General features: G+C 59.2%; 57 protein-coding genes and 1 riboswitch (1 of these 58 running past the window's edge). Of the genes, 35 read left to right on the forward strand and 22 right to left on the reverse strand.

What is annotated here, in order from left to right; all coding sequences use genetic code 11:
• A protein-coding gene (gene mce / locus ABJO75_RS22445) for a methylmalonyl-CoA epimerase (protein ID WP_348126113.1) crosses the window boundary here: on the forward strand, positions 1-19 show its end. Its footprint begins 386 nt before the window's first position; 19 of the gene's 405 nt are visible here — the last part of the coding sequence; its start codon lies beyond the left edge, outside the window; its stop codon occupies positions 17-19.
• 31 nt (positions 20-50) lie between these two features.
• The gene (locus tag ABJO75_RS22450; RefSeq protein ID WP_348126115.1) at positions 51-326 is read left to right on the forward strand and encodes a DUF1467 family protein; all 276 of its coding nucleotides are present in this window, start codon (positions 51-53) and stop codon (positions 324-326) included.
• Positions 327-340: 14 nt separating this feature from the next.
• Here ABJO75_RS22450 and ABJO75_RS22455 read toward each other — a convergent pair whose 3' ends face one another.
• Both ABJO75_RS22455 and ABJO75_RS22460 read right to left on the reverse strand, forming a co-directional pair.
• Positions 341-529 (reverse strand): hypothetical protein, encoded by a 189-nt coding sequence (locus tag ABJO75_RS22455; RefSeq protein WP_348126116.1) that lies wholly within the window; start codon positions 527-529, stop codon positions 341-343.
• A gap of 121 nt (positions 530-650) precedes the next feature.
• A complete protein-coding gene (locus ABJO75_RS22460) occupies positions 651-1,160 on the reverse strand; it encodes a hypothetical protein (protein ID WP_348126118.1) in 510 nt (169 codons plus the stop codon).
• Between the two features lie 164 nt (positions 1,161-1,324).
• Positions 1,325-1,415, forward strand: a riboswitch (glycine riboswitch).
• A 149-nt stretch (positions 1,416-1,564) separates the two neighbouring features.
• Between ABJO75_RS22460 and gcvT the strand changes: the two genes are divergently transcribed.
• The 4 genes from gcvT to yghX all read left to right on the forward strand — a co-directional run bounded on the left by gcvT (position 1,565) and on the right by yghX (position 7,023).
• Entirely contained in the window at positions 1,565-2,689 is a 1,125-nt protein-coding gene (gcvT, locus tag ABJO75_RS22465) for a glycine cleavage system aminomethyltransferase GcvT (protein WP_348126120.1), read from the forward strand.
• A gap of 20 nt (positions 2,690-2,709) precedes the next feature.
• The gene (gene gcvH / locus ABJO75_RS22470) at positions 2,710-3,069 is read left to right on the forward strand and encodes a glycine cleavage system protein GcvH (RefSeq protein WP_348126122.1); all 360 of its coding nucleotides are present in this window, start codon (positions 2,710-2,712) and stop codon (positions 3,067-3,069) included.
• Positions 3,070-3,171: 102 nt separating this feature from the next.
• The gene (gene gcvP, locus ABJO75_RS22475; protein WP_348126124.1) at positions 3,172-6,021 is read left to right on the forward strand and encodes an aminomethyl-transferring glycine dehydrogenase; all 2,850 of its coding nucleotides are present in this window, start codon (positions 3,172-3,174) and stop codon (positions 6,019-6,021) included.
• Positions 6,022-6,126: 105 nt separating this feature from the next.
• Complete coding sequence (gene yghX / locus ABJO75_RS22480) at positions 6,127-7,023, forward strand: YghX family hydrolase (protein ID WP_348126126.1); 897 nt, start codon at positions 6,127-6,129, stop codon at positions 7,021-7,023.
• 16 nt (positions 7,024-7,039) lie between these two features.
• On the opposite strand, the gene truA is transcribed toward yghX, so the two are convergent.
• Positions 7,040-7,807: a tRNA pseudouridine(38-40) synthase TruA gene (gene truA, locus ABJO75_RS22485; RefSeq protein WP_348126128.1), complete on the reverse strand. Its 768-nt coding sequence runs from the start codon at positions 7,805-7,807 to the stop codon at positions 7,040-7,042.
• 97 nt (positions 7,808-7,904) lie between these two features.
• On the opposite strand from truA, the gene ABJO75_RS22490 reads away from it, so the two are divergent.
• The 9 genes from ABJO75_RS22490 to ABJO75_RS22530 all read left to right on the forward strand — a co-directional run bounded on the left by ABJO75_RS22490 (position 7,905) and on the right by ABJO75_RS22530 (position 18,327).
• A complete protein-coding gene (locus ABJO75_RS22490; protein ID WP_348126364.1) occupies positions 7,905-9,320 on the forward strand; it encodes a YcjX family protein in 1,416 nt (471 codons plus the stop codon).
• The gene (locus ABJO75_RS22495; protein WP_348126130.1) at positions 9,317-9,763 is read left to right on the forward strand and encodes a GNAT family N-acetyltransferase; all 447 of its coding nucleotides are present in this window, start codon (positions 9,317-9,319) and stop codon (positions 9,761-9,763) included. Before ABJO75_RS22490 ends, ABJO75_RS22495 begins: the two co-directional genes overlap by 4 nt.
• Entirely contained in the window at positions 9,760-10,755 is a 996-nt protein-coding gene (locus ABJO75_RS22500) for a TIGR01620 family protein (protein WP_348126132.1), read from the forward strand. The genes ABJO75_RS22495 and ABJO75_RS22500 overlap by 4 nt, the downstream gene beginning before the upstream one ends.
• Positions 10,756-10,836: 81 nt before the next feature.
• Positions 10,837-11,667 carry a class I SAM-dependent methyltransferase gene (locus ABJO75_RS22505; protein ID WP_348126134.1) on the forward strand — a complete coding sequence of 277 codons (831 nt, stop codon included), beginning with the start codon at positions 10,837-10,839 and terminating at the stop codon, positions 11,665-11,667.
• A gap of 79 nt (positions 11,668-11,746) precedes the next feature.
• Positions 11,747-12,457, forward strand: coding sequence for a VIT1/CCC1 transporter family protein (locus ABJO75_RS22510; protein WP_348126136.1), 711 nt, complete (start codon positions 11,747-11,749; stop codon positions 12,455-12,457).
• Between the two features lie 318 nt (positions 12,458-12,775).
• Positions 12,776-15,778: an isoleucine--tRNA ligase gene (gene ileS, locus ABJO75_RS22515; protein WP_348126137.1), complete on the forward strand. Its 3,003-nt coding sequence runs from the start codon at positions 12,776-12,778 to the stop codon at positions 15,776-15,778.
• Between the two features lie 103 nt (positions 15,779-15,881).
• Complete coding sequence (locus ABJO75_RS22520; RefSeq protein ID WP_348126139.1) at positions 15,882-16,334, forward strand: methylated-DNA--[protein]-cysteine S-methyltransferase; 453 nt, start codon at positions 15,882-15,884, stop codon at positions 16,332-16,334.
• An 82-nt stretch (positions 16,335-16,416) separates the two neighbouring features.
• Positions 16,417-16,884 carry a hypothetical protein gene (locus ABJO75_RS22525; RefSeq protein WP_348126140.1) on the forward strand — a complete coding sequence of 156 codons (468 nt, stop codon included), beginning with the start codon at positions 16,417-16,419 and terminating at the stop codon, positions 16,882-16,884.
• 30 nt (positions 16,885-16,914) lie between these two features.
• Positions 16,915-18,327, forward strand: coding sequence for an alpha/beta fold hydrolase (locus tag ABJO75_RS22530; RefSeq protein ID WP_348126142.1), 1,413 nt, complete (start codon positions 16,915-16,917; stop codon positions 18,325-18,327).
• Between the two features lie 9 nt (positions 18,328-18,336).
• On the opposite strand, the gene ABJO75_RS22535 is transcribed toward ABJO75_RS22530, so the two are convergent.
• The 3 genes from ABJO75_RS22535 to ABJO75_RS22545 all read right to left on the reverse strand — a co-directional run bounded on the left by ABJO75_RS22535 (position 18,337) and on the right by ABJO75_RS22545 (position 20,742).
• Positions 18,337-19,041, reverse strand: coding sequence for a phosphatidylcholine synthase (locus ABJO75_RS22535; RefSeq protein ID WP_348126143.1), 705 nt, complete (start codon positions 19,039-19,041; stop codon positions 18,337-18,339).
• Between the two features lie 76 nt (positions 19,042-19,117).
• On the reverse strand, positions 19,118-20,038 hold the full coding sequence (locus ABJO75_RS22540; RefSeq protein WP_348126145.1) for a tyrosine recombinase XerC: 921 nt from the start codon (positions 20,036-20,038) through the stop codon (positions 19,118-19,120).
• Positions 20,035-20,742 (reverse strand): DUF484 family protein, encoded by a 708-nt coding sequence (locus ABJO75_RS22545; protein ID WP_348126147.1) that lies wholly within the window; start codon positions 20,740-20,742, stop codon positions 20,035-20,037. The genes ABJO75_RS22540 and ABJO75_RS22545 overlap by 4 nt, the downstream gene beginning before the upstream one ends.
• 279 nt (positions 20,743-21,021) lie before the next feature.
• Between ABJO75_RS22545 and ABJO75_RS22550 the strand changes: the two genes are divergently transcribed.
• From ABJO75_RS22550 to ABJO75_RS22570, 5 genes are all read left to right on the forward strand, one after another.
• Positions 21,022-23,229 carry a primosomal protein N' gene (locus ABJO75_RS22550; RefSeq protein ID WP_348126149.1) on the forward strand — a complete coding sequence of 736 codons (2,208 nt, stop codon included), beginning with the start codon at positions 21,022-21,024 and terminating at the stop codon, positions 23,227-23,229.
• Positions 23,230-23,394: 165 nt separating this feature from the next.
• A complete protein-coding gene (locus ABJO75_RS22555) occupies positions 23,395-24,627 on the forward strand; it encodes an MFS transporter (RefSeq protein WP_348126151.1) in 1,233 nt (410 codons plus the stop codon).
• 45 nt (positions 24,628-24,672) lie between these two features.
• The gene (locus ABJO75_RS22560) at positions 24,673-26,031 is read left to right on the forward strand and encodes an MATE family efflux transporter (protein WP_348126153.1); all 1,359 of its coding nucleotides are present in this window, start codon (positions 24,673-24,675) and stop codon (positions 26,029-26,031) included.
• On the forward strand, positions 26,031-26,903 hold the full coding sequence (locus ABJO75_RS22565) for a 50S ribosomal protein L11 methyltransferase (protein WP_348126155.1): 873 nt from the start codon (positions 26,031-26,033) through the stop codon (positions 26,901-26,903). The genes ABJO75_RS22560 and ABJO75_RS22565 overlap by 1 nt, the downstream gene beginning before the upstream one ends.
• A 90-nt stretch (positions 26,904-26,993) precedes the next feature.
• A complete protein-coding gene (locus ABJO75_RS22570; protein ID WP_348126157.1) occupies positions 26,994-27,338 on the forward strand; it encodes a hypothetical protein in 345 nt (114 codons plus the stop codon).
• Between the two features lie 98 nt (positions 27,339-27,436).
• On the opposite strand, the gene ABJO75_RS22575 is transcribed toward ABJO75_RS22570, so the two are convergent.
• Positions 27,437-27,655 (reverse strand): DUF1127 domain-containing protein, encoded by a 219-nt coding sequence (locus tag ABJO75_RS22575; protein ID WP_348126159.1) that lies wholly within the window; start codon positions 27,653-27,655, stop codon positions 27,437-27,439.
• Positions 27,656-28,003: 348 nt separating this feature from the next.
• On the opposite strand from ABJO75_RS22575, the gene ruvC reads away from it, so the two are divergent.
• The 15 genes from ruvC to ABJO75_RS22650 all read left to right on the forward strand — a co-directional run bounded on the left by ruvC (position 28,004) and on the right by ABJO75_RS22650 (position 41,369).
• Complete coding sequence (gene ruvC, locus ABJO75_RS22580) at positions 28,004-28,501, forward strand: crossover junction endodeoxyribonuclease RuvC (RefSeq protein ID WP_348126161.1); 498 nt, start codon at positions 28,004-28,006, stop codon at positions 28,499-28,501.
• On the forward strand, positions 28,498-29,166 hold the full coding sequence (gene ruvA, locus ABJO75_RS22585; RefSeq protein WP_348126163.1) for a Holliday junction branch migration protein RuvA: 669 nt from the start codon (positions 28,498-28,500) through the stop codon (positions 29,164-29,166). Before ruvC ends, ruvA begins: the two co-directional genes overlap by 4 nt.
• Before the next feature lie 41 nt (positions 29,167-29,207).
• Positions 29,208-30,227: a Holliday junction branch migration DNA helicase RuvB gene (gene ruvB / locus ABJO75_RS22590; protein WP_348126165.1), complete on the forward strand. Its 1,020-nt coding sequence runs from the start codon at positions 29,208-29,210 to the stop codon at positions 30,225-30,227.
• 50 nt (positions 30,228-30,277) lie between these two features.
• Positions 30,278-30,901, forward strand: coding sequence for a hypothetical protein (locus ABJO75_RS22595; RefSeq protein ID WP_348126170.1), 624 nt, complete (start codon positions 30,278-30,280; stop codon positions 30,899-30,901).
• On the forward strand, positions 30,898-31,284 hold the full coding sequence (gene ybgC, locus ABJO75_RS22600) for a tol-pal system-associated acyl-CoA thioesterase (RefSeq protein ID WP_348126172.1): 387 nt from the start codon (positions 30,898-30,900) through the stop codon (positions 31,282-31,284). The genes ABJO75_RS22595 and ybgC overlap by 4 nt, the downstream gene beginning before the upstream one ends.
• Positions 31,285-31,388: 104 nt before the next feature.
• The gene (tolQ, locus tag ABJO75_RS22605; RefSeq protein ID WP_348126174.1) at positions 31,389-32,084 is read left to right on the forward strand and encodes a protein TolQ; all 696 of its coding nucleotides are present in this window, start codon (positions 31,389-31,391) and stop codon (positions 32,082-32,084) included.
• Between the two features lie 3 nt (positions 32,085-32,087).
• A complete protein-coding gene (tolR, locus tag ABJO75_RS22610; protein ID WP_348126175.1) occupies positions 32,088-32,558 on the forward strand; it encodes a protein TolR in 471 nt (156 codons plus the stop codon).
• A gap of 12 nt (positions 32,559-32,570) precedes the next feature.
• Positions 32,571-33,614: an energy transducer TonB gene (locus ABJO75_RS22615; RefSeq protein ID WP_348126177.1), complete on the forward strand. Its 1,044-nt coding sequence runs from the start codon at positions 32,571-32,573 to the stop codon at positions 33,612-33,614.
• On the forward strand, positions 33,611-34,930 hold the full coding sequence (gene tolB, locus ABJO75_RS22620; RefSeq protein WP_348126179.1) for a Tol-Pal system beta propeller repeat protein TolB: 1,320 nt from the start codon (positions 33,611-33,613) through the stop codon (positions 34,928-34,930). The genes ABJO75_RS22615 and tolB overlap by 4 nt, the downstream gene beginning before the upstream one ends.
• 79 nt (positions 34,931-35,009) lie before the next feature.
• Positions 35,010-35,516 (forward strand): peptidoglycan-associated lipoprotein Pal, encoded by a 507-nt coding sequence (pal, locus tag ABJO75_RS22625; protein WP_348126181.1) that lies wholly within the window; start codon positions 35,010-35,012, stop codon positions 35,514-35,516.
• Between the two features lie 19 nt (positions 35,517-35,535).
• Positions 35,536-36,369: a tetratricopeptide repeat protein gene (locus ABJO75_RS22630; RefSeq protein WP_348126366.1), complete on the forward strand. Its 834-nt coding sequence runs from the start codon at positions 35,536-35,538 to the stop codon at positions 36,367-36,369.
• Positions 36,366-37,619 (forward strand): tRNA lysidine(34) synthetase TilS, encoded by a 1,254-nt coding sequence (tilS, locus tag ABJO75_RS22635; RefSeq protein WP_348126183.1) that lies wholly within the window; start codon positions 36,366-36,368, stop codon positions 37,617-37,619. Before ABJO75_RS22630 ends, tilS begins: the two co-directional genes overlap by 4 nt.
• A gap of 75 nt (positions 37,620-37,694) precedes the next feature.
• Positions 37,695-39,611, forward strand: a complete 1,917-nt coding sequence (gene ftsH, locus ABJO75_RS22640; RefSeq protein ID WP_348126185.1) for an ATP-dependent zinc metalloprotease FtsH — start codon at positions 37,695-37,697, stop codon at positions 39,609-39,611.
• A gap of 142 nt (positions 39,612-39,753) precedes the next feature.
• The gene (locus tag ABJO75_RS22645; protein WP_348126367.1) at positions 39,754-40,329 is read left to right on the forward strand and encodes an MOSC domain-containing protein; all 576 of its coding nucleotides are present in this window, start codon (positions 39,754-39,756) and stop codon (positions 40,327-40,329) included.
• 290 nt (positions 40,330-40,619) lie between these two features.
• Entirely contained in the window at positions 40,620-41,369 is a 750-nt protein-coding gene (locus tag ABJO75_RS22650) for a LytTR family DNA-binding domain-containing protein (RefSeq protein WP_348126187.1), read from the forward strand.
• 1 nt (position 41,370) lies between these two features.
• On the opposite strand, the gene pdeM is transcribed toward ABJO75_RS22650, so the two are convergent.
• The 15 genes from pdeM to ABJO75_RS22725 form a co-directional block, all read right to left on the reverse strand.
• Entirely contained in the window at positions 41,371-42,039 is a 669-nt protein-coding gene (gene pdeM / locus ABJO75_RS22655) for a ligase-associated DNA damage response endonuclease PdeM (RefSeq protein WP_348126189.1), read from the reverse strand.
• Between the two features lie 45 nt (positions 42,040-42,084).
• Entirely contained in the window at positions 42,085-44,493 is a 2,409-nt protein-coding gene (locus tag ABJO75_RS22660; protein WP_348126191.1) for a ligase-associated DNA damage response DEXH box helicase, read from the reverse strand.
• 169 nt (positions 44,494-44,662) lie between these two features.
• Positions 44,663-45,970 (reverse strand): ATPase, encoded by a 1,308-nt coding sequence (locus tag ABJO75_RS22665; RefSeq protein ID WP_348126193.1) that lies wholly within the window; start codon positions 45,968-45,970, stop codon positions 44,663-44,665.
• A gap of 121 nt (positions 45,971-46,091) precedes the next feature.
• Positions 46,092-46,586, reverse strand: coding sequence for a prepilin peptidase (locus tag ABJO75_RS22670; protein WP_348126195.1), 495 nt, complete (start codon positions 46,584-46,586; stop codon positions 46,092-46,094).
• A 5-nt stretch (positions 46,587-46,591) separates the two neighbouring features.
• Positions 46,592-47,440, reverse strand: a complete 849-nt coding sequence (locus ABJO75_RS22675; RefSeq protein WP_348126197.1) for a tetratricopeptide repeat protein — start codon at positions 47,438-47,440, stop codon at positions 46,592-46,594.
• A 32-nt stretch (positions 47,441-47,472) separates the two neighbouring features.
• Positions 47,473-48,063 carry a tetratricopeptide repeat protein gene (locus ABJO75_RS22680; protein ID WP_348126199.1) on the reverse strand — a complete coding sequence of 197 codons (591 nt, stop codon included), beginning with the start codon at positions 48,061-48,063 and terminating at the stop codon, positions 47,473-47,475.
• Between the two features lie 3 nt (positions 48,064-48,066).
• Entirely contained in the window at positions 48,067-49,050 is a 984-nt protein-coding gene (locus tag ABJO75_RS22685; protein WP_348126201.1) for a type II secretion system F family protein, read from the reverse strand.
• A gap of 10 nt (positions 49,051-49,060) precedes the next feature.
• The gene (locus tag ABJO75_RS22690) at positions 49,061-50,029 is read right to left on the reverse strand and encodes a type II secretion system F family protein (RefSeq protein WP_348126203.1); all 969 of its coding nucleotides are present in this window, start codon (positions 50,027-50,029) and stop codon (positions 49,061-49,063) included.
• Positions 50,029-51,492, reverse strand: a complete 1,464-nt coding sequence (locus tag ABJO75_RS22695) for a CpaF family protein (RefSeq protein WP_348126205.1) — start codon at positions 51,490-51,492, stop codon at positions 50,029-50,031. The genes ABJO75_RS22690 and ABJO75_RS22695 overlap by 1 nt, the downstream gene beginning before the upstream one ends.
• A gap of 21 nt (positions 51,493-51,513) precedes the next feature.
• Positions 51,514-52,752, reverse strand: coding sequence for an AAA family ATPase (locus ABJO75_RS22700; protein WP_348126207.1), 1,239 nt, complete (start codon positions 52,750-52,752; stop codon positions 51,514-51,516).
• Positions 52,753-52,954: 202 nt separating this feature from the next.
• Positions 52,955-53,587, reverse strand: coding sequence for an OmpA family protein (locus ABJO75_RS22705; RefSeq protein WP_348126209.1), 633 nt, complete (start codon positions 53,585-53,587; stop codon positions 52,955-52,957).
• A 16-nt stretch (positions 53,588-53,603) separates the two neighbouring features.
• Positions 53,604-55,028 carry a type II and III secretion system protein family protein gene (locus ABJO75_RS22710; RefSeq protein WP_348126211.1) on the reverse strand — a complete coding sequence of 475 codons (1,425 nt, stop codon included), beginning with the start codon at positions 55,026-55,028 and terminating at the stop codon, positions 53,604-53,606.
• Between the two features lie 194 nt (positions 55,029-55,222).
• Positions 55,223-56,080, reverse strand: a complete 858-nt coding sequence (cpaB, locus tag ABJO75_RS22715; protein WP_348126213.1) for a Flp pilus assembly protein CpaB — start codon at positions 56,078-56,080, stop codon at positions 55,223-55,225.
• Positions 56,081-56,231: 151 nt separating this feature from the next.
• A complete protein-coding gene (locus ABJO75_RS22720) occupies positions 56,232-56,417 on the reverse strand; it encodes a hypothetical protein (RefSeq protein ID WP_348126214.1) in 186 nt (61 codons plus the stop codon).
• 99 nt (positions 56,418-56,516) lie between these two features.
• Positions 56,517-56,747: a hypothetical protein gene (locus tag ABJO75_RS22725; protein ID WP_348126216.1), complete on the reverse strand. Its 231-nt coding sequence runs from the start codon at positions 56,745-56,747 to the stop codon at positions 56,517-56,519.
• Positions 56,748-57,013: the final 266 nt, after the last annotated feature.

Below are 57,013 nucleotides of genomic sequence, written 5' to 3' on the forward strand. Positions count from 1 at the left end.
CGAGCTGGAACAGGTCTGAATCACGGTTTACTGAAAGCACGGAGCGCCGCATGTCCATCGTATCTGCAATCGTATTGTTCGCGATCATCTGGTTCATGACATTCTTTGTCGCCTTGCCGATCCGTGTGCGGACGCAAGGCGATGAAGGCAAGATTGAACCCGGAACCCATTCCGGGGCACCTGAGGTTCACAATCTGAAGAAAAAGGCGTTGATTTCAACAGCTGTTGCGCTGGTGATCTGGGCTGTCGTGGTAACGATTATCCTGTCCGGTATGATCAGCGTGCGCGATCTGGACTGGTTCAACAGGATGGGGCCGGAGGGGTAAGGTTGTTCGCGGTTTCAGCGTTCGATTGGCAGAACGTTGTGCAAACGGTGATAGGGCGCCGATTTGACGCTCTCGCTGACATCCGGCACAGTCTCGGCCTGACGTGCACGAAAACTCATGTACGAGGCCGCGCCCAAGCCAATCAGGCCCGCGCATACGCTGGTTCCGAGTATCAGACTATCCAAACCAAGGGTCTCGAACATCACAGTTCTCCTTCTCTGATATCAATATAGTCGATTCTGGCGAAAATTCCACCTTCGATCCACCAGAAAGCGCCTACAGTTCATTTCGAATCAACACCAGTTTCCGGATGCAGGCGGTATTCTAACGCGATTTCAGTGCCTCTAGCGTACTCCGCAACAGATGTTCGGTTTCCTCACGTTCCCGAAACAGCTTGGCTTGCCCGCGCCGCAGCCGCAATCTGCCGAGTGCAACCGCGATACCCCCGATGGTGGGCACGGACAGCGCAGCAATGGCCGCATCACCGGCTAACGCGCCCGCGATTGTTGCACCAGCCGCCGCCAATAGCGCCCCGGCACTCAGCCGTTGTGTCCAGATCCCCACGACCTCGTCCAGATCTCGCAATCCGCTTTCCCGCTCGCGCAGCCGGGCGATGCGGCGGCCAAGCAGATCAGAGATCACCAGCGCCAGTTCATCATGATTGACCTGATGCAGCGCCGAAACCAGCGCGATCCGTTCGGCCGGGGCGAGGCTGACAGAATCAACCAGATCGTCGACCTCGCCATGATCTACAGGCTCTTCCATCGAAAGGGCGCGCGCAAATGCGATCAGTGCAGTGGCCGGGCGGCGTTTCTTTGGGGGCGGCTGAGACATGTGGCCATCCTTGCCATCAAACGCGGCCACGGCAACCGGATTATGCGCAGCGCGCCCAACTTGTTACGCATTGGCTGGACGCACATTCACGCGTCTTTTGCGCAATGTGGGCGAACGCAGGACCGCAGGGGCTTGTCGGCAATTCACACTGACGCTACCGTATACCAATGCATGCGGGAGAACCGGTCGAATCGTCCGGTGCCGAAGGAGCAACCGCCCCGGAAACTCTCAGGCTCAAGGGACCGTTTGCATTAGAAGCTCTGGAGAGAGGCGCATTGCGTCCGCCGAAGGGATAGCGATCTCAGGCGAAAGGACAGAGGGGGCATCGTACCGCGCGATTCCGCGTGGTTTTGGGGTGCCGGGATGATTTTACAAAATCGCATCGGCCTGTGACAGGAGCAGGTATGACCGATCTTAAACAAACACCGCTTCATCCGCTGCATGATGAGCTGGGTGCAAGGATGGTTGGCTTTGCGGGCTATAGTATGCCTGTTCAGTATCCCGAAGGGATCATGGCCGAGCATAGCCAGACGCGCAACAGCGCCGGATTATTTGATGTGAGCCATATGGGACAGGTGATCCTGTCCGGCGCGCCGTATGCCGACATCGCTGCCGCGTTTGAGACGCTTGTGCCGATGGATGTGGCCGGGTTGGGCGAAGGGCGACAGCGCTATGGCCTGTTCCTGAATGACAGAGGCGGCATTCTTGACGATCTGATGTTCGCAAACCGGGGTGATCATCTTTACGTGGTGGTCAACGCGGCATGCAAAGAGGCGGACATCGCCCGCATGAAATCCGCGTTGGAGCCGGGGATCACCGTGACAGAGGTGACCGATCGCGCGCTTTTGGCGTTGCAGGGTCCCGAGGCACAAACCGTGCTGGAAAGCCTGAATGCGCGTGTCATCGACATGGCCTTCATGGATGTTGCCACAGTGATGTTGGACGGGGTGGAATGCTGGGTGTCGCGGTCCGGATATACCGGCGAGGACGGATACGAGATCTCGGTTCCCAATCGCCATGCGGAAGCGCTGGCGAGGCTCCTATTGTCGCATGACGCAGTTGCACCAATCGGGTTGGGCGCACGGGATTCGCTGCGGCTGGAGGCCGGGCTGTGCCTTTATGGTCATGATATTGATGAAACCACATTGCCCGCCGAGGCGGGGCTGACCTGGGCCATACAAAAGGCACGTCGCACTGACGGCGCGCGCGCGGGCGGGTTCCCCGGTGCCGATGCCGTTCTCGCACAGATGGCCGCGGGGCCTGCGCGCAAACGCGTCGGGTTGCGGCCTGAAGGGCGTGCGCCAATGCGTGAAGGTGTGGCGCTCTTTGCGGCCTCCGAAGGCGGCGATCAGGTCGGCGTGATCACCTCGGGCGGCTTTGGCCCGACGGTTGGTGGGCCGGTTGCGATGGGCTATGTCCCAACCGAACTCGCGGCGCCCGAAACCACAGTATACGGCGAGCTGCGCGGCAAGCGCCTGCCGCTCAAAGTCACAAAGCTGCCGTTCGTGGCAGCCAATTTCAAGCGCTAGTCCAAGAGGGAAAACCGGACATGAAATTTACCGAAGAACATGAATGGCTGCTGGAAGAAGGTGAACTGATCGTGGTCGGGATCACCGAGCACGCGGCAGAACAACTGGGCGACGTGGTGTTCGTGGAGCTGCCCGAAGCAGGCACCGAAGTGACCAAGGACGAAGAGATCGTCGTCATCGAAAGCGTCAAAGCGGCCAGCGATATTCTCGCGCCGCTCGATGGCGAAATCGTCGAGGTCAACGATGCGCTGGCCGACAATCCCGGCCTAGTAAACGAAGATGCGCAAGGCGCCGCCTGGTTCTTCAAGATCAAGGCCTCCGACACCAGCCCGATGACCGATTATATGGATGAAGCCGCCTACAAGGACTTCATCGCATAAGATCTCGCGCCGGGGGCATTGGCCTCTGGCGCACACCATCTGGCAAGAGACTGACGAGCGGGGTGCCAATCGGCGCGGACCCGCCATTTCCGGAGACACGCGATGCCTTTTGAACCCACCGAATATCTACCCTATGACTTTGCCAATCGTCGCCATATCGGCCCGTCCCCAGAAGAGATGGACCAGATGTTGGCCACGGTGGGGGCTGAAAGTGTCGAGGCGCTGATTGATGACACGGTGCCCGCAGGGATCCGGCAGAAAGAAAAGCTGGATTTCGGGCGGGCCAAATCCGAACGGGAACTGTTGCACCATATGCGGTTGGTCGCGGCCAAGAACAAGGTTCTGACGAGCCTGATCGGGCAAGGCTATTACGGAACGGTGACACCGCCCGCCATCCAACGCAACATTCTTGAGAACCCGGCGTGGTACACCGCCTATACGCCCTATCAGCCCGAGATCAGCCAAGGGCGGCTCGAGGCGCTGCTGAACTACCAGACCATGATCAGTGACCTGACCGGGCTTGAGATCGCCAATGCTTCGCTATTGGACGAGGCAACCGCCTGTGCCGAGGCGATGACGATGGCGCAGCGGGTGTCCAAGTCCAAGGTCAAGGCATTCTTCGTGGATCGCGATTGTCACCCGCAGAATATTGCGGTGATCCAGACCCGCGCGGCCCCATTGGGAATCGAAGTGATCGTTGGCAATCCGGACAAGCTCGAGGCGGACAAGGTCTTTGGCGCGCTGTTCCAATATCCCGGAACCTATGGTCACGTGCGCGACTTTACCGACCAGATCGCTGCGCTGCATGAACACAAGGCGATTGCCGTCATGTCCGCCGACCCACTTGCACTGACTCTGCTGAAAGAGCCAGGCGCAATGGGCGCGGATATTGCCGTCGGCAGCACCCAGCGGTTCGGCGTCCCGCTTGGCTATGGCGGCCCACACGCCGCCTATATGGCGACCAAGGCCGAATACGCCCGCGCCATGCCTGGCCGGCTGGTTGGGGTCAGCGTCGACAGCCACGGAAACCGTGCCTATCGCCTGTCGCTGCAAACCCGCGAACAGCATATTCGCCGCGAAAAGGCGACCAGCAATGTCTGCACAGCACAAGCGCTGCTCGCTGTCATGGCGTCGATGTATGCAGTGTTTCACGGCCCCAAGGGCCTTATGGCCATTGCGCAGCGAATTCACCGCAAGACAGTGCGTCTCGCCAAAGGCTTGGAAGAGGCCGGGTTCAAGGTTGATCCGCAGTCATTCTTTGACACCATCACCGTTGATGTGGGGCCCTTGCAGGCCGCGGTTCTGAAATCGGCGGTGGACGAGAACATCAACCTGCGCCGTGTCGGGGAACATCGCGTCGGGATCAGCCTTGATGAATGCACCCGCCCCGAGAACGTGGAAGCGGTCTGGCGCGCCTTTGGTATCGTCCGTGCCGATGATCAGTTTGAACCAGAGTATCGCGTGCCGTCAAAACTGCACCGTACGTCGGACTATCTGACCCACCCGATCTTTCACATGAACCGCGCCGAAACCGAGATGATGCGCTATATGCGCAGGCTTGCAGATCGCGACCTTGCGCTTGACCGGGCGATGATCCCGCTGGGCAGTTGTACGATGAAGCTGAACGCCGCAGCCGAGATGATGCCGGTTAGCTGGCGCGAGTTCTCGCGTTTGCACCCGTTCTGCCCGGCAGATCAGGCGCAGGGGTATCATGAACTCATTGACGATTTGTCCAGCAAGCTGTGCGAGATCACCGGGTATGACGCGCTGTCGATGCAGCCGAATTCCGGTGCACAGGGTGAATATGCAGGTTTGCTGACCATCGCGGCCTATCATCGTGCCAACGGAGAAGGGCACCGCGACATCTGTCTGATCCCGATGAGCGCGCATGGCACCAACCCTGCCAGCGCCAATATGGTCGGATGGAAGGTCGTGCCGGTAAAATCGGCGGCCAACGGGGATATCGATCTCGATGATTTCCGTGCCAAGGCGGAAAAACACGCTGCCGATCTGGCCGGGTGCATGGTAACTTATCCCTCGACGCACGGTGTGTTTGAGGAAACGGTCACCGAGGTCTGCAAGATCGTGCACGAGCATGGCGGACAGGTCTATATCGACGGGGCCAACATGAATGCGATGGTCGGTCTGTCGCGCCCCGGCGATTTGGGCGGTGATGTCAGCCACCTCAACCTGCACAAGACGTTCTGCATCCCGCACGGCGGCGGCGGACCCGGCATGGGACCGATCGGGGTCAAGGCGCATCTTGAACCGCACTTGCCGGGCCATCCGTCAACGGGTGGACAGGAAGGGCCAGTTTCGGCGGCACCCTATGGGTCGCCTTCGATTCTGCCAATCAGCTGGGCCTATTGTTTGCTGATGGGCGGCGACGGGCTGACACAGGCGACGCGGGTGGCGATCTTGAACGCCAACTACATCGCCAAACGACTGGAGGGCGCATATGACGTGCTCTATCGCGGCAAGACAGGCCGGGTGGCGCATGAGTGTATCCTGGATACACGCCCGTATGCCGAAAGCGCCGGCGTCACCGTTGATGACATCGCCAAGCGCCTGATCGACAACGGGTTTCACGCACCCACGATGAGCTGGCCGGTTGCCGGAACCCTGATGATCGAGCCGACCGAAAGCGAGACCAAGGCCGAGCTTGATCGGTTCTGTGACGCGATGCTGGCGATCCGTGACGAGATCCGGGAAATCGAAGAGGGCCGGATCGACAAGGACAACAACCCGCTCAAGAATGCGCCGCACACGATGGAGGATCTCGTGAAAGACTGGGATCGCCCCTATTCGCGCGAACAGGGCTGTTTCCCGCCAGGTGCCTTCCGGGTCGATAAATACTGGCCGCCCGTAAACCGCGTCGACAACGTCTATGGCGACCGCCACCTCGTCTGCACCTGCCCGCCGATGGAGGAGTATGCCGAAGCGGCGGAATAGGCGGGAACACGCGCAGAACGTTCTGAAACAGGGCTGGATTCAATTTGAAAGCGATCTGTTCGGCGCTAAGCTATCGGGCAGATACCGCTGTCAAAGGAGAGTGCCATGCCAAATCCCGTTCGCCGGAAAGCAAGCGATTTTGATTCCCGTATCCTCGAAATATTCGACGGTTACGTTCACGGTCAGATGTCCAAGCGCGATTTCATCACCCGCGCGGGGCGATATGCGGCGGCTGGCGTGACAGGGGCGATGATCCTTGAACAACTTGCGCCAAACTATGCGTTGGCGCAGCAGGTGGCGCCGGACGATCCGTCGATCGTGACCGAACGGATCACCTATGAAAGCCCCGATGGACATGGAACGATCAGCGGATTGATGGCCCGCCCGGCAGACGCAGAAGGCAAACTGCCCGCTGTTCTCGTAGTGCACGAAAACCGTGGTTTGAACCCCTATATCGAAGATGTGGTGCGCCGCGCTGCCAAGGCGGGATATCTCGCGCTTGGTCCTGACGGGTTGTCACCACTTGGCGGCTATCCGGGGACCGACGATGAAGGCCGCGAAATGCAGCGGTCAATGGATGGCGCAAAACTGATGGAGGATTTCTTTGCGGCCTTCGAATTCTTGCGCGATCACCCATCATCCACTGGTAAGGTCGGATGCGTGGGGTTCTGCTATGGCGGCAGTGTGTGCAATGCGCTGGCGGTTGCCTATCCGGATCTTGCCGCATCCGTTCCGTTCTATGGGCGTCAGCCCGCGGCCGAGGACGTTGCCGATATCTCCGCTCCGCTACTGATCCACTATGCCGGGCTGGATGAGCGCATCAATGCCGGGGCCGACGCCTATGCAGAGGCGCTGACGGCCAATGGCAAGGAATTCACCGTGCACGTCTATCCAGATGTGAACCACGGCTTTCACAACGATACGACGCCCCGCTATGACGCCGAAGCCGCCGCCCTCGCGTGGGAGCGGACGCTGGCGTTCTTTGATACACATCTGAACTGAACCGGACCTCTTTGGGTCAGGCAAACGGATCCTCGGGATACTGCACCGCCGCCAGATACAACCCCTGCGGCGGGCAGACCGGCCCGCAAGCCGCGCGATCACGCGCGGCGAGCGCTTTGCCCAAATCATCAGGCGCCCAAGCCCCTGCGCCGACGCGCTCAAGCGTGCCGACAAAACTGCGCACTTGGTTGTGCAGGAACGACCGCGCGCGGACGTGGAACTGCACTTCGCGTCCGGAAAATCCATCGACCTCCTCAATCCGCAACGCATCCAGCGTTTTGACGGGGCTTGCCGCCTGACAAATCGTGCTGCGGAAGGTGGTAAAATCATGTCGCCCGATCAACTGATCGGCCCCGGCCTGCATCGCCGCGATATCCAGCGGATGCTTGACCTGCCAGACCTGTCCGGCCTCATGCGTTGCCGGAGCGCGGCGCGTCACCAGGCGAAAGAGATACCGGCGTTCCTGCGCTGAAAAGCGTGCATGCCAATCCTCTGCGACCTGCGCGCAATCGACAATTGCCACCGGAGCGGGCTTGAGATGATAGTTCAGCGCCTCGGACAGGCGGAACGCATCCCAGTCACGCGCCATGTCGCAATGCGCCACCTGCCCAAGCGCATGTACGCCTGCATCGGTCCGCCCTGCGGCGGCAATCGTGTGGTCGCGTGGTTCCAGACGGGCCAGGGCTGATTCGATGGCACCCTGCACCGACGGCTGATCCTTTTGCCTTTGCCATCCGGCAAAGGGCGCACCCTGATATTCCACTTTGAGAGCATAACGCGGCATGGCGCGCTGCTACCGTGCGTTGCAGGAAACGGCAAGGCTGGTAACAGCTGCAACCGCCCCCTATCTTGGGATGAACGAGGTGAGGCAGGGTACAGGTTTGGTCATTTCATCTATAGCCGACGGGCTGGTGCGCAGCATCGAATCCGTAGGTGACACAATCAGCGAAACACTGTTCGAGCCTGTGATCCGGCTGGGTGTGACCGGGTTGGCGCGGTCGGGTAAGACGGTGTTCATCACGTCGCTTGTGGCCAATCTGCTGGACCGGGGGCGGATGCCTGGCCTCGCCGCCGCGCAGGAAGGGCGAATCGAGGCCGCATTTCTGCAACCCCAGCCTGACGACACCGTGCCGCGGTTTGACTATGAAACCCACCTAGGTGCGCTGACGGCGAAAGAGCCGCACTGGCCTGACAGCACCCGCGCAATCAGCGAGTTACGCCTGTCCTTGCGGGTGCGCCCCACCGGCTTGTTGTCGGGGCTGCAGGGGCCGCGTACCATTCATCTTGATATCGTTGACTATCCCGGCGAGTGGCTGCTCGATCTGGCGCTGCTCGACAAGACTTATGCGCAATGGTCTGAGGAAACACTCGGCCGGTTGCAGAACCGTCCATCCGCCGAGGCGTATCGTGAACTTGTGGCCAAAGTGGAGCAGAACGCGCCGCTGGAAGAGCCTGTGGCGCAGAACCTGGCGAGCACGTTCACTGACTATCTGCAGGCCGCACGGATCGCCGGGTATTATGATTGTACGCCGGGACGATTTCTGCTGCCGGGCGATCTGGCCGGGTCTCCGGTCCTGACGTTCGCCCCGCTGCCCGCGCAAGGCAGCGCCCCGCGCCGGTCGCTGGCGCGCGAAATGGAGCGGCGGTTCGAGGCATATAAGTCCGAAGTGGTAAAGCCCTTCTTTCGCGACCATTTTGCCCGGATCGACCGGCAGGTGGTGTTGGTCGATGCGCTTGGTGCGATCCACAAGGGGCCGCAGGCGGTCGAGGACATGCGTGGGGCGATGGCCGATATCCTTGGGGCCTTCCGTCCCGGCAGCAATGCATTTCTGACCAAGCTTCTCTTGGGGCGGCGGGTCGAGAAAATCCTGTTTGCCGCGACCAAGGCGGACCATCTGCACCACCTGCAACATGCCCGCCTGACCGCGATCATGGAGGCCCTGACCCGCGAAGCACGAGACCGCGCGCAGTTTGCCGGCGCCGATACATCCGCGATGTCTATTGCTGCCCTGCGCGCCACCACAGAAGAGGTTCGCGCCCATGAGGGGCGCGATCTGAATTGTGTGCGGGGGCGTCTGTTGGAGAGCGGCAAGGCGGCGGCGTTCTATCCCGGTGAGTTGCCACAGGACCCTGCGCAATTGCTTGGCCCTGCGCGGGATGGGGCCGAGGGTTGGTTGGATGCGGACTATCAGGTGATGTCCTTTGCGCCAGCTCCGCTTGAGTTGCGACCCGCAGACGGTCCCCCGCACATCCGACTTGACCGCGCCGCGCAGTTCCTGATCGGTGACCGGTTGTGAGTGTCGTTGTGCGCGCGGCAACCCCGTTGGACGCAGGGGCGGCAGGAGACATCCTGTGGCAATCATTGCGTGCGTCGCCGGAGTGTGACCTGCATTCGGCGGCCGAGGCGATTGGGGCTTGCGGCGTCATGATAGAACGCAACTGGATTACGGTGGCTGTCTTGGGCGCGGCTGTGCGGGGGTTTCTGGCACGGGACGGGCAGGAAATCTGCGCCCTGTACACCGCACCGACCTGTCGCGGACAGGGGATCGGACGTCAGCTTATTGATGAGGCAAAAAGCAAGGTCTCGCGCTTGCACCTGCAAACGCCCAAGGCCAATACCGGCGCGCGGCGGTTTTATGCGCGGCAAGGATTTGTGCCGGTCTCGCCGGTCAACCGCGTAACAACCGTTGTGACATCGCATAGACAGACTTATGTCTGGCAAAAGGAGATCGCGGCATGACAAAGGGCCCCGTTCTGATTGATCTGGAGGATCGGGAACCGCCAGTTTCGGTTTCAGGTGCGCCTCCGGTGCCCGATATGCCGGTGCCTGACGGGCAGGCCATGCAGATGGCGGCGCGGCTTGCCGCACGGCGGCCATCACGGCTGGCGCGATGGTTCTGGGGGCTGGCCAGCGCAGTGGTTGGCGCGATGGTGTCGGTCGCCGCATGGGATTTTGTGACCAGCTTGCTGACGCGTGCGCCGATCCTTGGCTGGATCGTCACCGGGCTGATCTCGGCGATGTTGCTGGTGCTGCTGGTGATTGCACTCCGAGAGATGGCGGCGATTGGTCGACTGGGCCGGATCGACAGCCTGCACCGCGCCGCTGATACGGCACTGGCGGATCGTGATCTGGGGGAGGCGCGGGCGGTGACCAAGCAACTGCTCGCCTTTTATGCCGGGCGAGATGACACCCAGTGGGGCCGACAATCGGTGGCCGAGCGAATGGAGGAACAGTTTGATGCCTCGGGCCTTTTGAATCTGGTCGAGGCCGAACTGCTGGCGCCGCTGGACGCCGCCGCCAGTCGCGAGGTCGAAGCCGCCGCGCGGCAGGTGGCCACCGTAACGGCGCTCGTGCCACTGGCGCTGGCCGACGTGATCACCGCGCTCACCGCGAACCTGCGAATGATTCGGCGCGTGGCCGAGATTTATGGCGGGCGTTCGGGCCTGATCGGAAGCTGGCGGCTGACACGGGCGGTGTTCACGCATCTGATCGCGACTGGCGCCGTGGCCGTGGGCGATGACCTTTTGGAACCGATTCTTGGCGGATCGATCCTGTCCAAACTGTCGCGCCGCTTTGGCGAGGGGCTGGTCAACGGGGCCCTGTCGGCCCGGGTCGGGGTTGCGGCGATGGAGGTCTGCCGCCCGCTGCCATTTACACAAGGGCGTCGACCCTCTGTGCGGGGGATCATCAAGAACGCGCTCAGCGGTCTTTTCCGCGCAAAAGAGGCGTGAATTCGCGCGAGAAATTTCTTATGTTGACGTTAGGTAAGTTTGCTGCGGTATGATGCGTTATCACGGCAGGGGAGAGATGCAGTGACGGACGTATCCGAAGTTGCAGAACACTATTCCAGCAAGTCATTGCTGGACCGGATCGAAGCAGCGCTGGCCGAGGCTGGCGCAAAGCGTCCCTTGGACCTTGAGACCCTTGCATTGTTTGACGAATTCCACATCGGAGGGCGTCAGGCCACTGAACATCTGCTCAAACGCATCGGCATCTCGGCAGGCAGTCGCGTGTTGGATCTGGGTTGTGGTCTGGGTGGCCCGGCCCGGTACGTCGCCAAGGTCAGCACCGCGCGGGTGACGGGACTTGACCTTACCGAGGATTTTGTCACGGCCGGCAATGCTCTGACTGGACAGGCATTGATGGTGGACCTCGTCGATCTTAGGCAGGGCAGCATTCTGGACATGCCCTTTGAGGATGACCAGTTCGATGCCGCCTATATGATTCACGTTGGGATGAACATTGCGAACAAGCCCGCGTTGGCCGCCGAGGTGGCGCGGGTGCTGAAGCCGGGCGGGATGTTCGGGATTTACGATGTCATGGCGGTGGACGAGCCAGACCTGACCTATCCAGTCCCTTGGGCAAGCGGGCCGGAACAGAGCGCATTGAGTGCGCCGCAAATCTATCGCGATGCGTTGCGCGGAGCCGGGTTCAGTTTGCAGTCGGAAACCAACCGAAGCGATTTCGCCAAGGAGTTCTTTGCCCGTCTTGCAGATCGGCAAAGCAAGGCCGATGGGCCACCTGTTCTGGGGCTGCATCTGGTGATGGGGCCTGACACGGCCATCAAGATTCGCAACATGGTTGCGGCGATTCATGGACATCAGATCGCGCCGATCGAAATGATTGCGCGCCTTGGTGCCTGAACCGGCGGATTGATCTGAAACAAGGCGCGGGGCCTGCGGGCCGGGCAGGCTGTCACCACCAGCGACAGGAGTGACAGCCATGCCGGACCACGGGCACAGCCAGCAAGAGATCGCCATACGGATCGGATCACCACCGGGGCGCGGAATCTTGCGCGATCTTGTCTATGGGGCGATTGACGGGTCGGTCACCACCTTTGCCATCGTCGCCGGGGTTGCGGGGGCCGGGTTGTCCCCCTTTGTCATCGTGGCCCTTGGCATCGCAAATGTGCTGGCCGACGGATTTTCAATGGCCGCTGGCAACTATTCAGGGACCAAGGCCGAGCTCGATAATATCCGCCGCGTTCGCGCTATCGAGGAACGCCATATCAAGCGTTACCCAGACGGTGAGCGGCGCGAAGTGCGCGAAATCCTGTTGCAGATGGGGCTGGACGGGCCGGTTCTTGATGACGCGACGCGGGCGATCACTGCAGACCGGGACAGTTGGATCGACCTGATGCTGCAAGGGGAATATGGTCTGAGCGGCGTTGATCCGCACCCCATGCGCGCTGCTTTGGCAACATTCATGGCCTTCCTGACCGCCGGTTTTATCCCGCTTCTGCCCTTCCTCTTGGGAGCAGAGAGCGCGTTTGAGCTGTCTGCTGTGATGACAATGGCGGTGTTCTTTGCGATCGGCGCGTTCAAGAGCCGCTGGTCGCTTGCGCCTTGGTGGCGATCCGGGATTGAGACCTTTCTGATTGGCGGTTTGGCGGCATCCATCGCCTTTGCTGTCGGCACCCTCTTTCACGTCTGATTGAGGTCATTTCAGTGCTGACGGAGCGCCTTTAGGGCCAATTATGTGGGCCTTTCTGCAGGTGCGGCGTCTGGCTCGACTCTTCTAGGTGGACCTGCGGGCAAGTGGCCAGTATTGATCTACACCCCTGCACTGCCAGATCCTCTGGACCATCTTCGCAGCCCGCCCTATAAGCCGGGGCATGATGCGCATGGTCCGGATCATTATTCGAATTATATCCCCGGCGCTCTGACCCTGAGACGCCGGGCAAAGGTGTTTGAGCCATCGCACCGACCGCTTGCAACTATTCCGATTTGACTGATCCAGAGGACGCCACCCATGTGCGCCGATACGACGACCGAAACAGCCGACTACAAATCCACCCTGAACCTGCCCAAGACCGATTTCCCTATGCGCGCGGGCCTGCCCAAGCGCGAGCCGGGTTGGCTGGAGCGATGGGAAGACATCGGTGTGTACGACCGCCTCCGCGAGAAACAGGGCCGCACACCGTTCACGCTACATGACGGACCTCCCTACGCCAATGGGCACCTGCATATCGGCCACGCTCTGAACAAGACCATCAAGGACATGATTGTGCGCAGCCATCAGATGATGGGATTTGACGCGCGGTATGTGCCGGGCTGGGATTGTCATGGTCTTCCGATCGAATGGAAGATCGAAGAACAGTACCGCAAAAAGGGCCGTGATAAGGACGACGTGCCCGTTCTCGATTTTCGTCAGGAATGCCGCAAGTTCGCCGAGGGCTGGGTTGATATCCAGCGCGAGGAGTTCAAGCGTCTGGGCGTGACCGGCAACTGGCCCGATCCCTACCTGACGATGGATTTCCATGCCGAGGCGGTGATCGCCGCCGAATTCCAGAAGTTCCTGATGAACGGGACCCTGTACCAAGGCAGCAAACCGGTGATGTGGTCGCCGGTCGAGCAGACGGCCTTGGCCGAGGCCGAGGTCGAGTATCACGACAAGGAAAGCTTCACGATCTGGGTGAAATTTGAGATTACGAATTTCTCGATGCCTGATCAGATCCTGTCGGACGAAGAGGAAACCGACGAGGTCCGCCAAGCCGTGGCCGAAGCCAAAGCGGCGGCAGCTCGCGATTTCATCGGCGCGCATGTGGTGATCTGGACCACGACGCCTTGGACCATACCGTCAAACAAGGGTGTGGTTTTTGGCGACTCGTTTGACTACGGGCTCTACGAAGTGACCGCCACGCCCGAGGAAAGCTGGGCAAAGGTCGGGGATCGCTTTGTGCTGGCTGACAAGTTGGCGGGCGACGTGATGGGCCGCGCGCGATTGACCGAGGATATGTACCGCCGGGTGCGCGATGTCACACCGGTGCAGCTATCGGGCATGACCCTGCAACATCCACTTGCCGGTGTCGAAGGCGGCAATGGCGAATGGAATCAGCCACGCGATTTTCGCGCCGCTCCCTTTGTCACCGACGAAGACGGCACCGGGTTCGTGCATTGCGCGCCCAGCCACGGGATGGATGAATTCGAACTGTATCGCGATCTCGGGATGCTGGGTGAGGTGATCACCTATAACGTAAATCCCGACGGCCGGTTCCGCGCTGATCTGCCGCTCTTTGGCGGTAAGGCCATCCTCAAGCCCAACGGCAAGGAGGGCAATGCCAACAAGGCGGTGATTGACACGCTTGTTGAGGCTGGTGGCTTGTTGGCGCGTGGCAAGATCAAGCACAGCTATCCGCACAGTTGGCGCTCCAAGGCCCCGGTGATCTATCGCAATACACCGCAGTGGTTCGCGGCCATCGACCGCGCGGTGGGCGATGGTCAGGACACCTATGGCACCACGATCCGGGAACGGGCGCTGACCAGCATCGATGAACTGGTAAAATGGACCCCCCAGAGAGGTCGCAATCGGCTGTTTTCAATGATCGAAACGCGGCCTGACTGGGTGCTGAGCCGCCAGCGCGCGTGGGGTGTTCCGCTGACCTGTTTCGTCAAAAAGGGCGCGTTGCCCACGGATGTCGATTTCCTGCTGCGGGATGAGGCTGTGAACACGCGGATCGTCGAGGCGTTCGAGACCGAAGGCGCGGATGCGTGGTACAAGGATGGGGCCAAAGAGCGGTTCCTCTCCGGTGTCGTCGATCCGGAAGCCTATGAGCAGGTGTTCGACATTCTGGATGTGTGGTTTGACTCAGGCTCTACCCATGCCTTTGTGCTGCGGGACCGGGCGGATGGCACGGCGGACGGCATTGCCGACGTCTATATGGAAGGCACCGATCAGCATCGCGGATGGTTCCATTCCTCGATGTTGCAGGCCTGTGGCACCATCGGGCGCGCGCCCTATCGCAATGTGGTGACCCACGGGTTCACGCTGGACGAAAAGGGCAACAAGATGTCCAAATCGCTCGGCAACACCATCGTGCCGGAAAAGGTCGTGCAGCAATATGGCGCGGATATCCTGCGGCTGTGGGTGGCGCAGGCCGATTACACCGCCGACCAGCGGATTGGCCCGGAGATCCTGAAAGGGGTTGCCGACAGCTATCGCCGTCTGCGCAACACGCTGCGGTTCATGCTCGGCTCTCTTGGGGACTTTGACAGCATCGAGCCGGTTCCCAACGCAGATATGCCGCCGCTGGAACAATGGGTTGCACATCGTCTGGCCGAACTGGATGCCGAGGTGCGTGCCGGCTATGCCGCATTCGATTTTCAGGGCGTGTTCCAAAAGGTGTTCACTTTTGCCACGGTCGATCTGTCAGCGTTCTATTTCGATATCCGCAAGGATGTTCTGTATTGCGACGCGGATGATAGCCTGTTCCGTCGCGCGGCGCTTACCGTGCTGGACATGGTGTTTCACCGATTGACCACATGGCTGGCCCCGATCCTCGTCTTTACCACCGAGGAGGTCTGGCTCGAACGGTTCCCGGGTGAGGACAGCTCGATCCATCTACAGGACATGCCGGATACACCGGAAGACTGGCTGCGCCCGGATCTGGCCGCAGTCATCGATCGCGTGCGCAATGTGCGCCGGGTCGTCACGGCGGCGCTGGAGGTGCAACGCCGCGACAAGGTCATCGGATCAAGCCTTGAGGCCGCACCTGTCGTGTATCTCGACAGCGCCGAGATGGTTGAGATGTTGCAGGGCGTGAACTTTGCCGATGTCTGCATCGCGTCGCAGATCGAGCTGAGCACCGATACGCGACCCGAGGGCGCGTTCACGCTCGACGATGTGTCGGGTGTGGCGGTGGTGTTCGCACTTGCCGAGGGCGAGAAATGCCAGCGTTGCTGGAAAATCCTCCCCGATGTCGGCACCCACGCCCATGCTGGTGTCTGTGGCCGCTGTGATAGTGCGCTAGGCTAATGTCGGTTCCGGCCCTCGCGTGGGGCCGGAATTTTCTGCCATCCATTGAGTACGCGGTGCTTTCGAGGCAAGGTGACAGGATGGAAAGCATTAGGAACATGCAATGCGTCGCCTGACGGTTCAAACGCCGACGGGTGACGTGACGCTGACCGAAGAGGGCGATGCGATCACCCGTGTGGAGTGGGGTGGGCGTGGCCACGATCACTCTACTGTCTTGGACCGGGCGGCACAGCAGTTGGCGGCGTATTTCGAAGATTCGACCAATGAATTTGATCTGCCGCTAAAAGTTGGAGGCAGCACGTTTCAGCAGGCGGTCTGTGATGCGATGCGGGCGATCCCCGTCGGGCACACCCTCACCTATGGCGATATCGCCCGTGATCTGAGCGTCCCGCCACAGGCGGTTGGTCAGGCTTGTGGCGGCAATCCAATCCCGATCATCATTCCCTGCCATCGCGTCTTGGGCGCAACGAGTCTTGGCGGCTTTTCGGGTGCGGGTGGCGTTGAAACCAAGGTCGCGCTGTTGCGTCACGAGGGGGCGGCGGGGTTGCTGATCTGATCGGTGCTAGCAGTTTAATGTTTGCATGTTGGGTGCACGGGCACCACCTTTGTGAGGTCCCTCACCTAAAAGGAGCCAAGCAGTGACAAAATCCGAGGACCGAGCCGCACTGAAACAGGCCGTGCATGAAAAGTTGATGTCGCTTGAAGAAAGCGCATTGGCGTCAGCTAAGGCACATTACGAAAATTACCTGCGGGACTCGCAACTGGACGACCGCGAAGCGCATGACAAGGATGACATTGCCGACGCACGCGAGAGCGCCGACCTGGCAGCGGCGTTCGACCACCCGGTGCAAGCGCATCACGCCAAGATTGACGCCATCGAGAACACGGATTTCTCGGTCACCGATACGGTGCAGCCGGGCGCGGTGGTCTCGTTCAACGGGCGTCATTTTGTGGTTGTCGTGTCGACCGTCAAGTTTGATTGCGACGGGGTGACCTACATGGGCATTTCGACGCAAAGCCCGATTTTCAAAGCGATAGACGGGCTGAGCAAAGGCGACAGCTTTACCTTTAACGGACGCGAGATCGTTCTGGACGATGTGATTTAGCCAATGGCCAAATCGTGATACTGATGGAATATGAACCCCAGCGTACACAAAGGACCTGAAAGGCGACTGGCGGCTGTTCTCGCCGCCGATATGGTTGGGTTCGCGCGGCTGATGGAGTTGGGAGAATCAGCCGTGCTTGCCCGACAAAAGCTGCATCGGTCAGAGCTGATCAACCCGCAGATCACGGCCAACAGAGGGCGTATCGTCAAGACCAGTGGCGACGGTATGCTGGTCGAATTCACGTCGGCCCGTGACGCGGTTCGCTGTGCCATCGACATCCAGTCCGGCATGATCACACGCGAGGCGGATCGCGCGCCAGACCGCCGGATCCAATATCGCATTGGCATCAATATTGGCGACGTGATTCGGGACGAAGGAGATATCTTTGGTGATGGCGTGAATGTGGCGGCGCGGCTAGAGCAGCTGGCCGAGCCCGGTGGCGTGTGTATTTCAGATATCGTGCATCAGACGGTGACAGACGGGATCGGAGAGCCATTCCGCGACCTTGGCCGCCAGCGCATCAAGAACATCACACGACCGATCCGTGTCTGGCAGTGGACGGCTGATCCGCCTGAGCGGGCCAAAATTCCGGTCATGTCACAGCAGCAGCATGTGAGGTTTTGTGCGTCGGCGGATGGCACCCAGATTGCATGGGCCTCGGTTGGCAATGGACCATCAGTGCTGCGCGCACCGCATTGGATCAACCATATCGAGTACGAATGGCAGAACCCGCTTTATGGCCCGTTCATAGATACGTTTGCACAGGCGACCAAATTCGTACGCTTTGATCAACGCGGCAACGGGCTTTCGGACCGAAAGGTGACCGAGGTTTCCTGTGATGCGATCCGGCAGGATATGGAGGCGGTTGTCGAGGCTTCGGGCCTAAAACGGTTCGTGATCTTCGCAAAGAGCCAAGGTGCCGGGTTCGCGGTTGATTATGCGACAGCACATCCGGACAAGGTCAGCGCAATTGTCATTCTTGGTGGCTATCTGCGCGGGGCATTGCGGCGCGACAGCCACGAACAGGTCGTCCTGAGCGAGACCGGACGCCGGATGATCGAGGATGGCTGGGGCTCGCCCAACCCGACATTCCGACAGTTCTTTACGTCAGGATTTGTGCCGGATTCAGGCCCGGACGTGCAAGACACCTTCGACGAAATGCAACGGCTGGCAACCGACAGGGAGGATGTGCTGCGTATCTATGATCTGATCTCGCAGTTTGATTTTATCGAAATGGCCAGCCAACTCGACTTGCCGGTTTTGGTCGCCCATGTGCGCGGAGATCGCCGTGCGCCGCTTGAGGAAGGGCGATTGATTGCGCGGACGATACCCGGTGCGCGATTCATAGAACTGCCCGGCAACAACCACGTCCTGACAGAGGGCACGACTGCATTTGATCAATTTTTCGAGCATGCAATTCCGTTCATCCACCAACACAGTTGAGTAGAGAGGTTAGAGGCTGGCTTTGTCCTTCATCGGGATGATCTGTTGCGCGATTCCAGCGAACAACAGGTAAACCGAGGTCACGACCAATCCCCAATGCGCCCAGCTTTGCGGGTGAAAGTCGACCCATGCGGCCCAGCCTGCAAAGAACGTCCACGCCAACGCCATCGGAAGTGTCACGGGACGCCAGCGTTCGGTGCGCACGGGATGCACGAATTTGAGCGGTACGAACATGGTGATGGCAAGGGCCGTGACAAGCGTCAGGATCACCCAGAAGTTCGGTTGCAACGCGAACACCACCAGCACCACCATGTTCCAGCAGCCGGGGAAGCCGGAAAACGAATTATCTTTTGTTTTCATGCGCGTGTCAGCAAAGTACATCGCGCTGGTAAAGGTGATGACGATGATCGCGACCCAACCCGTCCAGCCGTCCATCAACCCGGATTGAAACAGCGCAAAGGCCGGGATGAACACATAGGTCAGATAGTCGATGATCAGGTCCAGCAAGACGCCGTCAAATTCCGGTGCATAATGTTTGACGTGATATCGGCGCGCCAGCGGTCCGTCGATTCCATCGACGAAAAAGGCGACGACCAGCCAGAGAAACATCAGGCTCCATTCCGTCTGCGCGGCGGCGAGCATGGCGAGCATGGCAAAAACCGCGCCGGTTGCGGTGAACAAATGGACAAGAAGGGCGCGGACATTTGGGGTCATAACGTTGCTTGTGCCGGATGTGCCGGTGGGATGCAAAGCGAAATCTGCCCGCATAGGGAGAGAGCCGGGATAGGTTTCATGCCTTGGGGTGGGTGCGGTCGTAGACCTCCATCAGGCGGGCAGTATCCACAGCGGTATAGGCCTGTGTGGTGGAAAGAGAGGCATGGCCAAGCAGCTCCTGTATCGCCCGCAGATCGCCACCGGCGCTCAGCAGATGGGTGGCAAAGCTGTGGCGCAGGGCGTGCGGTGTGGCGGTGGCTGGCAGACCAAGCTGCATTCGTGTCCGCGCCATGGCTCCCTGTATCAGCCGGGCATGTAACGGCCCGCCACGAACGCCGCGAAACAGCGGTGCATCCGGTTCCAACGGATGTGGACAGAGCCTGACATAGGTAGCAACAGCATCGCGTGCGGCGTCCAGAACCGGCACCAGTCGTTCCTTGCCGCCCTTGCCGATGATCCGCAACGAAGCGGGCAAGGAGCTGTCAGCCCCCTTGAGGCCAAGCGCCTCAGATATGCGCAGCCCGCAGCCATAAAGCAACGTCACCACGGCGACATCACGCGCACCAACCCATGTGGTTGTTGATTGCAATTCGACCGTATCCAGCACCGCCTGCGCGGCGTCTTCGGCCAACGGCCTTGGCAGTTTTTTCTGAAACTTGGGGGACCGTGTGGCGAGCACGGCTGTCGGCTCGAACCCCGCGCGCTCTGCGAGCCATCGGTAAAAGCTCTTGACCGCAGACAGTTTGCGCGCGAGCGAGCGCGCACCCGCACCCCCCGCACGAGTCTGTGCCATCCAGGCGCGCATGTCCGAAATGGATATCCGTTCCAGTGCGCCCAGACCTTGTGAGTTGCCGTGGTGGATGGTCATGAACGACAGGAAATCACCCACGTCACCGCGATAGGCGATGATGGTGTTCTCCGATGCCCCAGCCAACGCTTTTTGCCCGTCGAGCCAGTCTTGCAGCGCGTCCCGACAGGCTGGTGAGATCAGGGTCATGACAGCCAGCGGCGCATGGTCCGTTCAAACACGCCGGTAAAGAATGCGAGAATGTCGGTGGCTTGTTGCGGCGCGAAATGTATTGGGTCAGCGGACCCCATGATCAGAAGCCCCGGCAATTTACCTTCGCCAAAATCAAGGCGCATGCAGGCTTCCGAACGGATACGGTCTGACTTGTCCCCATAGACGCGAGGGCTGGCGTCAGCCACCGCGCGCAGGCTGACCTGACGGGGCGCGCCCTTGTGTCCACGCGCCAGATAATCTTCGACAAAGCCGGGTTCGGCCAGAGTCAGCGCGCCGTTCAGATGCTGCCCGCCGGTGTCGTGATCGCCCTGCGCTGTCTCCAGAACCAGCGTGATGGCCTCGACCCGCAGGATACTGGCAACCGGGCCGCCGAGATCTCGCAGAAACACCTCGAATTCTGTTGCATCGAGCATCCGCAGGATAGCGCGATGCACCTGATTGGTGCTCGACAGATTTTCATAGGCGGCTTCGATCACGCTGCGGTGGGTGTCTTCGAGCCGGTCCAGCCGCGCTTCGAGCCGCTCCATCGCGACGCCGCGCAGGTCGATGATATTGTCACCTTTGGAGCGGTCATCGGCGGCAATCAGCGCTTGCATCACCGCCTGATCATCCAGAATCGCATCGGGCTTGGCGATGATTGCATCGCGCAAGGTTTCTTCCAGCTTTGGGTTGCTGCTCATTTTTGCCTCGTACGTTTTTTTCTTGCCTATAGCACGCATGGAGTCTGCGTTGTGGCGAAAAGGCAGGGGTGAGCGCGAAAATTCCGGTACTGTGACCTGACGGTTAGGGCTGGTGGCTGTCGGCGCCTGCATGCCGCTCCTCACTGAGACGGCGGCAAGAAAAGTTGTGATGCATTCCATTGGTGGGTTGGCGTTGGCGCGGCTTGGCCTTACCTCATGGTGACCGGGGCTGGTGACCGTGCTCCGGCTATCGCAAAACCACAAGCGAGGTCCGATCTGTTGCCGTCTCCCAACGCCACCCAAAGCTTTTTTGACCAGGGCGATCTGGTTGCGGTGCTGACCACGCAACCGCTGGATCGGCTGCTGGATTACAAAGCGCCGGAAGGTGGCTGCTTTGCGGGGGCCTTTGTCGAGGTGCCGCTTGGCCCGCGCAAGGTTATGGGCGTGGTCTGGGGGCCGGGGCAGGGCGACTATGACCGCAGCAAGATCCGCCCGATCATTCGGGTGCTGGATGTCGCCCCGATGCGAGAAGAGATGCAGGTCTTTCTGGGCCGTGCGGCGGATTATACGCTGACGCCTATGCCCGCGATGTTGCGGCTGGCAACCCGTGCGCCGGGGCTGAGTGATCCGCCATCGATGCGCAAGGTCTATCGCCTTGGTTCCGGTGCGGCGGAACGGATGACCGACGCGCGGCGTCGCGTTCTGGACACGCTCAAGGAATATGGTGGTCTGTCTTTCACGCTGAAAGAACTGGCCGAAATGGCGGGCGTGACGTCATCTGTTGTCAAGGGTTTGGTCAAGTTCGACGCTGTGCGCGAAGAGGACAGCCCGCGTGACCTGCCGCTGCCTCCGCTGGACCCATCGCGCAGTGGCAAGGCGTTGACCGGTGATCAGGCCGCCGCCGCCGCGCATCTGGGTAAGGCGATTGGCGAAGGGCGCTATGGCACGACATTGCTCAAGGGCGTAACGGGGTCCGGCAAGACTGAGGTCTATCTCGAAGCAGTGGCCGAGACCCTGAAACGCGGGCGGCAGGCAATGGTACTTTTGCCCGAGATTGCCCTGACTGCAGAGTTTCTGACCCGTGTCGAGGCCCGTTTCGGGGCGCGGCCCGCCGAATGGCATTCCGGGGTCACGATGACCGAGCGGCGGCGCATATGGAAGATGGTCGGGCAAGGCGACGCGCAGCTTGTCGTGGGTGCACGTTCAGCCTTGTTCCTGCCCTTCCAGGAACTGGGTCTGATCATCGTCGATGAAGAGCACGACACATCGTACAAACAAGAGGACGGCGTTCTTTATAACGCACGCGACATGGCGGTGCTGCGCGCCGCGATCTGCGGTGCCCGCGTGGTTCTGGCCAGCGCGACCCCCAGCCTTGAAAGCTGGACGAACGTGCAGGCCGGCAAATACGACATGGTCGAGTTGACCTCGCGTTTTGGCGAGGCTGTGATGCCAGATATGCGCGCCATCGACATGCGCGCAGAGCAGATGCAGGCGGGACATTGGGTGTCTCCCACACTGCGGGCGGCCATCGAAGACCGGCTGACCAAGGGTGAACAGGCGATGTTGTTCATCAACCGGCGGGGCTTTGCGCCGGTGACCTTGTGCCGGGCCTGTGGGCAACAGATCGGATGCACCCATTGCGATGCGCGGATGGTCGAACACCGGTTCCTGAAACGGCTGATGTGCCACCAATGCGGCGAGACCACGCCCATCCCCACGGCCTGCCCATCCTGCGGAGTCGAAGGCAAGCTGGCGCCGGTCGGGCCGGGTGTCGAGCGGATGGGAGAAGAGGCGGCGGCGCTGTTTCCCGAGGCCCGGATCTCAGTGCTGAGTTCTGATCTGTTCAGCAGCGCACGGGCGTTGAAGGAAGGTATCGAAAAGATCGCGCAGGGTGAGGCCGACATCATCATCGGCACGCAACTAGTGGCCAAGGGGCATAACTTTCCGTTGTTGACGTTGGTGGGGGTGATCGACGCTGATCTTGGGTTGCAAGGGTCGGACCTGCGCGCCGCCGAGCGGACGTTTCAACTGATGCGCCAAGTCGCCGGGCGGGCCGGGCGGGCGGACAAACCGGGCACGGCGTTGTTGCAGACGTTTCAACCAGAACACCCCGTGATCCGCGCGATCCTGTCAGGCGACGAGGAAGGGTTCTGGCGCGCCGAAGCAGCAGAACGCGAGGCAGCAGGTGTGCCACCCTTTGGGCGCATGGCCGGGATCATTCTTTCGGGAACCGATGTGGCGCAGGTGTTTGATCTGGGAAATGCTCTGGCGCGCTCTGACGCGCCGTTGCGCGATATCGGGGCGCAGGTCTTTGGTCCGGCCCCGGCACCAATCGCACGGATTCGCGGTCGTCACCGGGTGCGGTTGTTGATCAAGGCGGCCAAGGGCGCGCCGCTGCAAGAGGCGATTTCGCGCTGGATTGGGTCGCTGCGGCTGAAAGGCGATCTGCGTCTAAGCGTGGATATTGACCCGCAAAGTTTTTATTGAGGCCCTGAGCAAACCCGCCGCACTCCGGCACGACTAGAGCGTCAATCGCTGGACACCCCATTCTATCTAAAATGCCAAAGGCGACAGACCTGCGCTGGTGCAGATCGTTTGTGCGGCCGCCGCTTTTATCTCGCCAATTTCGTTCAACGGGCGTATGCCCAATTTATGGCCAACTACATTCCGATATCAGATGCGCGGACCATGCCGCTGTGGCGGCGTCCGACAACATTGCTGTTTGTTATGGCGATGACGATGCCCGTCGCGTTTTACACCTGGTACGCGCTGCTCAACAACTTTGTCGTTGAGGTTGCGGGGTTTGATGGGGCCGACATTGGCCTGTTGCATACGGTGCGCGAGATACCCGGCTTTCTGGCTGTGGGCGTCATCGCCATCATCATCTTTGTCCGCGAACAGGTGCTGGGGCTGATCTCGCTCGCGCTCTTGGGGGTCGCCACGGCATTTACTGCATGGTTTCCCAGTCTTGGCGGTCTGCTGTTCCTGACCTTGCTCAGTTCGATTGGCTTTCACTACTATGAGACAGTGAACCAGTCCTTGCAACTGCAATGGCTGCCCAAGGATCGCGCGCCGCAGATCCTCGGGTGGATCATGGGGGCCGGTTCGGCTGTCACGCTGGTGGTCTTTATCCTGATCGTTGTGATGTGGGAGCCGTTGGGCCTGACTTATAACTTTGTATTCATGGCGGCGGGCGGGGTGACGTTTGGCTTGGCCATCCTGTGCATGATTGCCTATCCACAGTTCGAAGCACCGCATCCGCAGATCAAGAAGATGGTGCTGCGCCGTCGTTATTGGCTGTATTACGCGCTGCAGTTCATGTCGGGCGCCCGGCGGCAGATATTCATGGTGTTCGCCGGGTTCATGATGGTCGAACGCTTTGGCTTTGAAGTGCATGAGCTGACCGGGCTGTATCTGATCAACCTTGTGATCAACATGCTGGTCGCGCCGTTTCTGGGCAAGGCCGTCAGCCACTTTGGCGAACGTCGGACGCTGACTTGGGAATATGTCGGTCTGGCCATCGTTTTCACAATGTATGGCGGTGTCTACTGGTTTGGCTGGGGCGTGGCGTTGGCGGCGACTCTATACGTCGTAGACCATATTCTGTTTGGCCTTGCTCTGGCGCTCAAGACCTACTTCCAGAAAATCGCTGACCCACGCGATATCGCCCCAACGGCTGCCGTGGCCTTTACGATCAACCATATTGCAGCAGTGTTCCTGCCCGTCCTTCTCGGGTTGCTTTGGGTCATTTCTCCGGCTGCGGTGTTTGCGCTGGCATCCGGCATGGCGCTGATCTCGCTGTCTTTGGCTCTGATGATCCCGCGTGATCCCGAACCGGGCTATGAAACCATCTTCGCGCGCGGTCTGCCTGCGCCTGCCGAATAGGCGACGGGTTTGGCCGGCAAGGGGCGGTTCCTGACTGGATCAACGATGGGTCATGTTGTTCGCATGACGATGGCCGGCGCGATGGGCATCACCTTTGTCTTTATCGTGGATGCGGCGAACCTCTACTGGATCGCGCAATTGGGGGACCCGCAATTGCTCGCCGCTGTCGGGTTTGCCTTTGCGGTCCAGTTCTTTTCGGTCTCGTCAGGCATTGGCCTGATGATCGCCTCAACCGCTCTGATTTCGCGCAGCATTGGCGCGGGCAATCGCGAAACCGCGCGGCAGCAGGCGACCAGCGCCGCCGTAATTGCAGGTTTCTGGCAATTTACGGTTGCCGGGCTGATCATCGCGTTTCGGCATGATATCATTGCCTTGATTGGTGCCACGGGCGAGACAGCCGCGCTGGCGGCGCGGTATCTCGCGATTTCGTTGCCATCGTTGGGCATCATGGCGATCAGCATGATTGCAAACGGTGCATTGCGCGCGGAGGGCGATGGGCGCCGGTCGATGATGGTCACGCTGTTGTCGGGTGCCGTGGCGATGGTGGTGGACCCTGTCCTGATTTACGGGTTTGGCATGGGGCTCGATGGGGCGGCCATTGGGATCACACTGTTTCGCTTTGTGATGTTGGCCCTTGCGCTGCGGTTCGCCATTGGCACTCATGATCTGATGGCGCGGCCTGCGCTTGCGGATATCAGGGCGACCCTGGGTCCCTATCTGGCCATTGCCGTTCCAACGATCCTGACCCAACTGGCGACTCCGGTCGGAAACTTTCTCGCCACGACAGTGATGGCCCCATACGGCGACGACGCTATGGCGGGTTGGGCGGTGGTTGGGCGACTGACTGTCGTGGCCTTTGGCGGGATATTCTCGCTTGCCGGGGCGATTGGCGGCATCTTTGGCCAGAACTTTGGCGCGTGTGAATACGACCGTGTCCGGACCACCTATCGCGACGCGGTTCTGTTTGGCGTGGCCTATACCTTGGTGACCTGGGCGTTGCTGGCGGTTCTGGGGCCCAGCATTGCCGGCGTCTTTGAACTAACCCCGCAGGGTATCGAGGTCGTGCTTGCCTTTACCAGCATTGGCGCAGGCGGTTTCGTGCTGGGTTCGGCGTTGTTTGTGGCGAACTCGGCCTTTAACGCGCTTGGCAAGTCGACGCGGTCTACGTTGACCAATTGGGTGCGCGACGGGGTTCTGACTCTGCCGCTGGCAATGCTCTTTGCGCTGTGGTTCGGCGCGAATGGTGTGATCTATGCGCAGGCGGCGGCGGGGGCCGTGGTTGGTTTGATTGCTGCGATCTGGGGCTGGTGCTATGTCGTGGCTCTGCATCGTCGCAACCTTCCCCCGCTTGACCTTGCGCCGCCACGCCCCTACGCGAATGCGGACCGATTCAGGAGACGATGATGCCGACCTTTACCGCGCTGACCACATTGATGGGCAAGAAAGCCGCCGAAGCCCTCGGCGAAGCGATGGAGCGGCTGATACCCGAACCCACCGGGATCGGGGTGTTCGAGGTCGAAGACGGATCGGGCCTTTGGGAGATTGGCGGCTACTTCGAGAGCGCCCCGGACGAGGCCGCGCTGGCCCTGTTGGCGGTGGCGTTCGAGGCCAAGCCCTTTGTCGTGTCCGAGTTGCCCGAAACCGACTGGGTCGCCCATGTGCGCCGTGAACTGGCCCCGGTGCGGGCAGGCCGGTTCTTTGTCTATGGCAGCCACGATGCTGACAAGGTGCCGGAGGATGTCGAACCGCTGTTGATCGAGGCGGCGATGGCCTTTGGAACGGGGCACCATGGGACGACGCTGGGATGCCTGCGGGCGGTCGAGACGTTGATCGAACGCGGAGTCCTAGCGAAAAGCGTCGCCGATATCGGCTGTGGCACTGCGGTTCTTGCAATGGCTGCGGCGCGAGTTTGGGACGCGACCATTCTGGCGAGCGATATCGATCAGGTTGCGGTCGATGTGGCCAAGGCCAACCTGCGCGCAAACGGGATCGACAGCGGGGGGGAATGCGTCGAGGCTGCGGGGTTTGATCACCCGGCACTGCATGAACATGCGCCCTATGACGTGATCTTTGCCAATATTCTGAAAGGTCCGCTGGTGGCGCTGTCCCCTGAAATCGCGGCGCATCTGCAACCCGGCGGGTTTGCGATCCTCTCTGGCATACTGAACGAGCAGGCTGCCGAGGTGATTGCTGTTTACCTTGAAAACGGAACCAATCTTATCTCTCACGAAGAGATTGGTGACTGGTCTACGCTCATTCTCCAAAAAATCGCCTAAAACTCGTCTCAAATTTCGGCCGGTTGCCGGGGCATCGTAAGGACGTCCTAGTTTTTAGCGTTGGTGGGGGCCAGCCTATCGGAGCTTCCAGTGAACGAGAGCCAAACCCAATTTGACCAACGCCTGCGCCGCCTGGACCACAAGCACAAGGCCATGGCACGGGGGCGCGAGAGCGTCACGCACTCTGATGGGCTGGTCATGGCGAGGCCGATGCGCATACGCGAACGACGGTCAATCCGCCCCGCGGCAATCCTGATCGTCGCGTTTCTGCTGTTCAAGGCCATTCTGATCGTAAGCATCGGCGAAGCGACATATCAGGAGCGTGTTGCACAGCTCCGCCACGGCAATCTGATCGAACATGCAGGCGCAATCCTGATGCAGGTCGACCCGATCTCGAGCGCCCTTGCGCTGGAATTGCGGCCCTATTTGCGCTGAGCCGGTCCAAGTGCCTTGGTCATGGTATCGGGCCAAATGAAAAAGCCGCGCCCTAAATGGGGCGCGGCTCAAAAATCGTCATGAGTGGTTTTGTGTCGTTAGTGGCGGCAGGTGCGCACGGCAACTGAATCGATATCACCTCGAATAAGGCCGATATCTTCAAGCTCGCGATTGGTGAGGCCAGACAGCGCGTTGCGAGTCATGCGCGCGTCGTTCCATTCGATCACTGCATCGCTTGCAGACGAAATAAGAGTGCCGATACGGCCAATCAGGCCGAATGAGCCGTGGGTGGTGCGGTTGGTGTCAAAAGCAGCCATATCCTTGTCCTTTGTTTTGATGGTTCAGTTGCTCGTTTCGTTCAAGCGCAAATAGGGAGCGATTCTGCGCCGCGCAAGACGAAAAAATGCATGGATCATATGCAATTATTGCATGTGTCCCTATGCGTGTAACTATCTATAAATGAACATAAAATTGCCATTCATCGGCGTCGTTTTCTGATCTGAAATTGTCGGAAATGAACTGTGGCGTCGCGACTGGTTTCGCGGGTGTCGGTTTTGCACTCTGACGCAAAACGCTTGGACCATGTTCGCGTTTCGTGCTAGTGCATCAAAAAAGCAACAAGACCGCGCGTCAGCGTGGGCAAATAAGGCAGGATCGGGCAGGGCATGCGGATTTTAGGCATTGATCCGGGGCTTCGAACCCTGGGATGGGGCATCATCGACTCGCAAGGGTCGAGGTTGAGCCACGTTGCAAACGGACAGATTCATTCCGAAGGCAAGGAACTGTCTGTCCGACTCTTGTCGCTTTATGATCAGTTGCAGGATGTTCTGCACCGTTTTGCGCCCGATGCGGCGGCGGTCGAACAAACATTTGTCAACAAGGACGGGGCGGGCACGCTGAAACTCGGTCAGGCGCGGGGGATTGCCATGTTGGTTCCGGCGCAGGCGGGGCTTCAGATCGGAGAATACGCGCCCAACCGGGTCAAGAAGACGGTTGTCGGGGTGGGGCACGCGGACAAGGCGCAAGTGTTGCATATGGTTCGGCTGCAATTGCCGGGTTGTGAACCGGCGGGGCCGGATGCCGCTGACGCGCTGGCGATTGCGATCTGCCACGCCTATTACGGTCCGGCATCGGCGATTGTGGAACGCGAGGTGAGGGCATGATCGGACATTTGCGCGGGCGGTTGCAGTACCGCAGTACGGATCACATTCTGATCGATGTGCAAGGTGTCGGTTACATCGTCTATTGCTCGGAACGGACCCTTGCCACGTTGCCGGGGCCGGGCGCGACCGTCGCTCTGTTTACCGATCTGGTGGTGCGCGAAGACCTGATGCAGCTCTTCGGCTTTCCCAGTCTGATCGAGAAGGAATGGCATCGCCTGTTGATGAGCGTGCAAGGGATCGGGGCAAAAGCATCGCTGTCCATTCTCGGGGCGCTTGGCGCGGATGGCGTTGGCCGGGCGATTGCCCTGGGCGATTGGAAAAGTGTAACGGTCGCCAAAGGCGTCGGTCAGAAAACCGCGCAACGGGTGGTTCTGGATCTCAAGGACAAGGCGCCAGGTGTCATGGCGATGGGCGGAACGGTGATCGAAGCGCTTGGAGGGCCCGCCCCCGTCATTGAGGCGGAGACGGCTGCGGTTGCCCCGCAGGCGACGAAGCCCGCTAACGTCATGTCGGCGCAGGCCGATGCGCTGTCAGCCCTGTCAAATCTGGGGTACTCGCCCGGCGATGCGGCAGGGGCTGTTGCCGAAGCTGCAGGTGCCCTACCCGAGGCCGGAGAAGCGGAACTTATCCGGGCGGCCTTGAAACTGCTGGCGCCGAAAGGCTAGGTCGGAATGACTGAACCGAAGCGCTGCCCCGGAGGACGAACATGATGGATGCGGACCCGACCGTCCGGCCTGATCCGTTGCCGGAAGACAATGACAGGGCCTTGCGGCCTCAGGCGCTGGATGAGTTCATCGGGCAGGCCGAAGCGCGCGCCAATCTCAAGATCTTTATCGAATCGGCGCGCCGGCGAGGCGAAGCGATGGACCACACCCTGTTTCACGGACCACCAGGGCTGGGCAAGACAACGCTGGCGCAGATCATGGCGCGTGAACTGGGTGTCAATTTCCGCATGACCAGCGGCCCGGTTCTGGCCAAGGCCGGAGATCTCGCAGCGATCCTGACCAACCTTGAAACGCGGGACGTGTTGTTCATCGACGAGATCCATCGGCTGAACCCGGCAGTCGAAGAGGTTCTTTATCCGGCGTTGGAAGATTTCGAGCTGGATCTCGTGATTGGCGAAGGCCCGGCAGCCCGCACCGTGCGTATTGAGTTGCAGCCCTTTACCTTGGTGGGGGCAACAACGCGGATGGGGCTTTTGACCACACCGCTTCGGGACCGGTTCGGCATTCCGACCCGGTTACAATTTTACACGGTGGATGAATTGCACGAAATCGTCAGCCGTAATGCTCGCAAACTAGGCGCGCCAGCGGACAGCGACGGTGCGCGCGAAATTGCGCGGCGAGCACGGGGAACACCGCGGATTGCTGGGCGGTTGTTGCGCCGGGTGGTGGATTTCGCGGTGGTCGAAGGCGATGGATCAATCACGCGCGAACTTGCGGATGGGGCGCTGACACGTTTGGGTGTGGACCACATGGGGCTTGATGGCGCCGATCGGCGCTATTTACAGTTGATTGCCGAGAATTATCACGGTGGCCCGGTGGGGATTGAAACCCTGTCCGCAGCGCTGAGCGAAAGCCGCGATTCGCTGGAAGACGTAATCGAGCCGTTTCTTCTGCAGCAAGGGTTGATTCAGCGCACGCCGCGCGGTCGAATGTTGGCGCATAAGGCATGGGATCATTTGGGCATGGCCCCGCCCAAAGGGCAGAATGATCTGTTCGGTTGACTATGGGACGCCCCCGACGGGAGTATTTGGACAAAGATGAAGGAACGGCCGTGACACCAGACGAAATCGAAGCGCTGTTTCTGACGAGCGTCGGGGAATACAGGTTTGCGCGGTGGGGGCGGCCGATTGTACCGGTCATTTTTGGCGTACAGGACGAGACGCTGCCGGTAATCAAGGGCGCGTTCGAGGCGGTTTGCACGCTTGCGGGCCATCAGATGGCCGAGACTGATCCTGAACTGGGCACCAACTGCATGGTGTTCTTTTTTCGGGCGTGGTCGGAACTGCTTGAGGTGCCCGATCTTGATCGATTGATCCCGGAACTCTTGCCGCTGGTGGCGCGGCTGCAGGAGGCCGACGCCAATCAATACCGGCTGTTCCGGTTTGATGAGGCCGGGGCGATCAAGGCCGCGTTTGTTTTCCTGCGAATGGATGACGCCCTGTCGGAATTGCCGGCCGAGACGCTGGCGCTTGGTCAAGTGGTGCAGGTTGCGCTGTTGTGGTCGGACAATGCCTTTCGAGAGCGTTCACCGCTTGCGCTGGCAGCGGGTACCACGATCCTGCGTCCCGAGCTCGCTCGCGTTATCCGCGCCGCCTATGATCCGGCGATGCCAGTGACGGCACAGGATTCGTCACATGCTTTGCGGCTTGCAGCGCGGATGGCGCGTGAGCAATGAGCCACCAGTTTCCGATCCGCGTTTACTATGAAGACACCGACATGGGCGGAATCGTCTATCACGCCAATTACCTGCGCTATATCGAGCGCGCGCGCAGCGGTTGGGTGCGACAACTGGGCAATGACCAGAATGCCATGCGCGAGGGTGGTCTGGTCTGGGTGGTGCGCCGTGTCGAGGCAGAGTATCTGTCGACCGCCCGCTTTGAGGACGAATTGATCGTCGAAAGCACGGTTCGCAAGGTCACGCCTGCGCGGCTGGTCATGGATCAGGTTGTCACGCGGGCCGGGACGCCGATTTTCACCGCCGTGGTGACAGCGGTCTGCATGAACTCCAAGGGCCAGCCAGTGCGTTTGCCAGCGGAGATTCGCGCATTGATGCGGTGATATGTTTGTGAACACCGGTTCTGTTGGCAATCCCCGATCTTATCGGCTAGAGTTCCTGCAAGAAAAAGGCCGTATCGAAACGGTCGCGAGCAAAGAGCAGGCAGATGGAAGCAGAAACCCTTGCGCTGGCGCAGGAGATTGATTTCTCCCTGTGGGGCCTATTCGCGCGTGCAACTTTTACCGTCAAACTGGTTATGCTGCTGCTGATCGCAGCATCATTCTGGTCATGGTCGATCATCATTCAGAAATTGATCGCCTATCGAGCGGCACGGGCCGAAGCGAGCGTCTTTGATCGCGCGTTCTGGTCAGGTGAGCCTTTGGACGGGTTATTTGACCAGATTGGCGCGCAACCGGACGGCAGTTCGGAAAAGGTCTTTGCCGCCGGAATGATAGAATGGCGGCGCAGTCATCGCAGTGATGGTGGATTGATTGCAGGTGCACAGTCACGCATCGACCGGTCCATGGATGTCGCAATCAACAAGGAAGCCGAGGCCTTGCAAAAAGGGCTGCCGATCCTCGCCACGGTTGGATCAACGGCACCGTTTGTGGGCCTTTTCGGTACCGTGATGGGCATCATGAATGCCTTTATTGAGATTGCCGAGCAGCAGAATACCAACCTTGCCGTTGTTGCGCCCGGTATCGCCGAGGCTTTGCTGGCCACTGGTTTGGGTCTGCTGGCCGCTATCCCCGCCGTGATCTTTTATAACAAGTTGAGCGCCGACAGCGAGCGGATCATTTCCGGCTATGAAGCGTTCTCCGACGAATTCGCGACGATTCTGTCGCGCCAGTTGGACACCTGAGCCATGGGCGCAGCGGTTCAACAATCGGAACGGGGCGGACGCCGCCGAGGTCGCGGACGCAGCCGCGTTCGGCCGATGTCGGAAATCAACGTTACACCGTTTGTCGATGTTATGTTGGTGCTGCTGATCATATTCATGGTGGCTGCGCCGTTGTTGACCGTCGGCGTTCCTGTGGAATTGCCGAAGACTGCGGCAAATGCCCTGCCGACTGAGTCTGAGGAGCCATTGACTGTGACCCTTACCGCGACGGGTGAGGTGCAGATACAGACAACTGCGACGCCGCGCGACGAACTGATCGGCAAGCTCAGGGCGATTGCGGCAGAGCGGGAGACCGACCGGGTTTTCCTGCGGGCGGATGGGGCGATTCCCTATGAAGACGTAATGCAGATCATGGGCGCGCTGAATGCGGGCGGATTTTCCAATGTCGGTCTGGTGACCGATGTCGGTGGTCCGACGCTGGATGACGACAAGTAGTGAGGTGGCGGATTGCAGACCGGCACCAAGATTTCGGGCATTGCCCACCTGGGACTGATTACGGTCGCCATCTTTGGCGGTGCGTTTCGCAGCGAACCCTTGCCGTTTGAGGTGCACGAGGTCTCGGTGATTTCATCCGAGGAGTTTGCTGCGCTTTCAGCACCCGTCCAGCCACCAGTGATCGCCGAAGAGCCGACAGCACCAGCAGAACCCGAGCCACCGGAACCTCTGACCGAAACGCCAAAACCGGTGGCACGACCTGAACCCGAACCCGAGCCTATACAGGTGCAGCCTGAGCCAACCCCGGAGCCGGCAGAACCGGACGTTGCCGTTGTGCCGGAACCTCCGGCCACGCCGGACATAGACAGGGTCGCGCCCGAGCCGGTTATTACGCCACCGGAAGACGCCAAACCCGATGTTGTCGAGCAGGTCGAAGTCACCCCCGATGAAGGTGCCGAAACCCCGCAGGAGGTGCAGGACGCCACTGCGCCCGAGCAGGCCACCGATCGGATCGTTACCGAGGCTGTCGAGACTGCGCGCCTCGCGCCCCTGCGTTCGCCGCGTCCGCCCAGAACGCGCCCGACGCCGCCAGCCCCGACACCGGTCGCCGAGCCGGTGCAGGAAACAGAGACAGAGACAGAGACCGAAACAGAGTCATCTACCTCTAGCGCTGTGGATGCCGCGCTGGCAGAGGCGTTGGCCGGACCAGCGACAGAACCTGATGCGCCCGTTGGTCCGCCCTTGTCCGCCGGTGAAAAGGATGCGCTGCGTGTGGCCGTGTCGCAATGTTGGAATGTTGATGTAGGTGGCAGGTCCTCGCAGGTTGTGGTGACCGTGGCGATGTCGCTGGACCAGTCTGGTAAGGTCGTCGGCAACAGCGTTCGGCTCGTCGGGTCCGAAGGGGGCACCGATCAATCCGTGCAGACAGCATATCAGGCCGCACGCCGGGCCATCCTGCGTTGTCAGAAAAACGGTTATGACCTGCCTGCAGACAAATATGCCCAGTGGCGTGATATTGAGATGACATTCAATCCCGAAAGGATGCGGATCAAATGAAGAGATTTCTGGCGAGCCTCCTGCTTGGTGCAACGCTATTCTCGGCGCCCGTGATGGCGCAAGACGGGCCGTTGCGGATCGAGATCACCGAAGGTGTCATCGAACCATTACCCTTTGCGGTGCCCGGTTTTGTACCTGACACACCCGAGGCCTCGGCACAGGCAGCGCAGCTGACGCAGGTTGTTGCGGCCGATCTGATCGGCACCGGTTTGTTCCGGGAAATCACTGCGGACGCGCACATCGGGAAAGTCACCGATTTTTCTGCCCCAATCCAATATGCCGACTGGAAGGCGATCAATGCGCAGGCTCTGATTACCGGAGCCGTTTCGGTGTCCGGTGACCGGCTGACAGTGCGCTTTCGGGTCTGGGACGTGTTTTCGGGAGCCGAACTTGGGAGCGGTCTGCAATTCGTCGGCTCGACCGAAGGCTGGCGGCGCATGGCGCACAAGGTGGCGGATCAGGTTTACAGCCGAATCACCGGCGAGGGCGGGTATTTTGACAGCCGAGTGGTTTTTGTCTCGGAAACAGGGCCAAAGGACGACCGGCGCAAACGCCTTGCGATCATGGATTATGACGGGGCCAACGTTCAATATCTGACCGACAGTTCATCGATCGTCCTGGCCCCTCGGTTTTCGCCCAATGGCGATCAGGTGCTTTATACCAGTTATGAAAGTGGTTTTCCGCATATCCACGTTCTGGATGTCGGCAAGGTTCAGCAGCGTGTGCTTGAACAATCCGAAGGCACGATGAGCTTTGCACCGCGCTTTGCGCCGGATGGCCGGACAGTTGTGTTCTCGCTCGAGCAGGGCGGCAACTCCGATCTCTATGCCCTTGATCTTGCAAGCGGAAATCGAACCCGCCTGACCAGCGCACCATCCATCGAAACGGCCCCCAGCTTTTCGCCCGATGGCTCGCAGATCGTGTTCGAAAGCGACCGATCGGGGAACCAGCAGCTTTATGTCATGCCGGCAAGCGGAGGCGAAGCGCGCCGCATCAGCTTTGGTCAGGGACGATACGGCACGCCGGTCTGGTCGCCGCGTGGCGATCTGATTGCCTTTACCAAGCAAAACAACGGTCGGTTTCATATTGGGGTCATGCGGGTGGATGGCAGCGAAGAACGCCTGCTTACCGCTTCGTTTCTGGACGAAGGACCGACATGGGCCCCCAATGGTCGTGTGATCATGTTCGCCCGCGAAACGCAGGGGGCGTCGGGAAGGTCATCACTGTATTCGGTCGACATCTCCGGTCGTAATCTGCGGCCGGTGCGTACGCCGGATGGAGGATCTGATCCATCCTGGTCGCCGTTGCAGAACTAGGCATGTATCGTCGCGCGTTCACAACGGAATCGAGCTGTGATAGAAAGTGCTGACAAAATAAGATGGTGAGGCATCGGGCATGAGTTTTCTGAAAAAGTTTCTGACGGTCGGCGCGCTGCTGGCTGTTGCAGCGTGTAGTGATCCATCACAACTGGGTGGCGGTGCGGGCGGTGCAGGCAGCGGCGGAATAGGTGCGGCCGGATCGGCGTCAGACCCGACGTCCGTCGCCTATTTCCAACAGGCGGTCGGTGACCGGGTGTTGTTCGCTGTGGACCAGTCGACCATATCGGCCGAGGGGCAGGTTACGCTGAATGCGCAGGCTAACTGGTTGACGACAAATGCGGATTACTCTGCGGTTATCGAAGGCCACGCGGACGAAAAGGGAACCCGTGAATACAACCTCGCGCTCGGCGCGCGGAGGGCAAATGCCGTGCGCGAGTATCTCGTTTCGCGCGGAGTGGCGGGGAATCGCCTCAAGACTGTGACCTATGGCAAGGAACGCCCGATCGAGATCTGTAGCGAGGAAAGCTGCTATGCGCGGAATCGGCGCGCTGTCACCGTTCTCGCAGGCGGTTTGACCGGGTAAGGCAGGGCAGATGCGTATGATGCGAGTTCTGAGAGTTGGTGTAACGGTCGCGCTGATCTCTGCGGCGTTGCCCATGACGGCAGTGGCGCAGGATCAGCAGACACTTGCCGACGTGCGGCAGGAACTGACGGTGCTTTTTGTCGAGGTTCAAAAGCTCAAGCGCGAACTTTCAACGACAGGCGGGCCATCTGTGGATGTGACCGGAGACAGCGTTCTGGATCGCGTAACAGCCATGGAGACCGAGTTACAGCGCCTCACGTCCAAGACCGAAGAGCTGGAGAACCGGGTCAACCGCGTCGTGTCGGACGGAACCAACCGGATCGGTGATTTGGAATTTCGCCTTGTCGAACTGGAAGGCGGTGATGTCGGCCAGCTCGGCGAGACCACAACGCTGGGCGGCGGTGTTGCTTCTCCAAGCCCGGCTGCGCCTGTACACAACAATACGACACCAAGTTCAAATGGCGAATTGGCCGTTGGTGAAGAGGCAGATTTTCAGGCCGCCATGCAGGCGCAACAAGACGGTGACAACGCCCGTGCGGCTGAACTGTTCGCACAATTCAACCAATCCTATCCGGGCAGTCCGCTCGCAGCCAAAGCCGATCTGAATCGCGGGCGCGCCTTGGCCGCATCCGGCGATACGCGCGAGGCGGCCCGGGCCTATCTGGCGAGCTTTTCCGCAGATGGCGTAGGGCCGGATGCCCCTGCTGCGCTCTATGAACTGGGTGCGGCCTTAGGGCAATTGGGACAAACCAGCCAGGCCTGTCTGACGCTTGCAGAGGTCGCGGTCCGGTTTCCATCCTCAGAGATGGTCGCTTCGGCGCAACAGGAAATGGCGAACCTGGGCTGCTCTTGAACAAGGCCGACGCCGATATTCTGGCGCGGGTCAGAGGTGCCTTTGGGAGCGCACCGCCCGCCCGGCTTGGTGTCGCCGTATCCGGTGGCGGTGATTCAGTCGCACTCCTGCACATCCTTTCGCGGTGTTTTGAGCCGGGATCAGTCGAACTGTACGCGGTAACGGTCGATCATGGTCTGCGACCCGAGGCGCAGGCCGAGGCGATGCAGGTTCAGGCGCTTTGTGCCGAACTGATGGTCCCTCATACCACCTTGCGCTGGACGTCATGGGATGGGGTCGGCAACCTGCAAGAACGTGCACGCGAGGCGCGCTATCAGCTGATAAGTGAGTGGGCGAAAACCCAGGATATCGCGATGTTCGCGGTCGGCCATACTGCGGATGATCAGGCGGAAACGATGCTGATGCGGCTGGCCCGTTCTTCAGGCGTCGATGGGCTGGCGGCGATGCCGCTCAACCGCACGCTCTTTGGCATTACCCTCATTCGTCCGTTGCTGGGGTTGTCACGTCAGGAGTTGCGCGACTATCTGAAACATCAGGATGTCCGCTGGAGCGAGGACCCGTCGAACCAGAATACCGCCTTTGAGCGGGTCAGGACACGCGAAGCGCTCAAGCTGCTGGCCCCGTTGGGGATCACGGCGAAGGTGCTGTCTGACGTCGCCGCCAATATGGATCAGGCGCGCGAGGCGCTGGATTGGTACACTTTTCTCGCGGCACGGGAGCTTGCGGTCGTGAACGGCGGCGATGTTCTCTTTAATCTGCGCAAGTTTCGGGCCTTGCCCGGTGAAACCGCGCGCAGACTGCTGGTGCGATCCATCGCATGGGTCGGAGGCACGGTTCGGGGGCCACGCAGAATACCGGTGAGCCTCACACTCGACAGTATTCGTGCCGGGCGCTCTAGCACGCTGGGGGGGTGTAACGTTCTGCGTCACGACAACCGCGTATGGGTCTGCCGTGAATACAACGCGATTCAATCAACACGCTGTTCCATCGATTCTTTCTGGGATGAGCGGTGGCAATTGATCGGCCCTGACGCAGTCGGTCTGGAGGTGCGTGCTCTCGGTCAGGAGGGGCTGAATGAATGCCCGGATTGGCGCGCGACAGGGCGGCCCCTTGCATCCCTGATTGCGTCACCTGCGGTCTGGCAGGGCGAGACATTGGTTGCCGCGCCGCTCGCCGGCAAAACGGCTGGCTGGACCGCGCAACTGGCCGCTGGTGAAGAGGAGTTCTTTGCGACGTTAATATCGCATTGAACCTTGGCGTTTCATCTCTATTTTATACAGAAGCGGATCGCGAGCCTGTCCGATCCAAAAATTAGGAGAGTTTCCTTGGGAAATGCACGTAATATCGCCTTTTGGGTCGTCTTGTTTCTATTGATCCTGGCGCTATTCAATCTGTTCAGCGGTTCCGGCGGCACGATGCAAAGCCGTGAAATCCCGTATTCTCAGTTCGTTGCGTCTGTTGAATCGGGGGATGTCAGCCAGGTTACGCTGGATGGCGAACAAATCCGGTTCCGCGGGGCAGACGGCAGCGACTATGTCGCGATCAAGCCAGAAGATGCGGGAATCACCGATCTGCTGATCGAGAACAACATCCCGGTGCGTGCAGAAAAACAGCAGCAGTCTGGTTTTCAGTCGTTTCTCGTGACGCTGTTGCCCTTCCTTCTGCTGATCGGTGTCTGGGTCTATTTCATGAACCGGATGCAAGGCGGCGGAAAAGGCGGTGCGATGGGGTTTGGCAAGTCCAAGGCCAAGATGTTGACCGAAAAGCATGGTCGTGTGACCTTTGACGACGTCGCAGGCATCGACGAGGCCAAGGAAGAACTTGAAGAGATCGTTGAATTCCTGCGCAACCCGCAGAAATTCAGCCGGTTGGGTGGCAAGATTCCCAAAGGCGCATTGCTGGTGGGTCCTCCGGGTACCGGTAAGACGTTGCTGGCCCGCGCCATTGCAGGCGAAGCTGGTGTACCGTTCTTCACCATTTCCGGGTCTGACTTTGTTGAAATGTTCGTTGGTGTCGGTGCAAGCCGTGTCCGTGACATGTTTGAACAGGCCAAGAAGAACGCGCCCTGTATCGTGTTCATCGACGAGATCGACGCCGTTGGACGGCACCGTGGTGCCGGCTATGGCGGTGGCAACGACGAACGTGAACAGACGTTGAACCAGTTGCTGGTCGAGATGGACGGGTTTGAGGCCAACGAAGGCGTCATTATTCTGGCCGCCACCAACCGTAAGGATGTTCTTGACCCCGCGTTGTTGCGTCCGGGCCGTTTCGACCGTCAGGTCACGGTTGCCAATCCTGACATCAAAGGTCGCGAAAAGATTCTTGGCGTCCACGCGCGCAAGACGCCTCTGGGGCCGGATGTTGACCTGCGGATCATTGCACGCGGCACGCCGGGCTTCTCGGGTGCCGATCTGGCGAACCTTGTAAACGAGGCGGCGCTGATGGCGGCGCGCGTCGGACGACGCTTTGTCACGATGGAAGATTTCGAGAACGCCAAAGACAAGGTGATGATGGGGGCCGAACGTCGGTCAATGGTACTGACGGCCGAGCAGAAAGAGAAAACCTCGTATCACGAGGCGGGCCACGCGGTGGTCGGTATGGCCTTGCCCGAGTGTGATCCCGTCTACAAGGCCACCATCATTCCGCGTGGAGGTGCTTTGGGCATGGTGGTGAGCCTGCCGGAAATTGACAGGTTGAACTGGCACAAATCCGAATGCGAACAGAAACTCGCGATGACCATGGCCGGGAAGGCTGCGGAGATCCTCAAATGGGGCGAGGGCAACGTGTCCAACGGACCTGCGGGTGACATTCAGCAGGCCAGCGCGCTGGCCCGTGCGATGGTTTTGCGGTGGGGCATGTCGGACAAGGTCGGTAACATCGATTATGCCGAAGCGCATGAAGGGTATTCCGGCCAGACTCCCGGCTTTTCGGTCTCGGCCCACACCAAGGAATTGATCGAAGAAGAGGTCAAAACCTTTATCGAGAACGCCTATGCGCGCGCCTATTCCATCCTTGAGGAAAAGAACGAAGAATGGGAGCGGCTGGCGCAAGGGCTGCTTGAATATGAGACGCTGACCGGCGACGAGATCAAACGCGTCATGGCCGGCGATCCGCCACATGCGGATGACGATGAGGATGACACGCCGGATGAGGGCAACGCGCCGAGCGTCACGGCAATCCCCAAGACAAAACCAAAGAAGACGCCGCCCGAAGGTGGGTTGGAGCCTGAGCCGTCCGCCTGAATGACAGTGTGACGAGCCACTATTGCACCCGGATGCCTGATCGGTCTCCGGGTGTTTTTCGTTTGGGGCACGGCACCTTGTTTTGCTGCTGGCATTTTGGCAAGTTCGGCGAATTCGCTCGGAGGACCTTCACGTGAGCACAATGACATTGGCACCCTATGAAGCCGAAGTGACCTGGCTGGGAATCGTGCCCGCAGGCATCGCCGAGGATCGCATCAATGCCATTCCGCAGGATCGGCTGGAGTTCGACATGGGCGGCGCGCGAGGTGAACACCACTATGGCGAAACCCGCGCCTCCTGTGTTCGGGTGACGATGCTTTATGCCAAGGGGACCGAAATCAGGAACGTGCGTCAGGTGTCGCTTCTGGCGCAGGAAGACCTTGATGGAATCGCAGCCGACATGGGGCTGGAATCACTCGACCCTGCATGGCTTGGCGCATCGGTCGTGGTCCGGGGCATTCCTGATCTCAGCCACGTGCCGCCATCCTCACGGTTACAGGGGCCAAACGGATTGACCCTGACGATTGACATGGAAAACCTGCCCTGTATCTGGCCCGCCAAGGAGATAGAGCGCGACCATCCGGGATTTGGCAAAGCGTTCAAGCCCGCAGCAGAGGGTCGTCGGGGTGTCACTGCATGGGTCGAACATCCCGGGGAACTGTCAGTCGGAGACCGCCTGCGCCTGTTTGTACCGACGCAAAAGCCTTGGCGCCCCTGATCGCAAAATTAAGGCGTCCCTTGCGAGCACAGCAGGCAAGCGAATCATCACTCTGACGTTTGATCCGAGACTGCAGCGGGATTTCGCACACAAGTTCGTTAAGATGGCCGTCATCGGTTTGCGCTTGGTTTAGCGACTGAATAAGCTCAACTTCTGTTTTATCCTTGGGGGAAAGTCGTGTGATTTTCCCCCTGACTTTCCGGTTTAGTATTTTTAGAAACGGCTTTAGTGATTAACTTCCTAAGAATATATCAGTTTGCTAAATGAATAGGGTTTTCAAAGAGTTGTTCATGCCGCTGACCAAGCGGTTCAATCTCTTGGTACTGTTACTTGTATCTTTCCTTGGCGCGACAATGGGGCCGTTCGGTACCTATGAGGCCCATTCGTTTCTGCATCGGATGCTCTATTGGTCAAGTGTCTCTGCAGCATCGATTGTGATAGGCAGCGCGTCTCGCCGAGTGTCACGCAGATACGTTCCGCGGACCAAACCGATTCTTCAGGACCTCTTGATGATTGCCCTGACGGTTGTGTTCTTTACGCCCCCGCTCTGGTTCCTGACCGGTCAGCTCGCGTTCCAGGATCCGTCACTTGGCCCGCCCATTCTGAGAATGAGCTATTACGTTGCGGCGATCACACTTAGCGTTTGTATGCTGAGGCGCATTTTTCCAGGTTTTGAACCCGTCGGCTATTTTGGCGAAAAGACTCCTGATCAACCAGAAGGCCCGCGATTGACCCGGAGACTGTCGCCTGAGTTTCAGGGGCCGATCCTGCGCATTTCAGTGCGTGATCACTTTGTTGATGTGATATCGGCATCCAGCATCGAGACCATTCGCATGCGCTTTGCCGATGCCATAGACGAGATGGATACCGTCGAGGGCTATACCACCCATCGTTCGCATTGGGTCGCGCAAGACGCCATTTCCGGAACCGGGCGCGAGGCCGGAAAGACGTTCCTTACATTGACGAATGGAGATCAGATACCGGTCAGCCGCAAATACAAGCCTATGCTTGAGGAGGCCGGTGTGATCAGCAACCGGTAGCTCAGGCGCTTCGTGGCATCGGCACAGCGTGGACAGGATCGCCGGTTACAAAGGCAATGGCCTGCGGCTGCATCAGATCAAGCAGAGCAGGCGCGGTGCTGCGCAGGCCACCTGTATAGGTTCCATACGCAGGCAGGATTACGCGCTTGCGATCTACAAGAAAGGCCGGGCGCGATACCGTGCGCCCGCGCAGGCGTAGTTGGACCTTTGGATGATAGTGTCCAGACACCTCGGCCCGCGTCGTTGGACAGGCGATGTGTCGGAAGGTAAGGGGCGAAAGGGTCAATTCGGCCATATGGCTGCCACCCAGTTCCAGCGGGCCGGGGTCGTGGTTGCCTTCGATCCAGATCCATTTGCGACCGGCTTGCAGGCGGGTGATCCACAGGCGTTCATCTTCGGGCAGGGCGAGTGCTGCGCCAAGGTCATCAAAGCTGTCACCAAGGCAAACCACGGTTTCTGCGTCGCAGTGCTCAAGATCATCTGCAAGACGGTCGAGCGTGTCGCGGGTCTCATAGGGTGGCAGCGCCCCCCCGCCGCGCCGTGCAATACGTTCGGACTTTCCCAAATGTAGGTCTGATACGCACAGCACCCGATGGTCCGGCCACCAGAGCGCGCCTGAGCCCATGGCAATCAGATTGACGCCGGAGAAGGTAAATGGGTGCCCGTTCATATCCCGCTGTCTAGCGAATGTAGAGGCATGGACAAGTCGGATTACTCATATAGCAGAAAGGCCAGCATCCTGCATCAGGCGCTGTGTTTCCTCCGCCAAAAGACGTTCCTCGGCAGCGCCTTTGATCGGCACTTTGCCCACCTCAAGCAGTAGAGGAGCGGCGAGGGGTGTAACCCGGTCAACCCGCAACAGATCCAACCGACCACCGACACGGTCCAACAGGTCTTCAATCCGTGCGAAATCGACCAGGCCGCGTTGTGCTTCGGTCCGGGTAATGTCGAGGATTAGGTGATTTGGGTCATATTTCTGCAAAGTGTCATAGAGGATATCAGACGAGAACGTGGCCTGCCGACCGGTCTTGCGGGCCCGCGGAGTATTGCGTTGGATCAATCCCGCGATTGTCGCACTGGCACGAAAGGTCCGCTTCATCACGGCATTGCCCGCCAGCCAGTTTGCCAGGCCATTGCGCAGCGTGGATCGGTTAAACAGCGGGGCGGGGTCGAGCAGCGGTTCCAGACCCCAAATCAACGTGGCATAGTCTGTGGCGACAAAGCCTAGCGGGTGCAGGCCGGTTTCCTCCATCTGTTTGGTCAGAAGCAAACCCAATGTTTGCTGTGCGTTGCGCCCGGCAAAGCCATAGACGCAGCAGTGTTCGCGCCCGTCATGCGGAAAACTCTCGATCAGCAGCCGACCGGGCTCGGGCAGTCGGCTGTTCTGGCGTTGCAGCGCCAACCAGTCCGCAGTGTGCGGTGGCAATTCGGGCCAGCTTGATTGCTTGAAAATCTCTAAGATCCGTGCGCTTAACTGTGTCGAGGTGGCAAATTTGGTGCCGGAGAATGTGGCGACCCGCGGTTTGCGCGCGGCATTGCGGCTGACTTCGACGGTCATCTCGCGCAGGCCTTCAAAGCGAACGATCTGCCCGCCTATGAGAAATGTGTCGCCTGCTGTCAGACTGGCGGCAAAGGCCTCCTCGACCTCGCCCAGCGGTTTGCCGCCCCGGTTGCGTCTGAGTCGGACCTTGAGCGTATCGGTGTCCTGTATCGTGCCGATGTTCATGCGAATGTCGCGGCTGGCACGGGGATCGCGCAGTTTCCACCACCCATCCGGGCGTTGTTGCAGCCGTTGCCATTTGTCATAGGCGCGCAGGGCATATCCGCCGGTGGCCGCGAAATCGAGACACCGGTCAAACTGGGTACGTGAAAGATCAGCGTAGGCACCCGCGCTTGTGACTTCGGCAAATAGCGCGTCTGCATCGAACGGCCCCGAGCAGGCGGTGATCAGAATATGCTGACAGAGTACATCCAGCGGCCCGGGACCGCGTGGTTCGCCGTCCAGATCGCCTTCTTGCACCGCTTGTAGCGCGGCAATGCACTCTACAACTTCGAACCGGTTGGCTGGCACAAGCAAGGCTTTGGATGGGGCGTTGTACTGGTGGTTGGCGCGGCCAATCCGCTGCACCAGCCGTTTGACGTTTTTCGGCGCTCCGATCTGGATCACCAGATCCACATCTCCCCAGTCGATGCCAAGATCAAGGCTGCCGGTGCAGACGATGGCCCGCAACTCACCGCGTACCATTGCCGCCTCGACCCGTTCGCGCTGCTGCCGGTCAAGGCTGCCGTGATGGATGCCGATGGGCAGGCTGTCAGGGTTGGCGAGCCACAGATTATGAAAGAAAATTTCCGCTTGCGCACGAGTGTTGTGAAAGATCAGCGTGGTGTTGTGGCGTTTGACCTGTTCCATGACTGCAGGGATGGCATAGGCGGCCCCACCACCCGCCCATGGCGGCTGTTCGGCGGTTTTGAGCATGGCGATGTCAGGTGCGGGGCCGGGATCGGCAACAAGGATGTCACAGCTGTCCGGATGACGGGCCAGCAGGTTTGCGATGGCGGCGGGATCTTCGACCGTGGCGGACAGACCTACGCGGCGCAGGCCCGGGCAAAGCGCATTGATGCGCGCAAGCGCAAGCATCAGCTGATCGCCCCGTTTGCTTTCTGAAAGCGCGTGGATTTCATCGACCACGACCCGTTTCAGACCCTTGAATATGTGCGGTGCGTCTTCGTAGGAAATCAGCAACGCAAGGCTCTCGGGGGTGGTCAGCAGGATATGGGGCGGTTCTGCGCGCTGGCGTTTTTTCTGCGTGGCCGAGGTGTCGCCGGTCCGGTCTTCGATCCGAATGTCCAGACCGATCTCGTCAACCGGGGTGCGCAGATTGCGCTTAATGTCCGCTGCCAGTGCTTTGAGCGGGCTGATGTAGAGCGTGTGAAGCCCCTCATGCGACGACCGGGCGAGGTCTGCAAGTGTAGGCAGAAAGCCTGCAAGAGTCTTGCCGCCGCCGGTCGGAGCAATCAGTAATGTGGCAGGCTCGTTCGCCCGCGCCAGCATCGCCATCTGATGCGGGTGCGGGGACCAGCCTTTGCCGTCGAACCAATTCTGAAGCTGTGGTGGAAGAGTCATGCCGCGCAGTTTAGCGCCGTGCGGGGCGGGGGCCAGCCCGCAGTTTCCGATGCCTGCGCGTTTGCCTTATGGCGTTTCGACTTTAATCCGGAATACTGCCTATCGTCTAACACATCGAAAATTGTACGTTTAGACGGCGATAGATGACTCAGGCTTAAGTCGAAATACCCTAGTTGACGATCTTTTCGTCCTTCACGAACATGTTGGCCCATGCCCGATCAATCAACGCGGGACTCATCTGATAGGGGATGCCTTCGAATTCACAGATCGCGATCATTTGCTCGATCAGGAACACGGGCTGATAGTTCGCGTAGACATTGTTGATCGTCGGATATTTCACCTTGAGAAGATGCACCAGCGTTGCTTCGTCAAGCGGTACGCCCTTCTTGCGCGCGACGAGGGCAAAGATTTTCAGAAAGTTCTCCTGACTTGGCCCGTCGATCTTGATCTTGAAGAATATCCGGCGGAGCGCCGCCTGATCGAAAATCTTGTTCGGGTGAAAGTTGGTGGAAAAGATCACAAGCGTGTCGAACGGTACTTCGAACTTTTCACCAGATTGCAGCCCCAGGATATCCTTGCTTTCCTCAAGCGGCACGATCCAGCGGTTGATCAGCGCCTGCGGGGGTTCTTCCTGCCGCCCAAGGTCGTCAACAATGAAAATGCCACCGGTTGATTTCAACTGGAGCGGTGCCTGATAGGTGCGGGCCGTTGGATTATAGACGAGATCGAGCATCTTTAGGGATAATTCGCCGCCTGTGACCACCGTAGGGCGCTCGCAGCAGACATAGCGTGTGTCAAACCGCTTGGTCCGGCGCAGGGCGTTGGGATCATCCTTGGCCTCGTGGACAGCGCTGTGCACGATCGGATCGTAGACGGTGATGACCTGACCGGAATATTCGATGGCGCGCGGGACATAAATCCTGTCGCCAAGCGCGTCGCGGATGCCGTTGGAGATCGAGGATTTGCCGTTGCCGGGTGGCCCGTACATCAGGATCGAGCGTCCGGCGCTGACGGCTGGACCAAGATGGTCAAGCAGAGTATCGGGCAGAATGAGATGCCCCATTGCATCGGTCAGCTGATCGCGGGTGATCTGGATATTCCGGATTGATTGGCGTTTGACTTGCTCGCGGTAGACATCAAGCGGAACGGGCATCGCCCCAAAATATTCAGACTGCGACAACGCATCCAGCGCACGCGATTTCCCGGCATCGGTGAGCTGATAGCCCATTTCGTTGCCGCTGTTGGCGTTCAACGTACCTGTCGCCTCAAGCAACCGCTGCTCGCGCGCCAGATCGACAAGCTCCTGCGTGGTTTGCATCGGAAGGCAAATCGCTGCGGCAATCTCTGACACCGTTTCCACGTTCTTGCGGAAAACGGTCTTGAGCAGGATGTCACGCATCATCACCAGAGGCAGCCGCATGTCGTCGATGGTCGTTGGGCTGGGGGGCGCGCTGACGGCGGTTGCCTGCATGTTCATCTGGTCTGCCTGTGCTGCGGTTGAATTTGATACCCGATGCAACGACTAGCGATTGTTTTTGGCAGGAATTGGGCGGTTGTTTGAATGCGTGTCGTGGCTTGCCGAGACGCGGCTTTGCGCGTCAGGCACCGAGCATCGAGCCAAGTATCAGGTAAATGGCCAATGTTCCGCCCAACGACAGGCCCATGGGGAATTTCCAACCGACATCCCAGCTCTTCCAGTCAGGGGCGACCCGGCGCAGCGGCGTGTATTTGACAAACCGATGTGTTGCAAAGGCCGCCAGTAGGTTGGCGGCAAAGATTGCAATCAACAGACGCAAATCTCCGATGGCGACAAAGGGTGCCGCCGCTGCCGCGAATTTGGCGTCGCCTGCGCCGACCGCACCCGCCGCGTTCAGTACGATCCCGATGATCAGCACCATACCGAGTTGCAGCAGACGTGTGCCATATGTCGACAGCGGCATGACAAAAAGACCAACAATCAGAAAGACCGCCGCCAACAGCAAAACCGCCTGATTGGTGATGCGCATGTCCCTGAGATCAGTGAGCGCCACGTAAAAGCATATCGGCAGGACGAAGGGCAGGAACCAGAATGCAGCTTCTGCTGAGGTTGACATCGGATCTAGCCGTTTTCGATGGCACGCAAGGATCGCGAGGCTTCTTCAAAATGCTGCGGGTGGGTATCGATTGCCTCGCGCAACAAGGCTTCGCCGGTCTGGACGTCGCCCTGTTTGATCGCGGTCAGCGCCATTGTGTGCAGCAGTTCCGCCCTTTCGACCTGATCCATCGGTATGACGGGGAGCGAATAGTTGCGTTGCGCCCCACGGGCCAGAACCAGATTGTTCTTCGCGGTAAACAGGCTGGGGTCTTGGCGGATCGCTTGGCCAAACAGGCGTTCAGCTCCCGAGAAATCGCCGCGCGACAGCTTGGAATACCCCCAGTTGTTCATGACACCCGCAGGCTTGGTCGTGAGGCCAAGTGCCGTTTCATAGTAGCTGTCTGCCTTGGTCCATTCCTTGTTGGCGTCAGCGACCATGCCTTCGAGGCGATAGCGTTTGAAGGTCTCGTAAGTCGGAGGAACGCTGTCCAGCGTCTTTTCCGCCGCCGTCCATTCACCTACGCGGATCTGCGCATCGGCAAGGGCAACCTTGTCCTCGGAGTTGGTGCCGCTCATGCCGACAACCTTTTTCCAGGCGGCCACACCTTCGACGTTGCGTTTGGCGCGGATCAGTGACAGCGCGAGGCCACGTTGCAGATCGATCCTGTTGGGATGTTGCTTGGTACTGCGGGTAAAGTAGCTGACCGCCTCATTGGGGTCGGCAACCGTCAGCATGACATCATTCAGGTCATTTTCATCGACGACATTGACCTCTTGAAAGGCACGTTCGACGGTCTCGTCCGGCTTTTTGGCACAGGCCGATAGGGCCAGACACCCGACAAGTGCGACCGGAATCACGGTGAAGTGGCGCATTGTTTGCGTCCTTTACTGCTCTCTTGCCTCGATCATGGTGTCTTGCGGATCAGGTAGTCGCTGCTGCCCCGCCGCACCACTTTATATTCTTGGTTTTGCTCGTCACTATGACCGATGTTTTCCGATTTTGCGAGCGCTAAGCGCAAATTGTCGCGGATTGAGTCACTTTCGCCATTGTCCAGCGCGTAAGCTTTTCGGAAAATCTGCTCCGCTTCTCCGAACTCGCCTTGTTCGAGCAGCACGACACCAAGATTGTTCCACGCTTCGGGCCAGTCCGGTGCTGCCTCGACGGCCCGGCGCAGCAACTCTTCGGACTGACCAAGTCGGCCAAGGCCAAGGTTTGCTGTTCCCATGCCCGTCAGGATTTCGGGGGTCAGCCCCTGATCGAGCGCGGCGCGTGTAAAGGCATCCAGCGCCAGTTCGTATTCCGACGCCGCCAACAGGCGGTTGCCAACTTCAAGTCCATCTGCCGCATCCTTGCGCAGATCAACGCCGGGTGCATAGACGCCATCCGTCGTCTCAGTTGGGCTGAGCGCGTCGCAGGCCGCCATGAGCGCAACCATAGAGAGGGCCAGCGCCAACTTGCCGGTCGTTTTGACGCGCGTCGAACGCTGTGATGTCATGCGCTATTTGCTCATGTTGCCCAGGTTGGCAATGCCTTGTGCCGATGGACCGACAAGGATGATCAACAGCGGCGGCACGGTGAGAGCCATAGTCGCAAGCGTCATTTTGGTAGGCAATTTGTTTGCGGCCTCTTCGGCGCGCATAATGCGCTTGTCGCGCATTTCGCTGGCGTAGACACGCAATGCTTCGGCAATCGACGTACCGAAAGCCGCGGACTGGATCAGCACCGTGACAAAGGACGACACGTCCTGAACGCCGCAGCGCGTGCCCAGATCCCGCAGGACCGCCGATTTTTCCTTACCAGCCTTCATTTCATACGCGACAATCTCGAACTCTTCGGCGAGTTCCGGGTAAGAGGCGTGCAACTCTGCGGCCACGCGGACGATCGACTGGTCCAGAGATTGACCCGCTTCGACACAGACGAGCATCATGTCGAGCGCATCCGGAAAGGCACGTTCAATTGCCTCTTTGCGGGTCTGCACACGCCGTGTAACCCAGTATTTCGGGAGCAGATACCCTGCACCGCCCGGCCCGAGCACATATAGGATCATCTGCTGGTTTTCCACGACCCGACCCTGAGACGTCAACAGGATCACATAGGCGGTTCCCGCGATAAGCCCAAGAATACCCAGTGCAAACTGCGCAAAGTGATAGATGCGCACGGCGTCCTTGGATTGATACCCGGCCTGACGCAATTTCAACTGGACGGCCGACAGTTCTGCCTGGTTCTTGGGTTCAAGGAAGGTCGCGAATTTGTCGAGCTGGACATTTCGTCCACGTTGCCGCAGCCGCTCTTTTTGCGGTGTGCTGCGTTTTTCAGGTCTATTGGCGCGTTTGAGCTTTTTCAGCGGGTCTTCGGGTTGGTTCAGGATGAGCGGTATCGCCAGCAGCACCATGAACAGCCCAAGTACTCCGATCACGATCACCGGGCCAAAATCACCGAGCGAGTCGGTGAGCATTGTCTGGATCTTGGTGATGAACTCCATCGGCTCCTCGCTATACCTTGATGTCAGTCAGAATGCGCATCACGATCAGGTTCGCTATCAGCAACAGGCCGACAACAAAGCATGCCGGTATGAACCAAGGATGATCTACGACCTGATCATAATACTGCGGATCTTTCAGCGTGATTGCAATCAGGCAGAAAACTGGAAACCCCGACAGGAACTTGCCCGACCATTTCGCTTCGGCGGTGATTGCGTTGACCCGGCGGAACAGACGGAATCGTGCGCGGATCACCTTGGCGAGACCGGCGAGGATCTCGGCCAGATTGCCGCCTGATTGCTGCTGGATCGAGACTGCGACCGAAAGGAAGCGCAAATCCTGCATATCCAGACGTTCAGCCATTTCCTTGAGCGCCTCACCGATGTCCCGGCCATAAGCGTTTTCATCTGCGATAATGCCAAACTCGGTTGCCAGCGGGTCCTCTATTTCCTTCGCGACAATGGAAACCGCCGAGGAAAAGGGATGTCCGACGCGCAGGCTGCGCACCATCAATTCAACGGCGTCAGGCAACTGTTCTTCGATCATTGCCAGCCGCTTCTTGGCTTTGGAGTTGACCCAAAAATAGACCGCACCGACGCCGATCACGATAGATGCCACGACCCGCACGCCCGTATCCGCCGCTGTGCCGATACTCAGCCCGATAAAGGCGATCACGGCGAGGGCGGCCATGATCATGACCAGCTGCCTAGGCGTAAAGGCAATGGCAGCCTTTTGCGCCTTGTCCGCCAGCAATGAATACAGCGGGATGGACCGCGATCGCATGTGCTGCTGCATTTCCTTGCGCAGCTGTTCGAGCACTTGTTCGCGCCCGGCACCTTTGTCCAGCATCTCGAGCCGGCGGTTGACCTTGCTGTTCAGGCTGATGGACTTGCCGAAGGCCACCAGATAGATGCCTTCGACCAGAAACAGTACACCGATAAAGATCAGGCCGTAGATGATCGGTTCGGCGCTGATCTGCATCAGAAGCTCTCCATCACCGTGGGTTCGTAAATGGCCGTTGGCAGATCATAGCCCCACATCCGGAAGCGTTCCGAAAAGTTGCTGCGCACTCCGGTGGCTGTGAAATGGCCGACGATTTTGTTGTCCGGTGTCAGGCCGACACGCTGGTACTTGAACAGTTCCTGCATCGAAATCACATCGCCCTCCATCCCCGTGATTTCGGTGATCGAGGTCATGCGACGGCTGCCATCCTGCAGACGCGATGTCTGTACTATTACGTTGACGGCAGACGATATCTGGCTGCGCACGGCCTTTAGCGGCATTTCGATACCGGCCATGGCGATCATGTTTTCCAGTCGGCTGATACCGTCGCGTGAACTGTTCGCGTGGATCGTCGTCATCGAACCATCATGACCGGTGTTCATGGCCTGCAGCATGTCGATGACCTCCTCGCCGCGGGTTTCGCCGACAATGATCCGATCCGGACGCATCCGCAACGCGTTCTTCAGACAATCACGAGGGCTGACTTCGCCCTTGCCCTCAACGTTCGGCGGCCGGCTTTCCATCCGACCGACATGGGTTTGCTGAAGCTGAAGCTCGGCAGTGTCCTCGATCGTCAGGATACGTTCGGAGTTGTCTATAAAGGACGACAGCGCGTTGAGTGTGGTGGTCTTGCCCGAGCCGGTGCCGCCTGACACGATGATGTTCAGCCTCGTCGCCACGGCAGCTTGCAGGTATGCAGCCATTTCCTCGGAAAAGGCGCCGTAGTTCACCAGGTCGTCAATTCCGAGCTTGTCCTTTCGGAATTTCCGGATTGACACAAGGCTGCCATCCACGGCGATCGGTGGCACCATCGCGTTAAAGCGAGAGCCGTCGGCAAGCCGCGCATCGACATATGGGTTGGATTCATCGACTCGGCGGCCAACGGCGCTGACGATCTTGTCAATGATCCGGAGCAGGTGGCGCTCGTCCTTAAAGGTGACCTCGCTGAGTTCGAGCCTGCCGTCCCGTTCGACAAAGACCTGCTGTGGCCCATTCACAAGGATATCGTTGATCGTGTCGTCCTGCAGCAAGGCTTCCAGCGGGCCAAGACCTCGGACCTCGTCATAAAGTTCCTTGTTCAGCGTTTGCCGATCCTCACGATTGAGGACAATACCCTGTTCATCGAGGATTTCACCGGCGATGCTGCCGATTTCGTTTCGCAGTTCCGCTTCGCTTGCCCGATCCAGCGCGGCGAGGTTGAGATTGTCCAGAAGCGAGCGGTGCAGTTCGATCTTGATCTCGCCCAGCCGCTCTTTGCGTTTGCGATCCTTGTCCGGCATCCCGGCTTTGGCGGGCTTGGTCGGCATCGGTCGCCGCAGCGAAACGGCCTGTGCCCTGGGCGCGATCACGGATTCCGGCTTGGCGTCGGCGAGGTTGGTGACCTTTGCCGTTGGTTTTGATGGCCTTTTGGCCGCATTCGGCTTTTTATATTTGGAAAACATGCGCGTCAGTCCTCCTGATTATCAAGCAGCTTCAGCTTCGGCCTGGCCAAGTTGATGCAGGGATTGCGCAAGTTTGGCAATTTCCTTGCGCAGCGGGTTCTTAGCGGCGGACAAAGCCAACGGATTGCCGTGGTCGCCACATTGCGTAACCTGTTTGCCACCTTCGGGCAATTGCAGGTCAATCGAGATACTCAGGCTTTCCGCCATCCGCTTGACCCGGCCCTTACCAGACAGATCTGTGAACTTTGGTGCGCGATTCAAGGCAAAGCGCAGCTTTTGTATCGGCAGGTCCTCGGATTGTAGCGCGCGCTTCATCCGCAGCGCGTTCTGAGCGGACCGCATGTCGAGCTCGATCAAGGCAAAATAGACATGGGCGGCCTGCAACACGGTTTCCGTCCATTGTACCAGTGTTGAGGGCATGTCGATGATGACATAGTCGAAATGGCTGCGCGCGAGCGAAATGACTCGTTCGATGTCCTCGTTTGAAACGATGTCTAGCGGAACGATGTCCGAAGGCGCCGTCAGCACCTGCAACTTATTCTCAAAACTCTGCAATGCATAACCGAACACCTCTTCGTCCATGTTCTCGGTGTCCGTCAGCATTTCAAGAATGGCTTCGCGGCGCGGCAGATCGAGATAGGTGGCGATCGTGCCGAACTGCAGGTCGAGATCAAGCAGGCAGACGCTGGGTGCATCTTCGCCGCCGGTTGTTGCCAACTCCCACGCGAGATTCACCGCAAGCGTTGTCGACCCGACGCCACCGGCGAGGCCATGGACGACGATAACGGCCCCTTCACGCGAGGTGCCGGATTGTAAATGCGTCTTGTGTTGACGCACGGGGTCCGCCTGCGGAGGCGGTGCGTTCAAGCGATCAATGGCAGATTGCAGTTCGTTTTCAGGAAGTGGGTAGGGCACGAACTCGTCCGCCCCCTGTCGCAGCAATTGGTGCAGGGATGCGGGCGTTACGTCCTCGGCGATCAGGATCACGCGCAGCCCCTTGGCCTTGGCCTGCGTGATGACTTCCCCGACGAGTGCCAGATTATCTTCGTCACGCGCGTCCAATGCCAACGCCAGAAAATTGAGCGATTCCGCATCCGGCTGATTCAGAAAAGTCAGCGCCTCGGCAAACCCCAAATCCCCCCAGCTTTCGCCAAGTGCAGCTTCCATATCCTCGATCAGCAGATCGAAGTTCTGAACATCCCTGCTGACCGTGCATGCCACGATCGGGTTCGTTTCGGTTTGTGGCATGCGACTGCTCATTGCCGTGATCCTTACGTTGCGACTGTGATCAGGGCGCAATGCGGAATGTCTCTCCGTGTCTGCCGCCCCGACGTCACCAGCGTGCCCCCGGAACCGGACGCACCTCACCTAGTGATATTGAATATTGCTGATAATCTAGGCGAGAGTTAGGCCAAAAAAACCCAATTGTTGGAAAACCGGACACGATCCCTGAAAAATCGAACTATTGTATGTCGCCAAAACCGCCAGTGTTGTTGCGTCTGGTCAACCCGTCGACCGGTTGTGCGCTCTCGATGTACTCGCGGTAAACCACCTCGGCATATTTGCCATCCAGCAGCGTGGGGTGACGGGACAGGAAACCGCCCACCTCGGTCACGCTGCGCCGGTTCGCGCGTTCCGGCGTCGGCGTATCGATCAACGGTCTGGTTTCCCCATAAGAGACAAGCGCTTGCAATCGCGAGGCACTGATGCCGCGGGTTGAGAGATATCGGACAACCGCACGGGCGCGCCGTTCACCAAGCCCATAGTTGTAGGAGGCGGACCCGACGAGATCAGTGTATCCGTAGACATTGAACCGAACCTCGGGGAACTGACGGATCCAATCCGCCTGCCGGTCCAGAATCTGATGCGCCGTCGCGTCGAGCACGTCGCTGTTGAAGGCGAAATTCACCGTGGTCGGGATTTCGCGAGAAAATCGTTCGTTCAACGCGACTGCATAGCTCAGCTCACCTTGCATCACCAACGAATTGTTCTTGGTGGCTTGCCCAAAATCACCGGTCGTCACAAAGTCACCGGCGGGTTCGTCGCATCCGGAAAGCACGGCGGCCAGTCCGGCCAATAGGATCAATTCTCTCATGGTCCTGTCCTTCCGCCTAGTCCATCACATAGCCGTAAGAGCCACTGAAATCCTGCTTTGCGACTTCTTGTGCGCCGCTATCCGCGCCGCTTGAGTCCCTGCTCATCCTGCCAAACAGGAACAGGTCACTTTCGCTTGGCGGTGTGATCCGGTCCGTTGGCAAGGCCAGCGCCTCGCCGAGGGTTGGCGAAACAAGATGCGCGGTGACGATAATGACGAGTTCGGTTTGCTTGCGTTCGTATTCCGCGCTGCGGAAAAGGGCGCCGAGCACCGGAACGTCACCCAACCAAGGCATCTGTGCCGCATTGTCTAGGAATTCATCCTGAATCAGCCCGGCGATTGCGAAACTCTCACCATCGCGCATCTCAACCGTCGTTGATGTTTCGCGCCGGGAAAAGGCGGGGACCGTCAGGTCGTTGATGATTGCGCCTTGGGTCGGGTCGATATCGGAAACAGCCGCCATCAATTCGAGATTGATCACACCCTTGTCGACGACGCGGGGCACAAAGTTCAACTCGATACCAAAAGGTTTGTATTCGACCGAGAACAGGCCATCCCGCTGCGCAACGGGGATCGGAAACTCGCCGCCTGCGAGAAACTTGGCCTCCTGACCGGAAAGTGCGCTCAGATTTGGTTCGGCAAGGGTGCGCACGACACCTTTCTGTTCCAACGCTTCAATCAACAGGCCAACCTGGACCGATCCGGCGTTGAACCCGAACAGTATCGCCCCGGTGTTATCGTTCGCGATGGGAATGTTGCCGGCCATCGCATTTGTCAATGCACCTTGATTGTTAAGCGTGCCGATGCCGCCATTCAAACCGGTATCGCCGCCAAAGATTGATCCGTTGAAGCCCAGCGAAGAACTGAGCGACTTTGAAACGGAACGCTGCATTTCGGCAAATCGAACTTTCAGCATCACCTGCTGAACGCCACCGACACTCATCAGGTTCGAGACACGTTCCGGAGCGTATCGCTCGGCGAGGTCAAGGGCGCGCTGCAAGCGTGCCGAACTTGAAACCACGCCCGAAAGGACGATTCCGTCGTTGGCTGTCCGTACTTCGATCTTTTCGCCGGGCAGGATCTGGCGCAGCCGTTCCTTGAACTCGGTAACGTCGGCCGCGACCTTTACATTCACATTGGTGATCAGCCGCCCCGTCGCATCCAGCAAGGTGAGCGTTGTCAAACCAGGAGATTTGCCAAGCACATAAATCGTCCGATCCGACAGCGACGAAATATCGGCGATACCCGGATTCGCGATGCTAAGCTCGGCAAACGGCACATCGCTCTCGACCACGATTGCGCGATTCATCGGAATGTCCAGCGTGGTCTCTGCGCCGTTCTTGACAACAGTCAGAGACTCGGCATGAAGCGAGCTGCCCAGAGCCGTGCAGGACAGCGCAACCCCTAAGACAGCCGCCTTCAGGAATTCTTCGAATTTCATGTGACCTGCCTCTCCGATCACGCCTCATTGCCGGGTCTTGTTGCCCGAAATTTGAGACACTGTGCGCCAGTTCCTATTTTATTTCAAGAATCAATGGTTTCCGTCATCTTCCGAATGTGGATATCCGGCAACAAACATTTTTTGGCCGACCTGCACGAGGGGCGTCCATTTTCGTCTAAGATGTTGCGAATACACTAGTTTGTGCAGGGTATCGGAATATCCATCACTTCGGCACCGCGGCGGGTGCGGATGGTGCAAACCTCTTCTTCGACCTGCTGAGGTGCGGCTTCGATGGCGCCAAGTCCCAGAAGCGAGCGTTGATTGACCTCGATCGCCGAGGCAATCGTGTCGTCTCGCGCTCCGACCAAGGACAATGACAACCTTCCGGTTGATTGTGCTTGCGCCAGTCCGGCCACCTGTTCAGGACGCGCGGCGACGGTGACGGTTCGGGCGATGGTGGCTCCGTCGAGATCACCGCTTGCGCTTTGGTCGACGGCAATCAAAGTGACGTTGGCTTCGATCAGACGGGTGACGTCGCCGCGAATACCTTCGATGTTGCCGTTGACACTGCCCGTCCAATACACATCGACGCGGTCGCCGGGGCGCAGGAAGCCGGACACGCCAGAGGCCACGTCAACCCGGATGGCAAAGGCGCGCATACCACGTGCCAGACGCGACGTCAGACCGGCATCCTCGCCAGGTTCGGTCACCTTGAGCGCAAGAATCGCCTCGTCCTGTTCCATGGCACGCAGAACCACGCGATTGTCGCTTATCTCCGGCGGAAACAGCTTGTCGATGTCGGTGAATGCTCCCTTTGGGATGGCGTTCGCGGGCCAGATGACCTTGCGCACGTCATCCTGCTTCAGCACTTCGCCATATTTCAGCGGATGGGATGCGACATAAACTGAAACAGTCGGAACGACAGCGGCGCGCGCCTGCCTCTCTTTCTGCAACTCGACCTGATAGGCCGAGATGTATTTCTTGGCCATCATAACCGCACCGCCCGCCAGGACGATGCCGACTATCAGAACCAATCCAAATATCGCGCGCATTGTTTCGACCTTTCCAAGAACCGACAGCTCTTGTCATCAACCGCATCTATTTATGCATGATCGGTCTGATTTACAAAGATTGTATCACGAGCCGTGACGAATATTGCGTCACATTCGACACATATCTGATGCAAAAGGGCTCAGTGAAGGTCTAGTCGGCGTTCACCTCTATCGTCGAAAGATAGTTGCCCAGACTGTCCCCGACGCCGCCGGAGGCGGATTGCAAAGATGCAAAAGCCACAATCGCCAATGCGACAACTGCGGCTGTCAGGACAATCCAATCGACAGTGACCGCGCCGCTTTCGTCCTGAAAGGCCTTATAAAGTTTGTTTCGCATGGAAACCCCATGGTTTGCTGCGGCGGGCCTTTTGCAAAAGGGCCGCGCCTTACGTAAAAGACGCAGCCCCCACATAATCTGTTGTCATTTATTTGTTGATTAGCCGCCGCTGCCGCTGCCGCCGCTGCTACCACCGCCACCGGCGCCATCGGAATCCGGCGAAATGTCGTTAAGTTCATTTTGAATGGCGGTCGACAAGGTCGAAGTTCCGCCTTCGATTGCAACGTATGCAGCGCCAGCAAGCGCTACGACAGCTGCAGTCAACACAACCCAGTCAACAGTGACCGCGCCGCTTTCGTCCTTGCGGAAGTTCTTGAACAGTCTGATCATGGCTTTGTCCCTTCAAAGGATCACTGTTAGAGTTCGCATCCGCGCCATTTGTGTGTGCTTTCATTCAAACGGTTCGGAGCTTCATTTGACTGACTCCAATAAAGCGGCGGAATAAGGCAGCAATTTGACTACAATCCACCATTTTAATGCTTTTGAAGGTTTTTTTTCAGTTTTTCAGAAAATTTTCTCCGATATGGTGCCGCAAACACGCTGTGATGGGCATAATCGATGGGTTGCGGTCATCCCGATTCTCTTGACTCGCTCAT

This window comes from Sedimentitalea sp. (genome assembly GCF_039973035.1).
Taxonomy (GTDB): domain Bacteria; phylum Pseudomonadota; class Alphaproteobacteria; order Rhodobacterales; family Rhodobacteraceae; genus Sedimentitalea.

Excerpts from the sequence above, each read along its gene's own strand:
- ABJO75_RS22700 (WP_348126207.1), bottom strand. The coding sequence starts at position 52,752 with ATGAGCAGTCGCATGCCACAAACCGAAACGAACCCGATCGTGGCATGC.
- ABJO75_RS22680 (WP_348126199.1), bottom strand. The coding sequence starts at position 48,063 with ATGACATCACAGCGTTCGACGCGCGTCAAAACGACCGGCAAGTTGGCG.
- ABJO75_RS22720 (WP_348126214.1), bottom strand. The coding sequence starts at position 56,417 with ATGCGAAACAAACTTTATAAGGCCTTTCAGGACGAAAGCGGCGCGGTC.
- ABJO75_RS22675 (WP_348126197.1), bottom strand. The coding sequence starts at position 47,440 with ATGCGCCACTTCACCGTGATTCCGGTCGCACTTGTCGGGTGTCTGGCC.
- ABJO75_RS22500 (WP_348126132.1), top strand. The coding sequence starts at position 9,760 with ATGACAAAGGGCCCCGTTCTGATTGATCTGGAGGATCGGGAACCGCCA.
- ABJO75_RS22670 (WP_348126195.1), bottom strand. The coding sequence starts at position 46,586 with ATGTCAACCTCAGCAGAAGCTGCATTCTGGTTCCTGCCCTTCGTCCTG.
- ileS (WP_348126137.1), top strand. The coding sequence starts at position 12,776 with ATGTGCGCCGATACGACGACCGAAACAGCCGACTACAAATCCACCCTG.
- pal (WP_348126181.1), top strand. The coding sequence starts at position 35,010 with ATGAGTTTTCTGAAAAAGTTTCTGACGGTCGGCGCGCTGCTGGCTGTT.
- yghX (WP_348126126.1), top strand. The coding sequence starts at position 6,127 with ATGCCAAATCCCGTTCGCCGGAAAGCAAGCGATTTTGATTCCCGTATC.
- pdeM (WP_348126189.1), bottom strand. The coding sequence starts at position 42,039 with ATGAACGGGCACCCATTTACCTTCTCCGGCGTCAATCTGATTGCCATG.
- ABJO75_RS22455 (WP_348126116.1), bottom strand. The coding sequence starts at position 529 with ATGTTCGAGACCCTTGGTTTGGATAGTCTGATACTCGGAACCAGCGTA.
- ABJO75_RS22530 (WP_348126142.1), top strand. The coding sequence starts at position 16,915 with ATGAACCCCAGCGTACACAAAGGACCTGAAAGGCGACTGGCGGCTGTT.
- ABJO75_RS22460 (WP_348126118.1), bottom strand. The coding sequence starts at position 1,160 with ATGTCTCAGCCGCCCCCAAAGAAACGCCGCCCGGCCACTGCACTGATC.
- ABJO75_RS22660 (WP_348126191.1), bottom strand. The coding sequence starts at position 44,493 with ATGACTCTTCCACCACAGCTTCAGAATTGGTTCGACGGCAAAGGCTGG.
- ABJO75_RS22695 (WP_348126205.1), bottom strand. The coding sequence starts at position 51,492 with ATGTTTTCCAAATATAAAAAGCCGAATGCGGCCAAAAGGCCATCAAAA.
- ABJO75_RS22565 (WP_348126155.1), top strand. The coding sequence starts at position 26,031 with ATGCCGACCTTTACCGCGCTGACCACATTGATGGGCAAGAAAGCCGCC.
- ruvA (WP_348126163.1), top strand. The coding sequence starts at position 28,498 with ATGATCGGACATTTGCGCGGGCGGTTGCAGTACCGCAGTACGGATCAC.
- ABJO75_RS22725 (WP_348126216.1), bottom strand. The coding sequence starts at position 56,747 with ATGATCAGACTGTTCAAGAACTTCCGCAAGGACGAAAGCGGCGCGGTC.
- tolR (WP_348126175.1), top strand. The coding sequence starts at position 32,088 with ATGGGCGCAGCGGTTCAACAATCGGAACGGGGCGGACGCCGCCGAGGT.
- truA (WP_348126128.1), bottom strand. The coding sequence starts at position 7,807 with ATGCCGCGTTATGCTCTCAAAGTGGAATATCAGGGTGCGCCCTTTGCC.
- ABJO75_RS22705 (WP_348126209.1), bottom strand. The coding sequence starts at position 53,587 with ATGAGAGAATTGATCCTATTGGCCGGACTGGCCGCCGTGCTTTCCGGA.
- ABJO75_RS22575 (WP_348126159.1), bottom strand. The coding sequence starts at position 27,655 with ATGGCTGCTTTTGACACCAACCGCACCACCCACGGCTCATTCGGCCTG.
- ruvC (WP_348126161.1), top strand. The coding sequence starts at position 28,004 with ATGCGGATTTTAGGCATTGATCCGGGGCTTCGAACCCTGGGATGGGGC.
- ABJO75_RS22710 (WP_348126211.1), bottom strand. The coding sequence starts at position 55,028 with ATGAAATTCGAAGAATTCCTGAAGGCGGCTGTCTTAGGGGTTGCGCTG.
- ABJO75_RS22665 (WP_348126193.1), bottom strand. The coding sequence starts at position 45,970 with ATGAACATGCAGGCAACCGCCGTCAGCGCGCCCCCCAGCCCAACGACC.
- ybgC (WP_348126172.1), top strand. The coding sequence starts at position 30,898 with ATGAGCCACCAGTTTCCGATCCGCGTTTACTATGAAGACACCGACATG.
- ABJO75_RS22540 (WP_348126145.1), bottom strand. The coding sequence starts at position 20,038 with ATGACCCTGATCTCACCAGCCTGTCGGGACGCGCTGCAAGACTGGCTC.
- ABJO75_RS22650 (WP_348126187.1), top strand. The coding sequence starts at position 40,620 with ATGCCGCTGACCAAGCGGTTCAATCTCTTGGTACTGTTACTTGTATCT.
- ABJO75_RS22510 (WP_348126136.1), top strand. The coding sequence starts at position 11,747 with ATGCCGGACCACGGGCACAGCCAGCAAGAGATCGCCATACGGATCGGA.
- gcvP (WP_348126124.1), top strand. The coding sequence starts at position 3,172 with ATGCCTTTTGAACCCACCGAATATCTACCCTATGACTTTGCCAATCGT.
- tolQ (WP_348126174.1), top strand. The coding sequence starts at position 31,389 with ATGGAAGCAGAAACCCTTGCGCTGGCGCAGGAGATTGATTTCTCCCTG.
- ABJO75_RS22685 (WP_348126201.1), bottom strand. The coding sequence starts at position 49,050 with ATGGAGTTCATCACCAAGATCCAGACAATGCTCACCGACTCGCTCGGT.
- ABJO75_RS22630 (WP_348126366.1), top strand. The coding sequence starts at position 35,536 with ATGCGAGTTCTGAGAGTTGGTGTAACGGTCGCGCTGATCTCTGCGGCG.
- gcvT (WP_348126120.1), top strand. The coding sequence starts at position 1,565 with ATGACCGATCTTAAACAAACACCGCTTCATCCGCTGCATGATGAGCTG.
- ruvB (WP_348126165.1), top strand. The coding sequence starts at position 29,208 with ATGATGGATGCGGACCCGACCGTCCGGCCTGATCCGTTGCCGGAAGAC.
- ABJO75_RS22645 (WP_348126367.1), top strand. The coding sequence starts at position 39,754 with ATGACATTGGCACCCTATGAAGCCGAAGTGACCTGGCTGGGAATCGTG.
- ABJO75_RS22560 (WP_348126153.1), top strand. The coding sequence starts at position 24,673 with ATGGGTCATGTTGTTCGCATGACGATGGCCGGCGCGATGGGCATCACC.
- tolB (WP_348126179.1), top strand. The coding sequence starts at position 33,611 with ATGAAGAGATTTCTGGCGAGCCTCCTGCTTGGTGCAACGCTATTCTCG.
- gcvH (WP_348126122.1), top strand. The coding sequence starts at position 2,710 with ATGAAATTTACCGAAGAACATGAATGGCTGCTGGAAGAAGGTGAACTG.
- ABJO75_RS22555 (WP_348126151.1), top strand. The coding sequence starts at position 23,395 with ATGGCCAACTACATTCCGATATCAGATGCGCGGACCATGCCGCTGTGG.
- ABJO75_RS22520 (WP_348126139.1), top strand. The coding sequence starts at position 15,882 with ATGCGTCGCCTGACGGTTCAAACGCCGACGGGTGACGTGACGCTGACC.
- cpaB (WP_348126213.1), bottom strand. The coding sequence starts at position 56,080 with ATGCGCGCGATATTTGGATTGGTTCTGATAGTCGGCATCGTCCTGGCG.
- ABJO75_RS22535 (WP_348126143.1), bottom strand. The coding sequence starts at position 19,041 with ATGACCCCAAATGTCCGCGCCCTTCTTGTCCATTTGTTCACCGCAACC.
- ABJO75_RS22690 (WP_348126203.1), bottom strand. The coding sequence starts at position 50,029 with ATGCAGATCAGCGCCGAACCGATCATCTACGGCCTGATCTTTATCGGT.
- ABJO75_RS22450 (WP_348126115.1), top strand. The coding sequence starts at position 51 with ATGTCCATCGTATCTGCAATCGTATTGTTCGCGATCATCTGGTTCATG.
- ABJO75_RS22545 (WP_348126147.1), bottom strand. The coding sequence starts at position 20,742 with ATGAGCAGCAACCCAAAGCTGGAAGAAACCTTGCGCGATGCAATCATC.